The organism is Agrobacterium sp. CCNWLW32, from assembly GCF_037083425.1.
In the GTDB taxonomy this organism is placed as follows: Bacteria; Pseudomonadota; Alphaproteobacteria; order Rhizobiales; family Rhizobiaceae; genus Agrobacterium; species Agrobacterium radiobacter.
Genome location: NZ_JBAOJM010000001.1, coordinates 611,213 through 667,754 on the forward strand (window position 1 = coordinate 611,213; position 56,542 = coordinate 667,754).

The 56,542-nt window shown below is 60.0% G+C and carries 53 protein-coding genes (2 of these 53 cut by a window edge); 31 read left to right on the forward strand and 22 right to left on the reverse strand.

Annotation, left to right across the window (positions count from 1 at the left end; translation table 11 throughout):
• The 3 genes from V6R85_RS03230 to V6R85_RS03240 all read left to right on the forward strand — a co-directional run.
• A protein-coding gene (locus V6R85_RS03230; RefSeq protein ID WP_099085463.1) for a GNAT family N-acetyltransferase crosses the window boundary here: on the forward strand, window positions 1–52 show its final stretch. 422 nt of this gene lie to the left of the window's left edge; 52 of the gene's 474 nt are visible here — the last part of the coding sequence; its start codon lies off the left edge, out of view; the stop codon is at window positions 50–52.
• A 109-nt stretch (window positions 53–161) separates the two neighbouring features.
• Complete coding sequence (locus V6R85_RS03235) at window positions 162–560, forward strand: NADH:ubiquinone oxidoreductase subunit NDUFA12 (RefSeq protein WP_080866104.1); 399 nt, start codon at window positions 162–164, stop codon at window positions 558–560.
• A gap of 129 nt (window positions 561–689) precedes the next feature.
• Window positions 690–1,127 (forward strand): DUF2155 domain-containing protein, encoded by a 438-nt coding sequence (locus V6R85_RS03240; protein ID WP_026364075.1) that lies wholly within the window; start codon window positions 690–692, stop codon window positions 1,125–1,127.
• A gap of 18 nt (window positions 1,128–1,145) precedes the next feature.
• On the opposite strand, the gene V6R85_RS03245 is transcribed toward V6R85_RS03240, so the two are convergent.
• The 6 genes from V6R85_RS03245 to V6R85_RS03270 all read right to left on the reverse strand — a co-directional run bounded on the left by V6R85_RS03245 (window position 1,146) and on the right by V6R85_RS03270 (window position 5,523).
• Window positions 1,146–1,589 (reverse strand): hypothetical protein, encoded by a 444-nt coding sequence (locus V6R85_RS03245; RefSeq protein ID WP_035212392.1) that lies wholly within the window; start codon window positions 1,587–1,589, stop codon window positions 1,146–1,148.
• A gap of 79 nt (window positions 1,590–1,668) precedes the next feature.
• On the reverse strand, window positions 1,669–2,313 hold the full coding sequence (gene aat, locus V6R85_RS03250; protein ID WP_111792158.1) for a leucyl/phenylalanyl-tRNA--protein transferase: 645 nt from the start codon (window positions 2,311–2,313) through the stop codon (window positions 1,669–1,671).
• Window positions 2,314–2,319: 6 nt separating this feature from the next.
• Complete coding sequence (gene accC, locus V6R85_RS03255) at window positions 2,320–3,666, reverse strand: acetyl-CoA carboxylase biotin carboxylase subunit (protein WP_003502491.1); 1,347 nt, start codon at window positions 3,664–3,666, stop codon at window positions 2,320–2,322.
• Between the two features lie 12 nt (window positions 3,667–3,678).
• Window positions 3,679–4,167, reverse strand: a complete 489-nt coding sequence (accB, locus tag V6R85_RS03260) for an acetyl-CoA carboxylase biotin carboxyl carrier protein (RefSeq protein WP_020012377.1) — start codon at window positions 4,165–4,167, stop codon at window positions 3,679–3,681.
• Window positions 4,168–4,192: 25 nt separating this feature from the next.
• On the reverse strand, window positions 4,193–4,630 hold the full coding sequence (gene aroQ / locus V6R85_RS03265) for a type II 3-dehydroquinate dehydratase (RefSeq protein WP_003502495.1): 438 nt from the start codon (window positions 4,628–4,630) through the stop codon (window positions 4,193–4,195).
• Between the two features lie 125 nt (window positions 4,631–4,755).
• Window positions 4,756–5,523, reverse strand: coding sequence for a DsbA family protein (locus tag V6R85_RS03270; RefSeq protein ID WP_003502496.1), 768 nt, complete (start codon window positions 5,521–5,523; stop codon window positions 4,756–4,758).
• Between the two features lie 173 nt (window positions 5,524–5,696).
• Between V6R85_RS03270 and V6R85_RS03275 the strand changes: the two genes are divergently transcribed.
• On the forward strand, window positions 5,697–6,854 hold the full coding sequence (locus V6R85_RS03275) for a pyridoxal phosphate-dependent aminotransferase (protein WP_165919991.1): 1,158 nt from the start codon (window positions 5,697–5,699) through the stop codon (window positions 6,852–6,854).
• Window positions 6,855–6,878: 24 nt separating this feature from the next.
• Here the strand turns inward: V6R85_RS03275 and V6R85_RS03280 are convergent, their stop codons facing one another.
• Window positions 6,879–7,562 (reverse strand): ArsR/SmtB family transcription factor, encoded by a 684-nt coding sequence (locus V6R85_RS03280; protein WP_003502498.1) that lies wholly within the window; start codon window positions 7,560–7,562, stop codon window positions 6,879–6,881.
• Window positions 7,563–7,637: 75 nt separating this feature from the next.
• On the opposite strand from V6R85_RS03280, the gene V6R85_RS03285 reads away from it, so the two are divergent.
• The 3 genes from V6R85_RS03285 (at window position 7,638) to V6R85_RS03295 (ending at window position 9,149) form a co-directional block, all read left to right on the forward strand.
• The gene (locus tag V6R85_RS03285; protein ID WP_003502499.1) at window positions 7,638–7,964 is read left to right on the forward strand and encodes an NIPSNAP family protein; all 327 of its coding nucleotides are present in this window, start codon (window positions 7,638–7,640) and stop codon (window positions 7,962–7,964) included.
• Window positions 7,961–8,326: an antibiotic biosynthesis monooxygenase family protein gene (locus tag V6R85_RS03290; protein WP_111834324.1), complete on the forward strand. Its 366-nt coding sequence runs from the start codon at window positions 7,961–7,963 to the stop codon at window positions 8,324–8,326. The genes V6R85_RS03285 and V6R85_RS03290 overlap by 4 nt, the downstream gene beginning before the upstream one ends.
• A 118-nt stretch (window positions 8,327–8,444) precedes the next feature.
• Window positions 8,445–9,149, forward strand: a complete 705-nt coding sequence (locus V6R85_RS03295) for an SDR family oxidoreductase (protein WP_003502501.1) — start codon at window positions 8,445–8,447, stop codon at window positions 9,147–9,149.
• A 231-nt stretch (window positions 9,150–9,380) separates the two neighbouring features.
• Here the strand turns inward: V6R85_RS03295 and V6R85_RS03300 are convergent, their stop codons facing one another.
• A complete protein-coding gene (locus V6R85_RS03300; RefSeq protein ID WP_111834325.1) occupies window positions 9,381–12,278 on the reverse strand; it encodes an Rne/Rng family ribonuclease in 2,898 nt (965 codons plus the stop codon).
• 645 nt (window positions 12,279–12,923) lie between these two features.
• Between V6R85_RS03300 and V6R85_RS03305 the strand changes: the two genes are divergently transcribed.
• The 4 genes from V6R85_RS03305 to V6R85_RS03320 all read left to right on the forward strand — a co-directional run bounded on the left by V6R85_RS03305 (window position 12,924) and on the right by V6R85_RS03320 (window position 18,732).
• A complete protein-coding gene (locus tag V6R85_RS03305; protein WP_003502504.1) occupies window positions 12,924–14,183 on the forward strand; it encodes an N-acetylmuramoyl-L-alanine amidase in 1,260 nt (419 codons plus the stop codon).
• 327 nt (window positions 14,184–14,510) lie between these two features.
• Window positions 14,511–16,958 carry a penicillin-binding protein 1A gene (locus tag V6R85_RS03310; RefSeq protein ID WP_060726167.1) on the forward strand — a complete coding sequence of 816 codons (2,448 nt, stop codon included), beginning with the start codon at window positions 14,511–14,513 and terminating at the stop codon, window positions 16,956–16,958.
• A 98-nt stretch (window positions 16,959–17,056) separates the two neighbouring features.
• A protein-coding gene (prfB, locus tag V6R85_RS03315; RefSeq protein ID WP_099085460.1) for a peptide chain release factor 2 occupies window positions 17,057–18,188 on the forward strand; the annotation gives its coding sequence in 2 pieces (ribosomal slippage) (window positions 17,057–17,125 and window positions 17,127–18,188; 1,131 coding nt in all).
• Between the two features lie 73 nt (window positions 18,189–18,261).
• Window positions 18,262–18,732: a cysteine hydrolase family protein gene (locus V6R85_RS03320; protein WP_111834326.1), complete on the forward strand. Its 471-nt coding sequence runs from the start codon at window positions 18,262–18,264 to the stop codon at window positions 18,730–18,732.
• Between the two features lie 27 nt (window positions 18,733–18,759).
• Here V6R85_RS03320 and V6R85_RS03325 read toward each other — a convergent pair whose 3' ends face one another.
• Together V6R85_RS03325 and V6R85_RS03330 are read right to left on the reverse strand one after the other, a co-directional pair.
• Window positions 18,760–19,260, reverse strand: coding sequence for a hypothetical protein (locus V6R85_RS03325; protein WP_111834523.1), 501 nt, complete (start codon window positions 19,258–19,260; stop codon window positions 18,760–18,762).
• A gap of 21 nt (window positions 19,261–19,281) precedes the next feature.
• A complete protein-coding gene (locus V6R85_RS03330) occupies window positions 19,282–20,055 on the reverse strand; it encodes an NAD kinase (RefSeq protein ID WP_003502514.1) in 774 nt (257 codons plus the stop codon).
• A 303-nt stretch (window positions 20,056–20,358) separates the two neighbouring features.
• Between V6R85_RS03330 and V6R85_RS03335 the strand changes: the two genes are divergently transcribed.
• Window positions 20,359–21,276, forward strand: coding sequence for a PhzF family phenazine biosynthesis protein (locus tag V6R85_RS03335; RefSeq protein WP_087743845.1), 918 nt, complete (start codon window positions 20,359–20,361; stop codon window positions 21,274–21,276).
• Between the two features lie 259 nt (window positions 21,277–21,535).
• Entirely contained in the window at window positions 21,536–23,485 is a 1,950-nt protein-coding gene (locus V6R85_RS03340) for a GTP-binding protein (protein WP_111834327.1), read from the forward strand.
• Between the two features lie 93 nt (window positions 23,486–23,578).
• Here the strand turns inward: V6R85_RS03340 and V6R85_RS03345 are convergent, their stop codons facing one another.
• Complete coding sequence (locus tag V6R85_RS03345) at window positions 23,579–29,938, reverse strand: hypothetical protein (RefSeq protein WP_111834328.1); 6,360 nt, start codon at window positions 29,936–29,938, stop codon at window positions 23,579–23,581.
• Window positions 29,939–30,416: 478 nt separating this feature from the next.
• Here V6R85_RS03345 and V6R85_RS03350 point away from each other — a divergent pair, with 478 nt between their 5' ends.
• A complete protein-coding gene (locus V6R85_RS03350; RefSeq protein ID WP_111834329.1) occupies window positions 30,417–30,785 on the forward strand; it encodes an Hpt domain-containing protein in 369 nt (122 codons plus the stop codon).
• A gap of 130 nt (window positions 30,786–30,915) precedes the next feature.
• Entirely contained in the window at window positions 30,916–31,236 is a 321-nt protein-coding gene (locus V6R85_RS03355; RefSeq protein ID WP_003502527.1) for a 2Fe-2S iron-sulfur cluster-binding protein, read from the forward strand.
• A gap of 306 nt (window positions 31,237–31,542) precedes the next feature.
• Here V6R85_RS03355 and V6R85_RS03360 read toward each other — a convergent pair whose 3' ends face one another.
• Entirely contained in the window at window positions 31,543–32,169 is a 627-nt protein-coding gene (locus V6R85_RS03360) for a DUF922 domain-containing Zn-dependent protease (RefSeq protein ID WP_031234002.1), read from the reverse strand.
• Window positions 32,170–32,348: 179 nt separating this feature from the next.
• Here V6R85_RS03360 and folP point away from each other — a divergent pair, with 179 nt between their 5' ends.
• The 3 genes from folP (at window position 32,349) to folK (ending at window position 34,098) form a co-directional block, all read left to right on the forward strand.
• On the forward strand, window positions 32,349–33,134 hold the full coding sequence (gene folP / locus V6R85_RS03365) for a dihydropteroate synthase (RefSeq protein ID WP_003502531.1): 786 nt from the start codon (window positions 32,349–32,351) through the stop codon (window positions 33,132–33,134).
• A 78-nt stretch (window positions 33,135–33,212) separates the two neighbouring features.
• Entirely contained in the window at window positions 33,213–33,578 is a 366-nt protein-coding gene (gene folB / locus V6R85_RS03370; protein WP_003502532.1) for a dihydroneopterin aldolase, read from the forward strand.
• Window positions 33,562–34,098 (forward strand): 2-amino-4-hydroxy-6-hydroxymethyldihydropteridine diphosphokinase, encoded by a 537-nt coding sequence (folK, locus tag V6R85_RS03375; RefSeq protein WP_162695519.1) that lies wholly within the window; start codon window positions 33,562–33,564, stop codon window positions 34,096–34,098. Before folB ends, folK begins: the two co-directional genes overlap by 17 nt.
• Before the next feature lie 14 nt (window positions 34,099–34,112).
• Here the strand turns inward: folK and V6R85_RS03380 are convergent, their stop codons facing one another.
• The 4 genes from V6R85_RS03380 to V6R85_RS03395 all read right to left on the reverse strand — a co-directional run bounded on the left by V6R85_RS03380 (window position 34,113) and on the right by V6R85_RS03395 (window position 37,962).
• The gene (locus V6R85_RS03380; RefSeq protein WP_111834330.1) at window positions 34,113–34,673 is read right to left on the reverse strand and encodes a hypothetical protein; all 561 of its coding nucleotides are present in this window, start codon (window positions 34,671–34,673) and stop codon (window positions 34,113–34,115) included.
• Between the two features lie 129 nt (window positions 34,674–34,802).
• Window positions 34,803–35,882 (reverse strand): YcjF family protein, encoded by a 1,080-nt coding sequence (locus V6R85_RS03385; RefSeq protein ID WP_111834331.1) that lies wholly within the window; start codon window positions 35,880–35,882, stop codon window positions 34,803–34,805.
• A complete protein-coding gene (locus V6R85_RS03390) occupies window positions 35,879–37,357 on the reverse strand; it encodes a YcjX family protein (RefSeq protein ID WP_107675497.1) in 1,479 nt (492 codons plus the stop codon). The genes V6R85_RS03385 and V6R85_RS03390 overlap by 4 nt, the downstream gene beginning before the upstream one ends.
• 128 nt (window positions 37,358–37,485) lie before the next feature.
• A complete protein-coding gene (locus tag V6R85_RS03395; protein WP_236775488.1) occupies window positions 37,486–37,962 on the reverse strand; it encodes a SixA phosphatase family protein in 477 nt (158 codons plus the stop codon).
• Between the two features lie 302 nt (window positions 37,963–38,264).
• Between V6R85_RS03395 and dksA the strand changes: the two genes are divergently transcribed.
• Window positions 38,265–38,684, forward strand: a complete 420-nt coding sequence (dksA, locus tag V6R85_RS03400) for an RNA polymerase-binding protein DksA (RefSeq protein WP_003496274.1) — start codon at window positions 38,265–38,267, stop codon at window positions 38,682–38,684.
• 107 nt (window positions 38,685–38,791) lie between these two features.
• Here the strand turns inward: dksA and V6R85_RS03405 are convergent, their stop codons facing one another.
• Window positions 38,792–40,036 (reverse strand): flagellar biosynthetic protein FliO, encoded by a 1,245-nt coding sequence (locus tag V6R85_RS03405; RefSeq protein WP_162695520.1) that lies wholly within the window; start codon window positions 40,034–40,036, stop codon window positions 38,792–38,794.
• Between the two features lie 235 nt (window positions 40,037–40,271).
• Here V6R85_RS03405 and V6R85_RS03410 point away from each other — a divergent pair, with 235 nt between their 5' ends.
• The 7 genes from V6R85_RS03410 to V6R85_RS03440 all read left to right on the forward strand — a co-directional run bounded on the left by V6R85_RS03410 (window position 40,272) and on the right by V6R85_RS03440 (window position 48,749).
• Window positions 40,272–40,547, forward strand: a complete 276-nt coding sequence (locus tag V6R85_RS03410; protein WP_087743852.1) for a hypothetical protein — start codon at window positions 40,272–40,274, stop codon at window positions 40,545–40,547.
• Window positions 40,548–40,721: 174 nt separating this feature from the next.
• Window positions 40,722–43,304: a cell cycle histidine kinase CckA gene (gene cckA / locus V6R85_RS03415; RefSeq protein ID WP_087743854.1), complete on the forward strand. Its 2,583-nt coding sequence runs from the start codon at window positions 40,722–40,724 to the stop codon at window positions 43,302–43,304.
• A gap of 282 nt (window positions 43,305–43,586) precedes the next feature.
• The gene (gene clpS, locus V6R85_RS03420) at window positions 43,587–43,943 is read left to right on the forward strand and encodes an ATP-dependent Clp protease adapter ClpS (protein ID WP_003502541.1); all 357 of its coding nucleotides are present in this window, start codon (window positions 43,587–43,589) and stop codon (window positions 43,941–43,943) included.
• 10 nt (window positions 43,944–43,953) lie between these two features.
• The gene (gene clpA / locus V6R85_RS03425) at window positions 43,954–46,461 is read left to right on the forward strand and encodes an ATP-dependent Clp protease ATP-binding subunit ClpA (protein ID WP_003502542.1); all 2,508 of its coding nucleotides are present in this window, start codon (window positions 43,954–43,956) and stop codon (window positions 46,459–46,461) included.
• 167 nt (window positions 46,462–46,628) lie between these two features.
• Window positions 46,629–47,387 (forward strand): AzlC family ABC transporter permease, encoded by a 759-nt coding sequence (locus V6R85_RS03430; protein WP_020810322.1) that lies wholly within the window; start codon window positions 46,629–46,631, stop codon window positions 47,385–47,387.
• Entirely contained in the window at window positions 47,384–47,728 is a 345-nt protein-coding gene (locus tag V6R85_RS03435) for an AzlD domain-containing protein (protein WP_003502544.1), read from the forward strand. Before V6R85_RS03430 ends, V6R85_RS03435 begins: the two co-directional genes overlap by 4 nt.
• A 70-nt stretch (window positions 47,729–47,798) precedes the next feature.
• On the forward strand, window positions 47,799–48,749 hold the full coding sequence (locus tag V6R85_RS03440; RefSeq protein WP_060724135.1) for a phosphatase PAP2 family protein: 951 nt from the start codon (window positions 47,799–47,801) through the stop codon (window positions 48,747–48,749).
• Here V6R85_RS03440 and V6R85_RS03445 read toward each other — a convergent pair.
• On the reverse strand, window positions 48,728–49,618 hold the full coding sequence (locus V6R85_RS03445) for a LysR family transcriptional regulator (RefSeq protein WP_111834333.1): 891 nt from the start codon (window positions 49,616–49,618) through the stop codon (window positions 48,728–48,730). The genes V6R85_RS03440 and V6R85_RS03445 overlap by 22 nt on opposite strands.
• A gap of 110 nt (window positions 49,619–49,728) precedes the next feature.
• Here V6R85_RS03445 and V6R85_RS03450 point away from each other — a divergent pair, with 110 nt between their 5' ends.
• Window positions 49,729–50,580: an urea carboxylase-associated family protein gene (locus V6R85_RS03450; RefSeq protein WP_107675501.1), complete on the forward strand. Its 852-nt coding sequence runs from the start codon at window positions 49,729–49,731 to the stop codon at window positions 50,578–50,580.
• A gap of 177 nt (window positions 50,581–50,757) precedes the next feature.
• Here the strand turns inward: V6R85_RS03450 and V6R85_RS03455 are convergent, their stop codons facing one another.
• From V6R85_RS03455 to V6R85_RS03470, 4 genes are read right to left on the reverse strand one after another with little or no spacing between them, the layout of a single operon-like run.
• Window positions 50,758–51,189 (reverse strand): HIT family protein, encoded by a 432-nt coding sequence (locus V6R85_RS03455; RefSeq protein WP_003502549.1) that lies wholly within the window; start codon window positions 51,187–51,189, stop codon window positions 50,758–50,760.
• A 22-nt stretch (window positions 51,190–51,211) separates the two neighbouring features.
• Window positions 51,212–52,405, reverse strand: coding sequence for a GNAT family N-acetyltransferase (locus tag V6R85_RS03460; protein ID WP_111834334.1), 1,194 nt, complete (start codon window positions 52,403–52,405; stop codon window positions 51,212–51,214).
• Window positions 52,402–53,142: a glycerophosphodiester phosphodiesterase gene (locus tag V6R85_RS03465; protein WP_161974064.1), complete on the reverse strand. Its 741-nt coding sequence runs from the start codon at window positions 53,140–53,142 to the stop codon at window positions 52,402–52,404. Before V6R85_RS03465 ends, V6R85_RS03460 begins: the two co-directional genes overlap by 4 nt.
• Window positions 53,139–53,609, reverse strand: a complete 471-nt coding sequence (locus V6R85_RS03470) for a RidA family protein (protein WP_003502555.1) — start codon at window positions 53,607–53,609, stop codon at window positions 53,139–53,141. The genes V6R85_RS03465 and V6R85_RS03470 overlap by 4 nt, the downstream gene beginning before the upstream one ends.
• 116 nt (window positions 53,610–53,725) lie before the next feature.
• Here V6R85_RS03470 and V6R85_RS03475 point away from each other — a divergent pair, with 116 nt between their 5' ends.
• The 4 genes from V6R85_RS03475 to tsf form a co-directional block, all read left to right on the forward strand.
• A complete protein-coding gene (locus tag V6R85_RS03475) occupies window positions 53,726–54,568 on the forward strand; it encodes a cell envelope integrity EipB family protein (RefSeq protein WP_003502556.1) in 843 nt (280 codons plus the stop codon).
• 60 nt (window positions 54,569–54,628) lie between these two features.
• Window positions 54,629–54,754, forward strand: coding sequence for a hypothetical protein (locus tag V6R85_RS03480; protein ID WP_003512833.1), 126 nt, complete (start codon window positions 54,629–54,631; stop codon window positions 54,752–54,754).
• A 6-nt stretch (window positions 54,755–54,760) separates the two neighbouring features.
• Window positions 54,761–55,528, forward strand: a complete 768-nt coding sequence (gene rpsB / locus V6R85_RS03485; RefSeq protein WP_003502558.1) for a 30S ribosomal protein S2 — start codon at window positions 54,761–54,763, stop codon at window positions 55,526–55,528.
• 360 nt (window positions 55,529–55,888) lie between these two features.
• Window positions 55,889–56,542, forward strand: partial view of a translation elongation factor Ts gene (tsf, locus tag V6R85_RS03490; protein ID WP_003502560.1) — the 5' portion only. It continues 273 nt past the right edge of the window; 654 of the gene's 927 nt are visible here — the first part of the coding sequence; it begins with the start codon at window positions 55,889–55,891; its stop codon lies off the right edge, out of view.

Consider the following 56,542-nt stretch of genomic DNA (forward strand, 5'->3'; position numbering starts at 1 on the left):
GCGGCTGGGGTTCGAGAAGCGGCATCTGGGCTTCAGGATGAAGCTGAAATAGCACGGATATATCTCGAAATGCTGGACAATTGCCGTGAGGGGCGGCATAAGCATGTCTTGTGCCGTGCACGGAAAATCGCTGCGGCGCATTCAAGCCCGAGGAACGCATAATGAAGACTCTCCTGACGCAAATCTTCACCTGGTGGAACGGCCAGACGATCGGAACGCGGTTTCACACCTGGCGTTTCGGCAAGAAGGTCGGGCAGGACGAGTTGGGCAACACCTATTATGAAGGCGGCACCACGTCCTGGGGCATGCCGCGGCGCTGGGTAATCTATAATGGTTATGCCGAAGCGTCGGCCATTCCGCCCGGCTGGCATGGCTGGATGCATTACCGCACCGACGTGCCGCCAAGCCAGGAAAGCTACGTTGCGCGCGAGTGGCAGAAGCCGCACCAGCCGAACCATACTGGCACGTCCAAGGCCTATCGGCCTCAGGGATCGCTGGCTGTTGCCGGCGAGCGCCCGCGTGTGACCGGCGACTACGACGCCTGGACCCCTGGCAACTAAGCTTTTGTGACGCGCGGTGTTGTGCAAAACACCGCGCTTGCATCTGGCCTCACCGGTTTTTGCCACATTCCGCCCTTAGGCGTTGATCCGGTCGGCATCGCGACACAGGCAAATTTTGGAGACCACTATATGAGGAAAATCACGCGGGATCGTTCTTTGCGTGCGCTGACAGTGTCGCTGTTTGCGGCGGTCTCTGCTGTTCTCCTCGTGTCGCCCGTCTCCGCCGCTCGTCTGGAGAACCGCGTCGCCGTGTTTTCCGGCATCGACAAGATCACCGGCCGCATCACCTCCTTCGATGTCTATATCGATGAGACTGTGCAGTTCGGCGCGCTTCAGGTGACGCCGAAGGTCTGTTATTCCCGCGACCAGACGGAAACCCAGAAGATCGATGCTTTTATCGAGGTCGATGAGATCACGCTCGACCGCAAGATCAAGCGGATTTTCACAGGCTGGATGTTCGCCGACAGCCCCGGCCTCAATGCCGTGGAACACCCAATTTACGACGTGTGGCTGACAGGCTGCAAGCAGGACTCGGAAGTTCCTGCTCCCTCTACGGCAAGCAAGTAATTTAACCCACGACCGCGCCTATTTCTGGCGTCTGAGCTTCTCGGCCAAATCGGCCAGTGCTTTGCTTTTGCTTTCCAATTGTTCGATCATTTCTTCCCGTGTCAGTTCGGGGTCGATCGCGATCGGCACGGTGAACTTATTGGGTCGATCGCCGGCGGGAGGTGAGGGGAATCTGATTTCAGAAAATGCCCTCTTCACGGCCGTTCGGGTTTGATAGGTGCTATCCCTTACGTTTTTGACTTGAACGGCCTGTATTTTCCCCGCCGGGTCAACGCGGAAAGTAACAAGGAGGACCTGCCGCTTGTTTGTCCGCACGACCTTGAATTCCGGGCGGCCGGTTGTGCCCGTCAAGGCTCGGGAAACTTCGTTTCGCCAGGCGGCCAGCGGGTTCGGGAGCTGTTCAGCAGCGGTGACATTCACCGCCAGCGTCAGCATCAATAACAAGGCCGCAATCCAGCGCATGACCAACCCCCGATGAATAAAATATCATGACCGGATAAGTCATGTTTTTGAGGGTTGCAAGCAAAATCTCAGGTTGTTTTCAGCGTGGATTTTCTTGCGCAGGCAAATTTTCGAAGGGCACATCCGGCCTATCGACAGCCGCTTCCAGTATCGTCGCATATTCCGACTTTGGAATATCGATTGCCCCGAATGTCTTTAAATGTTCGGTCGTAAATTGCGTGTCGAGCAGCGTAAACCCCTGCTGCCGCAAACGCTCCACCAGATGCACGAGGCATATCTTCGATGCATTGGTGCGGCGGGAAAACATGCTCTCGCCGAAGAAGGCACCACCAAGCGAGACGCCATAAAGCCCGCCGACAAGCTCTTCGCCCTCCCATGCCTCCACGCTGTGTGCATGGCCGATCTGGTGCAACTCGGTATAGAGCCGGCGGATGGTGGCGTTGATCCACGTGCTTGGTCTATCTGGCGCTTCCGCCGCGCATCCGGCCATGACAGCTTCGAAGGCAGTGTTGAAGCGTATCTCGAACGGCTTCCTGCGCATCGCCTTGGCGAGGCTTTTGGAAATATGGAAGGAGGCGAGGGGAATGATACCCCGAATCTCCGGCTCGACCCAGAACAGCTCGGGATCGTCAGCCGAATCGGCCATGGGAAACAGGCCGGCGGAATAGGCGCGCAGCAGAATATCGACCGTTATGCCATTATTTCTGCTGCGCCGCCCAACCATAGCGTCTTAGTGAGACGCGTCACCGGCCAGGTATTTCTCCAGCCAGTGAATGTCGTAATCGCCCTTCAGAATATCCTCGTTTTCGAGAAGATCCTGGAAAAGCGGCAGCGTGGTCTTGATGCCATCGACGACGAATTCGTCCAACGCCCGACGCAGGCGGCGAATGCACTCGTCACGGTCGCGGCCGTGAACAATCAGCTTGCCGATCATGCTGTCGTAGTAGGGCGGGATCTTGTAGCCCTGATAGGCGCCAGAATCGACGCGCACGCCAAGACCGCCCGGCGTATGGAAATAGGTCAGCGTGCCCGGCGAGGGAACGAAGGTGCGCGGGTCTTCGGCATTGATTCGGCATTCGATGGCATGGCCATGGAATTCGATATCAGCCTGCGTGACCGACAGACCCTGGCCCGAAGCGACCCTGATCTGTTCCTGCACGAGATCCATACCGGTGATCGCTTCCGTGACCGGATGCTCCACCTGAAGACGGGTGTTCATTTCGATGAAATAGAACTCGCCGTTTTCATAAAGGAACTCGATGGTGCCTGCACCGCGATATTTCAGCTTGCGCATGGCGTCGGCGCAAATCTCGCCGATCTTCATGCGCTGTTCGACGGTCAAAGCCGGCGAATTGGCTTCTTCCAGCACCTTCTGGTGACGGCGCTGCAACGAGCAATCGCGTTCGCCAAGGTGAACGGCATTGCCTTCGCCATCGCCGAAAACCTGCACTTCGATATGGCGCGGCTTGCCGAGGTATTTTTCCATGTAGACGGCGTCGTTGCCGAAGGCTGCCGCCGCTTCGGAGCGGGCAGTCGCAACCGCCTCTTCCAGATCGGCCTCGGTCTTCGCCACCTTCATGCCGCGACCGCCACCGCCCGCCGTTGCCTTGATGAGGACTGGGAAGCCGATCGTGCGGGCAATTTCGAGCGCGTTTTCAGGCTTCACTTCGCCATCAGAGCCGGGAACGACGGGAATGCCGAGTTCCTGCGCCGTCTGCTTGGCGGTGATCTTGTCGCCCATGATGCGGATATGTTCGGCGGTCGGTCCGATGAAGGTGATGCCGTGTGCGTCGAGAATATCGGCGAACTTGGCATTTTCCGACAGGAAGCCGTAACCGGGGTGAACCGCGTCCGCACCTGTTATTTCGCAGGCCGCAACGATCTGGTGGATGTTGAGGTAGCTGTCACGCGAGGGCGGCGGGCCGATGCAAACGCTTTCGTCGGCAAGGCGCACATGCATGGCGTCTGCGTCGGCCGTGGAATGTACGGCTACCGTCGGAATGCCAAGCTCTTTCGCGGCGCGCAGGACGCGTAGCGCGATCTCGCCGCGGTTGGCTATGAGGATCTTCGAAACCATGCTGAACCGCCTTTATTCGATGACCACGAGGGCTTCGCCATACTCCACGGGCTGAGCGTCGTTGACGACGATTTCCACGACCTTGCCGGACTTGGGAGCCGGGATCTGGTTCATGGTCTTCATAGCTTCGACGATGAGAATGGTCTGGCCTTCCTTGACGGTCGCGCCCACTTCGATGAAGGGACGTGCGCCCGGGGCAGGCGAAAGATAGACCGTGCCGACCATCGGCGAGGACACGGTGTTGGCCGGGTTACGGGCCGGTGCTGCGGCCGCTGCGGGAGCAGCAGGTGCGGCGATCGCCGGCGCGGCGGCCGGGGCAGGTGCCGGCGCATAAGCGGCGGGCGCTGCAGCATAGACCGTGGCGGGAGCGGGAGCAGCGCGGGAGACGCGGATGCGCAGATCTTCCTGCTCCACTTCGATTTCCGAAAGGTCGGTATCGTTGAGGATATTCGCGAGCTCGCGGATCAGTTCCTTGTCGATACCCTGTTTCTTTTCAGACATGACAAACCCTATTCTTTGTTTCTTTTTATGCCGTGATGTTTTTCAGCGCGTGAAGCGCCATGATATATCCATATGGCCCGAAACCGCAGACCATGCCCTTCGCCGCGGGTGATACCATCGATTTGTGACGGAACTCTTCCCGGGCGTGGATGTTGGAAATGTGCACTTCCACGACGGGCGTGGAAATCGCGCGAATGGCGTCATGCAACGCGATCGACGTGTGGCTGTAGGCGCCGGGATTGATGACGACGCCCGCCGCCCGCTCGCCCGCCTCCTGCAACCAGTCCACCAGCACGCCTTCGTGGTTGGACTGGCGGAATTCCACTGCGAAACCGAGATCGGCACCGGCCGCAAGACAATCATTCTCGATGTCCTTCAGCGTCTTGCCACCATAGATACCCGGTTCCCTTTTTCCCAGCATGTTGAGATTGGGGCCGTTGATGACGATGATGATGTTGCTCATTCACGTTTCCATAAGAAAATCAGCGACACCTATAGACTGCGCAGACGTCAAGGAAAAGCCCCCGCAAGCCGTAAACAGCCCGCTTGGCGGGCATCTCACAGGGAATGCAGTGGCTTTTTTAGCAATCAGGAGCAGGTGGCTTTTCCACAGCTGCGCATATTGGCGATTTTTTCCTTCAGCGGGTCGGCACCGACCGCGCCGAAAACCGCTTCGTCGCCGACGATATAGGACGGCGTTCCGGTGATGCCGAGGCTGGTTGCCAGCTTGTAAGTCTCCTGCACCTGCTCGTCATTGGGGTTTTCCGCCATCGATTTGCGGATGTCGGCTTCCTTGAGACCGAGCGAGGTCGCGACTTCCATGGCGCTGTCTTCATTCGCCCGTCCGCGGCCACCGAGCAGGGTGCGCTGGAACTCGGGGTACTTGGCCGGAGCAAGCAGTTTGACGGCGTTGGAAACGCGGTGCGCGGCGACCGATTCCGGTCCCAGAATCGGGAACTCCTTAAGAACGACGCGCACCTTCTTGTCGCCCTTCAGGATTTTATCCATGTCAGCCATGGCGCGTTTGCAATAACCGCAATTGTAATCGAAGAACTCGACCAGCGTGACGTCGCCATCCGGATTGCCGAGCGCCAGATCGAATTTCGATTCGAAGATGGCCTTCTTGTTGTCGGCGACGGCTTCCGCCGCCTTGGCGTTACGCGTCGCATATTGCTTGCGTTCAAGCGCATCCTGAACCTCGAGCATGATTTCCGGGTTCTCGATGAGATATTGCTTGATGAACTCGCCCATTTCCTTCTTCTGCTGCTCATCGAGCGCATGGGCGGGCAGGGAGGCGAATACCGTCGAAAGGGCCGTCACGCTGGCGAGAAGGGTGGAACGGAGAAAATGCGCCATATCGGTCCTCATTCTGTGCGGCCGGAGCCTCTTGAAATCTTATGAAGGCAATTACCTTACTTTAAGCCAAATGCCATACGGCAAAAATACTTGTCCGCATTATGATCGCATGATTGTGAAGATTGTGATTCTGCGGCAAGTCTCTGAAATACGGTTCAGGAAAGAGCATGCCCTTGATCACGATGTCGAAGCGGAGCGCAGTCGAACCCTTTCACGCCATGGATATTCTGGCGGAAGCGAACAGGCGCAGGCAGGCGGGACGCCCCGTCATTTCCATGGCGGTCGGCCAGCCCTCCCATCCCGCGCCGAAAGCGTCGCTCGAAGCCGCTGAGGCCGCGCTGAAACACGGGCGGATCGGTTATACCGATGCGCTCGGCCTGCGCGAATTGCGTGAGGCGATCGCCGGCCATTACCGGCTGCGTCACCAGGTCGCCATCGATCCGGGCCGCATCGCGGTGACCACCGGTTCGTCTGCTGCCTTCAATCTCGCCTTCCTCAGCCTTTTCGATGCCGGAGACCATGTCGCCATCGCGAGGCCCGGTTATCCGGCCTATCGCAATATTCTGAAGGCTCTCGGCCTCAATGTCGTGGAAGTGCCGGTCACGGCCGAAACCGGTTATACGCTGACGCCGGCAAGCCTGGAGCGCGCGGAAACAAGAGCCGGCTGCAAGCTGAAGGGCGTGTTGCTGGCAAGCCCGGCCAATCCGACCGGCACCGTCACCGGCCGCGAGGCGCTGAAGCGGCTGGCGGGCTATTGCGAAAGCCGTGATATGGCTTTTATTTCCGACGAAATCTATCACGGCCTGACCTTCGTCGGCGAAGAGACGAGCGCGCTCGAAATCACCGATAATGCCGTGATCATCAATTCCTTTTCCAAATATTATTGCATGACCGGCTGGCGCATTGGCTGGATGGTGCTGCCGGAGAATCTCGTCCGTCCGGTCGAGTGTCTGGCCCAGAGCCTCTATATTTCCCCGCCGGAACTTTCGCAGCTTGCGGCGACTGCAGCCTTTTCGGCGGCGGAGGAACTGGATGTCTACAGGGAAAGCTATCGCACCAACCGCGATTTCCTGATGGCGCGCCTGCCGGAAATCGGCCTGCCGCTGGCATCGCCCATGGATGGCGCTTTTTACGCCTATGTCGATACAAGCCGCTTCTCCAACGACAGCATGGATTTCGCCAAGCGCATGCTGGCGGAAATCGATGTGGCGGCGACGCCAGGCATGGATTTCGATCCCGAAGAAGGCCATCGCGCGCTGCGCATTTCCTATGCGGGTTCCGTGTCTGACATTGCCGAGGCCGTTGGACGTATTGCCGGCTGGCTGAAATAAGCCCGGATCATCCGCTCGGGGAGATCAGGCGGGTGTGCAGCTAAAGGTGCTGTTGAATGCCTTTTCACCCTTTGCGGTGAAGGTCAGCACCCGGCCGTTTCCGCGCCGCAGCCAGTCACGCTGCTGCATGGCTTCCAGAAGAGACGCGCCAAGCCCGCCGCCGAGGTGATGGCGGCGTTCGCTCCAGTCAAGACAATGCAGGCAGACCGGGCGGCGCGCCTTTTCCAGTGGCGAAAGGTCGATGCCGAAGCTCGAGAAGAAGTCGCGTCCGCTATCCGTTAGGGCGGGATCGTCACCTAACGTCACGAGCCCCTTCGCGGTAATAGCGGCAAGCAGCGCCACGCCGCTTTCTCCGGCCAGATGGTCGTAGCAGATGCGCGCTTCACGCAGAGCCTTGTCCTTCGGTCCGGTGCGGACGCGGATTGCCCCTGTGCGTTGGGCAAGGCCCATAAGTGCTTCTAGAACCTGTGCAACATCCTCGTCTGACAGACGGAAGTAACGATGCCGCCCCTGTTTTTCTGCCTTCAATAATTGTGCTTCTGAGAGTTTGGACAGGTGCCCGCTCGCGGTCTGCAGGGTTACACCAGCGGCTTCCGCAAGCTCGCTTGCGGTGAGCGCGCGCCCATCCATCAGCGCCGTCAGGATATTGGCGCGGGCAGGGTCGCCGATCAGGGCGGCGACGTTGGCGATGAGAGGTCCGTCTTTCATACTTCGATGATAGCCGAAGCATTGATGCTAGGCAATAGCGTAAAAAGATGCGGCAGAACACTAAGGAGAGTGACGATGCTGACCTGTTTCATCCGCTACGAGATCGACCCCTTCAAGGTCGATGCCTTCGAACAATATGCCCGCAACTGGGGTGAGGCGATCCCACGCTGCGGCGCCGATCTCATTGGTTATTACGCACCGAAGGAGGGATCGAGCACGATCGCCTATGGTGTTTACAACATCGAAAACCTCGCCGCTTACGAAGCCTACAGGGCGCGTCTTGCCGCCGATCCGGCCGGGCGGGAAAATTATGAATTCGCCCGGCGCGAGCAGTTCATCCGCCGTGAGGACCGGCTGTTTCTACGTCTCGCTTCCGCCCCGCATGCCGGAGGCGGGCAATGATCGCCGTCATCTTCGAGGTCTGGCCGGCCGACGGCGAAAAACAGCATTATCTCGATATCGCCGCCAGCCTGCGGGCCGGACTCGAAACCATTGATGGGTTCCTCTCCGTCGAACGGTTCCAGAGCATCAGCAATCCGGAAAAGATGCTGTCTTTGTCGTTTTTCCGGGATGAGGAGGCGGTGAAAGCGTGGCGTAATACCCTGCCGCATCGCACCGCGCAGTCGCTGGGCCGGTCCGGTGTTTTTTCCGATTATCGCCTGCGCATCGCGCATGTGATACGCGACTACGGCTTGCAGGACAGGGAGGAGGCACCAGCCGACAGCAGGGTAGCATATCCGGCAGAGGGGAGTGTGTCAGGCTGACATTTCCAGCATCAGTTTTTCTGCACGCCGCTCCAAGCCTTTCTGGTTCGAACTCGTCGTTGAAACCCGTTATAGATGGGGCAGTTTATGGATGCAGGCCTGGAAATGGAGAAAAACGATGTCGGCAGAAAAAGTGGCGATTGTAACGGCGGGTGGCAGCGGCATGGGCGCAGCTGTGGCGAAACGGCTGGCCGCGGACGGTTACAAACTGGCGATCCTGTCATCCTCCGGCAAGGGAGAGGCGCTGGCAAAGGAACTGGGCGGCATCGGGGTCACCGGTTCCAACCAGTCCAATGACGATCTCCAGCGGCTGGCGGACAGGACACTCGAAACATTCGGCCGCATCGACGTGCTGGTGAACAGCGCCGGGCATGGCCCGCGCGCCTCCATTCTCGATATTACCGACGAGCAATGGCACACCGGCCTCGATGTCTATCTGATGAACGTCATCCGCCCGACGCGTATCATCGCCCCCGTCATGGTGAAGCAAAAGGCGGGCGCGATCGTCAATATCTCGACGGCCTGGGCTTTTGAACCCAGCAGCATGTTTCCGACATCCGCCGTGTTCCGCGCCGGCCTTGCCTCCTACACCAAGATATTTGCCGATACCTACGCGGCCGACAACGTGCGCATGAACAATGTGCTGCCCGGCTGGATCGACAGCCTGCCGGCCACGGAAGAACGCCGAGAGGCCGTGCCGATGCAGCGTTACGGCAAGAGCGAGGAAATCGCCGCCACCGTAGCATTCCTCGCGTCGGAAGGGGCGGGGTATATTACCGGCCAGAATATCCGGGTTGATGGTGGCCTGACGCGGTCTGTTTGACGGGCTGGCCTTCCCAACTCTCATCCCTGTGCTTGTCACAGGGATCCAGCAAGCCCAAGTCCTTGGGCTGAAAGGACACTCCCGCCACGCGGACGCGCGTCGACTGGATTCCTGTGACAAGCACAGGAATGAGGAAATGTCAGCGGCTCAAGAAAACGCCCGTTCTTTGCATCGACAAAACAAAACGCCCGCAACATCGTTGCGGGCGTTTTTCATTCAGTCTTTCTTCTCTCAGAAGAAGCCTTTGCGCTGCCACCAGCCGCCCTTGCGCGGCTTAGGCTCGTCGCCATCGGGGTTCGGCGAAGACGAGGTCACCACCGGCTCCGAACTGGAGACATTGCTACCCCGGTTGGCGCGGACTTTTTCTTCCGTGGCCGGTGCTTCCGCTTCCGGAGCCAGATCGGCCAAAGCCTCACCAGCTTCTTCAACCGCGACCTCGGCGACTGTTTCCTCGACGATCACCGGCTCCACCGTTTCAACGGCTTCAGCTTTCGGCGCTTCCTCGGTTTCAGTCTTGACCTTCGCCTTGCGGGTACGGCGTGGCTTCTTCGGCACTTCCTCTTCCGCAACCTCGGCAACCACACCTTCCACCGCGGCGGCGGCGGTCGGTTCTTCGGTTACAGATGCTTCAACGGAAACCTCTTCGCTTTCGCTCTCACCTTCAGCTTCCGAGTCGGCAGCATCAAGAGCTTCGTCTTCCGCACGGTTGCGGCGTCCACCGCGCTTGCCGCGACGGCGGCGCTTGCGCTTGCCATCCTCTTCGGAACCTACTGCTTCCGCTGCATCGTTTTCGTTTTCAGCATCGGCCTCATCGGTTTCGATGCCATCGTCGTCACCTTCGGCATCATCGCCTTCCGCATCGCCGGACTGGGCGTCGAGCGCACCGTTTTGGTCGCCCTGGCCACCCTTGCCGCGACGGCGACGACGACGCTTGCGCTTGCGCTTGCCTTCTTCACTATTGTCGCCCTGTGGCTGCTGCTGGCGTGGCTCGGAGGTCTGCGCCTTGACGATTTCTTCCTCGTCTTCGTCCTCTTCCACCTCGGCGACGAAATCGTCTTCCTCTTCCACGAAGCTCGGCAGCATCTGGATGAGGCTTTCGATCTTCACCGGATTTTCGACGGCTTCACCACGGTCGATGGCGAAATGCTGCGCGCCGACGCCGGCGTCAGCAGCGATGATGATGGACACGCCGAAGCGGCCTTCATAATCGACGATCGTGCCGCGCTTGTGGTTGAGCAGGTAAAGCGCCGTTTCCGGCGTGCAGCGCACGGTGATGTTATGCGTGGTGTTGCGCAGCAGATATTCCTCGACGCCGCGCAGAACATGCAGGGCGATGGAGGATTCCGAGCGGACATGACCCGTGCCGCCACAATGCTGGCAGACCTGCGTGGTCGATTCCAGCACCGAAGCGCGGATGCGCTGGCGCGACATTTCCAGAAGGCCGAAATGCGAAATGCGGCCGACCTGGATGCGGGCGCGGTCGTTCTTCAGGCAATCCTTGAGCTTCTTTTCGACAGAGCGGTTGTTGCGCTTTTCTTCCATGTCGATGAAGTCGATGACGACAAGACCGGCAAGGTCGCGCAGGCGCAGCTGGCGCGCCACTTCTTCCGCAGCCTCGAGGTTCGTCGTCAGCGCAGTTTCCTCAATGGAATGCTCGCGCGTCGAACGGCCGGAGTTGACGTCGATGGAAACCAGCGCTTCCGTCTGGTTGATGATGAGGTAACCGCCGGACTTCAGCGTGACCTGCGGCTGCAGCATCCGGTCGAGCTGGGCTTCGATACCGGAGCGCGAGAAGATCGGATGAATGTCGCGGTAAGGCTGAACCACCTTGGCGTGGCTCGGCATCAGCATCTTCATGAAGTCTTTGGCTTCACGATAGCCTTCTTCGCCCGAAACGATGATCTCGCCTATATCCTTGTTGTAAAGGTCGCGGATTGAACGCTTGATGAGCGAGCCTTCCTCATAAACGAGGCAGGGGGCCGTGGAGTTCAGCGTCAGCGTGCGGACATTTTCCCACAGGCGCATCAGATATTCGAAGTCGCGCTTGATTTCGACGCGGGTGCGGTTGGCGCCTGCGGTACGCAGAATGACGCCCATGCCCTGCGGAACCTCCAGATCGCGCGCGATTTCCTTCAGGCGCTTGCGGTCGGTCGGCTGGGTGATCTTGCGGGAAATACCACCGCCGCGCGCCGTGTTCGGCATCAGCACGGAATAACGACCGGCAAGCGACAGATAGGTGGTGAGTGCGGCACCCTTGTTGCCGCGTTCTTCCTTGGCCACCTGCACCAGAAGGATCTGACGGCGCTTGATGACTTCCTGAATGCGATACTGCTTGCGCGGCTTGCGGGCAACGCGGTCCGGAACTTCTTCCATGGCGTCTTCGGCGCCGACGGATTCGATCACTTCCTTTTCGTGATGATCGTCATCATCGTCGTCATCATCGTCATTGCCACGACGAAGACCCTCGACTTCCTCGGAAATCGTGTCGGTGTCGACCATGGCGGCCATTTCGCCACCGGTGCTGCCGTCGTCTTCGGAAGAAGCTTCGGCGGCCTCGGCTGCTGCGGCTTCTTCTTCGGCGGTCTTCTTCTTCGCGCGGGGGCGGCGGGTGCGCTTCTTCGGCTTTTCTTCCTCGGCGGGCGCTTCCACGGCTACGGCCTCGACGGCGGTTTCCTCGGAAACCTCTTCCGCGACAGGCGCAGTCTCTTCCACGACGACCGTTTCAGTGGTTTCGCTGGCGGAAACAATGCCGACATCCGGCTGATCCACCTGCGAAAGGTCGATCATGGGGGCGCCGGGCTCGGGTGCATCAGCGGATTCGAAGTCGTCGCTGCGGCGATGATCCTCGGCTTCCGCCTTCAGGAGAGCCTGACGGTCGGCAAGCGGGATCTGGTAATAATCCGGATGGATTTCCGCGAAAGCGAGAAAGCCGTGACGGTTTCCACCGTAATCGACGAAGGCCGCCTGAAGGGAGGGCTCAACGCGAGTGACCTTGGCAAGATAGATATTGCCGCGGATCTGTTTTTTGTGCTCCGATTCGAAATCGAATTCTTCGATCCGGTTCCCACGGACAACGACTACGCGTGTCTCCTCTTCGTGGGAGGCGTCGATAAGCATTTTGTCTGCCATGTAAGCTGTGCTCCTCGGCGCAGCCTTGTTTTATACGAGAACAGGCCCGCCACACGGACGAGCCTTTCATATGAGTGCAAGGATGTGCCGGAAATGAAGTCTCCAGCCGGGCCTCTGTAAACTGGCAGCATCCGGACCGACGGCGAGGCATTTGGCCTGCTCCTGGTATCCGGTTCATGTGAAAACTGCTGCGACATCATTGGCCAGGCGGAACGACAATAATATATAGACCCCTTGGGGTCCGATGAATTTGCTCTCCTCAGAGCAGCGGTGGCAGCGCCACCGGGTAGGTCTCCGGCCACGGCCGGAATTGATCCAGTTTCAGGATAAATGTAACGACGGCAGATGATTGCCCGTTTTGCAGCGCCAGCGTCTTTTCCGATTGGCAGCCGGCGGGCATCTATCCCGTCAACACTTTTAACCCTCATCCGTGTTGTATGTTTTCTCTGTCATAATAGCAATAGGCTGGCTAAATATGCCATATTATTGGTGGAATTTCCGGGTTAACAATTGGTTCACCAAGGCCTGCGATTGTGGGGCGCAAACACGCAAACTATCGTACGGCGTGGTTGAAACGGCGCTGTTGCCGGCGTTTTTCCGCGCCGTTTATCGAAAATGACTGACATACGGAATTTCTTGAGGACCATGGATTTCACGCGCAACGCAGCGATATCAGGCGGGGCAGGGCGGCTTGGCGCGCGAATCGCGCGGGCTTTGGCGGCTCTGGCATTTTCCGTCGCCGCCTCTGTTTCCGTCGTGCCGGCAGCCCATGCCGTGGAGCCGCTTGTCGCCCATCAGGCGCGTATCATCGGTGATGAGGCGCGCACGCGCATCGTTCTCGATTTTGCAGAAGAGCCGGAATTCGACGTTCACTATCTCGATTCGCCCGCGCGCATCGTCGTGGACTTTCCCGCGGTGAATTTCGCTTTCCCCACATCCGACCTCAAGCCAACAGGTCTTTTCTCGGATATCCGCTTCGGCACCATGGGCCAGAACAGCGCCCGCATCGTGCTGACGGCGAAAAAGCCGGTACAGGTGACTGTTGCCGAAACGAAGAAGGCTGACGACGGACAATCTTTCCGTTTCGTGCTCGATGCCGAGATCACCACCAAGGGCAAGTTCGCGGAACTGGTGAAGGATCAGCAATGGCAGGCGCCCGCCCCGGTAACGACTGCCGCGATCACGCCTGACGACAAGACATCGCGTCCTGCGGAATTTGTCATCGCGGTCGATGCCGGTCATGGCGGCATCGATGCCGGCGCCACCGGCGGCACGACGGGCACCGAGGAAAAGGTCATCACTTTGACCTTTGCGAAGGAACTCGCGGAACGGTTGAACCGCGAACCCGGCATCAAGGCGTTTCTGACGCGCGATTCCGATACATTCCTTGCCCTGTCCGAACGGGTGACGATTGCCCGCCAGAACAATGCCAACCTCTTTATATCGCTGCATGCGGATACATTGAAGCAAAAGGGTATCCGCGGCGCGACCGTTTATACATTGTCAGACCGGGCGTCGGACCGGCAGGCGCAGGAACTGGCGGAGCGCGAAAACAAGTCCGACCAGATTGCGGGTGTTGCGGCCTCCAGCGAGCCGCCGGAGGTCGCCGATATTCTTCTCGATTTCACCCGCCGCGAAACTCAGGCCTTTTCGGTGACGCTCGCCGAAAACATCGTCTCATCCTTCGAGGGGCAGGTGGGCCTCATCAACAATCCGCACCGTTATGCCGGTTTCATGGTGCTGCGCGCTCATGATGTGCCATCTGTGCTGCTGGAACTCGGTTTCCTCTCCAATGCGGAAGACGAAAAGCTGCTTCTCGACGGGGAATGGCGCAAGAAGGTGGCCGATACGCTGGCAACGGCCGTCGGGCGATACCGCGCCAAGGCCATGGCGAACGGCGGCTGAGAAGGTAGCCAGCGGAGCGACGGTGCTGTTGCCGCCCTGCCATTGACCGCCGAAAAGCTGTTCAATTCTTGGGCCTTGCGGACGATTGCGGAGGCGAAGCCCTATTTTACTCACATTCGCCGCGTTACTCGAAGCGCGGATTCGGTGGCGATCCGCAAGCGTCCGCAACGCAATTGCGGGCCTGCCGCCCGGTAACATATCAGCGAATGCTGCCGTATCCGGCTTGTCATCGAAGGTATGGTGTGCAAAACGGCACGCGATATGCAAGGATGCGCCCGTAAATCGTCGGGCGTTGATGGTTACGATTCGAATTATCGGTAGCTTGGTATGATCAGACTGATTGGATATTTTTTCGGCTTGGCCAGCGTGCTCTTCCTGTGCGCCGCCGTCGTCGGTGCGATTTATTTGCACGGCGTGACGAAGGACCTGCCGGATTACGCAGTTCTGAGCACCTATGAGCCGCCGGTAACGACCCGCGTGCACGCCGGCAACGGTGCGCTGATGGCGGAATACGCGCATGAAAAGCGCTTGTTCCTGCCGATCCAGGCCATTCCCGACCGTGTGAAGGCCGCTTTCCTGTCCGCCGAAGACAAGAATTTCTACAACCACCCGGGTGTCGACATCTTCGGTCTCGGCCGCGCCATTCTCGTCAATCTCCAGAATGTCGGCTCCGGCCGTCGTCCGGTCGGCGCATCCACCATCACCCAGCAGGTGGCGAAGAACTTCCTTCTGACCAACGACCAGACCATCGACCGCAAGCTCAAGGAAGCCATTCTCTCCTTCCGCATCGAGCAGACCTATTCCAAGGACAAGATTCTCGAGCTTTATCTCAACGAGATCTTTTTCGGCCTGAATTCCTACGGCATCGCCGGTGCGGCACTCACCTATTTCAACAAGTCGGTAACAGAACTGACGATCGCTGAGACCGCTTATCTCGCATCGCTGCCGAAGGGACCGAACAACTATCATCCCATCCGCCGCGAAAAGGCTGCTCTGGAGCGCCGCGACTGGGTGATCGACCGCATGGCCGAAAACGGCTACATCACCGTCGCCGACGCCACCGACGCCAAAAAGCAGCCGCTCGGCGTCAATCTGCGCCGCGGTGGCGCGCATATTTTCGCGTCCGATTATTTCGCTGAGGAAGTCCGCCGCCAGATCGTCGAGAAATATGGCGAGGAAGCCCTTCTTGAAGGGGGGCTCTCGGTCCGTACCTCTTTCGACCCGCAAATCCAGATGGAGGCGCGCAAGGCGCTTCAGGACGGGCTTGTGCAATATGACGAGCGCCGCGGCTTCCGCGGACCGGTGGAAAAGATCGAGACGGCCGGCGACTGGACGGCGGCACTGGCCAAGGTCAAGGGTCTCCGGGACGTTCCGGAATGGAAGGTCGCGGTCGTGCTCGCAGTCGCCGCCGATGGCGTCGATATCGGCGTTCAGGCCGATCCCGATGCGGAAGATGGCGACAAGCGCACGCGCGGCCATATCTCTGCTGAAAACATGCGCTGGGCCTTCCGTGATGCAAGCGGCAAAAGAGCGACCGCCAAGTCGCCGGTCGGTGTCGTGACCGCGGGCGACGTCGTTTATGCGCAGCCGCTTTCCGGCTCCGGCAACGAATATCGCCTGCGCCAGCCGCCAAAAGTGCAGGGCGGCATGGTGGTGATGGACCCGCATACCGGCCGTGTTCTGGCCATGGTCGGCGGCTTCTCCTACGCGCAGTCGGAATTCAACCGCTCGACGCAGGCCATGCGCCAGCCGGGCTCCTCCTTCAAGCCGTTCATCTATGCGGCAGCGCTCGACAACGGCTATACGCCCGCATCGGTCATTCTCGACGCGCCGATCGAGGTGGTTTCGGGCAATCAGGTCTGGAAGCCGCAGAATTACGGCGGGGGTTCCGCCGGTCCTTCGACCCTGCGTCTCGGTATTGAAAAATCCCGTAACCTCATGACCGTGCGTCTGGCGCAGGACATGGGCATGAATCTGGTCGCGGAATATGCCGAACGCTTCGGCATTTACGACAAGATGCCGCCGCTTCTGTCCATGTCGCTTGGTTCGGGCGAAACGACCGTCATGCGCATGGTTTCTGCCTATTCGGTCATCGCCAATGGTGGCAAGCAGATCAAGCCGACGCTGATCGACCGTATTCAGGACCGCTACGGCAAGACGATCTTCCGCCACGAGGAGCGCGCCTGCGAGGGCTGCAACGCGACCAGCTGGCAGAACCAGGACGAGCCTGTCATCGTCGACAATCGCGAACAGGTTCTCGACCCGATGACGGCATACCAGACGACCTCTATGCTGGAAGGCGTCGTGCAGCGCGGCACGGCGGCGGGCAAGATCAAGGTCGATCTGCCGGTTGCCGGCAAGACGGGCACCACCAATGATGAAAAGGACGCCTGGTTCGTCGGTTACACGCCGGACATGGTTGCCGGCCTCTATATCGGTTTCGATTCGCCCGCACCTCTCGGTCGCGGCGGTACCGGCGGTTCGCTGTCGGCACCGATCTTCGGTGAATTTATCGCCGATGCGGCCAAGCACATGGAACCGAGCAAGTTCATCGTGCCTGCTGGCATGAACTTCGTCGCCGTCAACCGCAAGACCGGCATGGCGGCGGTCGAGGGCGAGCCGGACACCATCATGGAAGCCTTCAAGCCGGGCACGGGTCCCGCCTCTACCTTCTCTGTCATCGGCGATGACGGATACATGTCGCAGGAAGACATTCTGAAGACCTCGCCGCAGGCGCAGCAGGCCATCACCGGCGGTGGCGGCGGTCTTTATTGACATCAGTCCTGACGTTTGGCTGGGGCGCGGGTCTTTACATCCGCGCCCCCCGCATTTATTTGAGCAACGAGTTTCAATGAAGGTGAAGAACCAGCGAAATGCGCAATGAAATCGTGAACGTAGTCGACGAAATCAAGCAGGCCATAAGCCTGCTGAGGAGGCATCTTTGACTGGGACCAGGCGATAAGACGGCTGGACTGGTTGAATAACAAGGCAGAGGACCCGACCCTCTGGAACGATGCCACTGAGGCCCAGAAGCTGATGCGCGAACGCCAGCAGCTGGATGACAGCATCAACGGCGTCAAGGCGCTGGAGCAGCAGCTCCGCGACAATATCGAGCTGATCGAACTCGGCGAGATGGAAGGCGATGACGAAATCGTCAAGGACGCCGAAGATGCGCTGAAGGCGCTGAAGAGCGAGGCGAACCGCCGCCAGGTGGAAGCCATGCTTTCAGGCGAGGCCGATGGCAACGACACCTATGTCGAAGTGCATTCCGGAGCCGGCGGCACCGAAAGCCAGGACTGGGCGAACATGCTTCTGCGCATGTATACCCGCTGGGCCGACCGCGAAGGTTTCAAGGTCGAGGTTCTCGAAGTTCACGACGGCGAAGAAGCCGGCATCAAGTCCGCGACGATCCTCGTCAAGGGCCACAATGCATTCGGCTGGATGAAAACGGAATCGGGCGTGCACCGCCTCGTTCGTATTTCGCCCTATGACAGCAATGCGCGTCGCCACACATCGTTCTCTTCCGTCTGGGTTTACCCCGTCGTCGATGATTCGATCCAGATCGACATCAATGAGAGCGATTGCCGTATCGATACCTATCGTTCGTCCGGTGCGGGCGGCCAGCACGTCAACACGACAGACTCGGCCGTGCGTATCACGCATATCCCGACCGGTATTGCCGTTGCCTGCCAGCAGGAGCGTTCGCAGCACAAGAACCGCGCCAAGGCGTGGGACATGCTGCGCGCCCGCCTCTATGAGGTGGAGCTGCAGAAGCGGGAAGAGGCGGCAAACGCCCAGGCCGCGTCCAAGACGGATATCGGCTGGGGCCACCAGATCCGTTCCTACGTTCTGCAGCCTTACCAGCTGGTCAAGGATCTGCGCACCGGCGTGGAAAGTACAGCACCCGGCAACGTGCTGGATGGCGACCTGAACGAATTCATGGAAGCCGCACTCGCCCACCGCATCAGCGGCGGCGCGGATGTGGAAGTCTCGGATATCGATTAAGGCGTCCGGCGCGCCGATTGGAAAATTACCCCTCGCAAACCTATTGCGAGGGGTTTTTCGTTGGAGGACTAGCATGAAACAGGCGCTCTATATCGTCGACGTCCAGCCGAGCTTCAATCCGCCGGCTGGGCTGGTGGCGGAGATATCCGCACTCGCCCTGACCATGCCCAGCATCGCCACCGTCGAGCGTCATGATGAAAGTGTGACGCCCTTCGAGCGGCAACTCGGCTGGAAGCCGGGCAGGGATGACGAGTCGCTTGTTGCGGCAGATCGCATATTCATCAAACACGGTTATGCGCCTCCACGGGAGGTCATCGACTATCTCCTGTCGCTGAAACTCGACAGGGTGCTGGTCTGCGGCATTCAGGCTGATACCTGCGTGCTGGCCGCTGGTTTTGCCCTTTTTGATGCGGGGCTGCATCCCACGCTGTTGCCGTGGCTAACGGTGGGCTCCAGTCTCGACCGCAGTGGTGAACTCGGTGCAAGATTATGGAAACATCATTTTGGAGCGGTTCTTGCCGGGCCGGAGGCACTGGAAGCATAGCCTTGCCCGGCCGCGTATCCGGTCCGATCAGTTCGAAGCTTTTTCGATCTTCATCTCACCCAGCTCGTCGATCAGGATCGTCCAGCTTTCCGCTTCCTTGCTCATCGGGTCCGTCTTCAGATAAACGGTTACGAACAAGCCGGGCGAGGCGGGGGTGCCATTCGAGCTTTCAGGACGAATATCCGTGACGTAGGATTTCATCTGGCTGAATTCTTCCAGCTCGATATTTTCGAGGAGATTCGGCCCATCGGCCGTAAAGACGATGCGCTGCAGGTAGATCTTCGCCGTGCCGTCGCGCTGGCGGATGGCGATGACCTTGTAATAACCGCGTGTGGGCGAGGCAGGCGGCGGCCGCAGCTGTCCGTCAGGACCTTTCACCGGCTCAAGATTCCGATCTTCCCACATGCCGCTGCTGACGACGAAGATTGCCGAAACCGGCAAGGCGTCGATCGCTTCCGTCTGCGCCCGCGCAGGAAGCACGGCGGCGGCGAAAAGGAAAGCAGCGAGGATAGGTCTTGTCAGTTGCATGGCCATTATCGATTGTGGGCGTCAATTGTTGAACTGTTCGGCGAGAACCCGGTCCGACCATGAACGATCCGGATCCGAGAGAATTCTGGCCGTCCTGTCCTGCGATTGTGCGATCCTAACGTGACGAACGGATTTCACCTCGGTGTGGTCGGCCACCGCGTTCACCGGGCGCTTGTCGCGTTCGAGAACATGAATGTCGACCGTTACCTTATTCGGCAAAAGCGCGCCGCGCCAGCGTCGCGGCCGGAAAGCACTGACGGGGGTCAGCGCCAGAAGCGGTGATTCCAGCGGCAGGATCGGTCCATGGGCGGAGAAATTGTAGGCTGTCGAACCAGCCGGGGTCGCCACCATCATGCCGTCGCAGATCAGCTCTTCCAGCCGCACCTTGCCGTCCACCTCGACACGAAGCTTGGCGGCCTGATGGGACTGGCGAAACAGGCTGACCTCGTTCATGGCGAGGGCGGTGAACTCGTCGCCGTCGGAATCCGTTGTCGTCATGCGCAAGGGGTGAAAATCATTGCCGCTCGCCACCGCGATGCGCTCGAGCAGGCCTTCCACCCGGTAGTCATTCATCAGGAAGCCGACGGACCCCCGGTTCATGCCATAGACACGCTTGCCGGAATTCATCGTCTCGTTGAGAATCTGCAGCATGAAGCCATCGCCGCCGAGTGCAACGATCACCTCCGCCTCTGCAAACGGCGTATCGCCGTAAATGCCTTTCAGCTCTTTCAGCGCTGTCTGCGCCTCCTCTGTTGCGGAGGCGACGAAGGACAGTGAATAGGTAGAATGCGACATTCGCTTCCCTCGACAACGGCGCAGACCGGGCCGGTCCGAGCAAGGCACTGTAACCTGTTGAAGCGGCTTGAAATCTTTAAACCTCAACAAGGAGGTGGATAACATGCCGCCAGACGCACCCTTGGTACATGAAGACGGCGGCTGGCGACAAGGCCTTTCGCAGACGCAGGCGTTCCCTGGAGGCGGACCGCACCGCTCCGGTCCACAGCTTCTTGATTTGCGCCCACCGACAAGGGTTGCGATGCGGGACGGCCTGATGCAGTTTGCCAAGGCAGCCGGAATGACGAGTGGCAGGAGACGGATGTGGCGCTGAACTACGATATCTATGATGTCTTTACCGAGACGAAAATGGCGGGAAATCCGCTGGCGGTCATGTATGACGCCGATGATCTTTCCCAAGCCACGATGCAGGCGATTGCGCGGGAAATGAACCTCTCCGAGACGGTTTTCGTTAACGGCTCCACCAACCCGGCGCATGCGGCTTCGCTGCGCATCTTCACGCCATCAGGCGAATTGCCCTTTGCCGGCCATCCGACGGTGGGCGCCGCAGTCGCCATCGCCGAGCGAAATCGCGGCGAGGGTGATGACGACATCGATATGGTCTGCGTGCTGGAGGAGAAGGTGGGGCCGGTGCGTTGCGCGGTGAAGATGCGCGCGGGAGCCGTCAGCTTCGCGGAATTCGACCTGCCGCGCAAATCATCCCGAGTTGACCTGCCGCTCGATCACACCGCGCTTGCCGATGCGCTCGGCGTCAGCGAAGGACATCTCGGCTTTGAGAATCATGTGCCGTCTATCTGGACAGCAGGCGTGCCGTTCCTGCTCGTACCGCTGCACAATATCGCCGCGATCAGGGACATGGATTTCGACGCCAATCTTTGGCTGCGCACCGCGCCGCTGGTCGAGGGACGCCTGGCGGCGGCCTATATCTACTGTCGCGGCGGCGTCAATCACGCGGCAAAGTTCCACGCCCGCATGTTCTCCCCGGATATGGGCATTTCGGAAGACCCCGCAACCGGTTCCGCCGCCGCCGCCCTGTCCGGCGCGATCCACCATTTCGACGGGCTGACGGACGGCCATCATCCGCTCCTGATAGAGCAGGGCGTGGAGATGGAAAGACCGTCCCACATCCATCTACGCATGGACATCAAGGACAACGAAATAGCCCGCGCGCGCATCGGCGGTCATGCGGTGCGTGTGGCGTCGGGCACGTTCGAGATTTGAGGCGAACGGTCGTTTGATTGTCCGGTAACATCCCGTACCGGTGGCTTCTGTGATCGCGCGCCGCGCGACGCCTGATGGAGCGGACACCGGGATGGCCGTCCTTGACATATATCCCGACGAGGGTTTTAAATTCGCGCGCATCTCCGCGAACCGGCGGAGATTTGCGCACCAGATCATGGTTTTTAGCACATAGAGGTCCCAATGCGCCGAGTCCCTTCTCACGAAAATCACCTTGGAGTTTCTGAGAAGTTGAGGGTTCATGCGCACTTTGAATCTGGGCATCCTCGCCCACGTAGACGCAGGCAAGACTAGCCTTACGGAGCGTCTCCTATTTGACACCGGCGTAATCGACAGGCTGGGCAGCGTCGATACCGGCAATACGCAGACAGACAGCCTCGAACTGGAACGGCAGCGCGGCATCACCATCAGGGCCGCTGTCGTGTCCTTCACCATTGGCGATACCGTCGTCAATCTCATCGATACGCCCGGCCATCCCGATTTCATTGCGGAAGTCGAGCGTGTGTTGGGGCTGCTTGATGCAGCGGTGGTTGTGGTTTCGGCCGTGGAAGGCGTGCAGGCGCAAACGCGGATACTTGTTCGGGCGTTGCAACGTCTCGCAGTCCCGTTCGTATTCTTCATCAACAAGGTCGATCGCCCCGGCGCGCGCTATGATGAGGTCGTGCAGAACCTCGCCGATCAGTTGAGGGTGCGCCCGATCGCCATGTCGACTGTCACTGGCGCTGGCGGCAAGTCCGCGCGGGTGGAGGCTCCGGATGTGAAGAGCGAGCCATTTTTCTCCATCCTCTGCGAAATCCTTGCCGAGAATGACGAGGACCTGTTGCGCGACTATCTTTTGACGCCCGACGGTGTGGAGGCCGAAAGACTCCTCCAATCGCTCGCGCATCAGACCGCCCATGGGCTGGTGCATCCGGCTTTTGCCGGTGCGGCGATGACGGGAGCCGGCCTGCCGGCTTTGATATCGGCCATTGTCGACATGCTGCCCGCTCGTCAACCCGACCCCGAGGGAGAAGTCTCGGGAAAAATCTTCAAGATCGAACGCGGATGGGGCGGTGAAAAGCTGTCATATCTGCATTTGACATCCGGAACGATCCAGCTCCGGCAGTATCTGCCTTTGCCGCAGGGACCGGTAAGAGTGACCGGAATACAGCTGTTCGAGGACGGTCACGTTCACAATTCGACGCATCTCCGCGCCGGTCAGATCGCCCGCGTCACCGGCCTTACGAGTGCCCGGATCGGCGACAGGGTTGGCGCGGACGCGGTTGCCGACAGCCCGTTTCATTTCGCTCCACCCACGCTTGAAACACGAGTCGTTTCCCGCCGTCCGGCTGAGCACGCGGCGCTCTGGCTGGCGCTGAACCAGCTGACCGAGCAGGATCCGCTTATCGGATTGCGAAGGAACGACGAGACGAACGAGGTTTTCGTATCGCTCTATGGCGAGGTGCAAAAGGAGATCATCAAATCGGAACTGTTGACGGGGTTTGGCATCGAGGCCGAATTTGAGGACAGCACGATTATCTGCGTGGAAAGGCTGGCAGGTATCGGGCACGGACTTCAAACCATCTTCAAGGCACCAAACCCCTTTATCGCCACTGTCGGATTGCGGGTCGAGCCAAGACCGGATGGTGCGGGCAACAGCTTCGCACTGGAGGTGGAGGTGGGTCAGATGCCCGCAAGCTTTTATCGAGCGGTCGAGGAGACCGTATTCGAAACGCTGAAGCAGGGCATATTCGGTTGGCGGGTGGTGGATTGCCATGTCGCCATGACGGCCGCCCGGCAGAGTGCACCGTCAAGCACGGCTGCCGATTTCCGGCAGCTGACACCATGGGTGCTGGCAATGGCGCTGACCGAAGCGCAAACCTACGTTTGTGAACCGATCGATCACTTCCACCTCGAAGCGCCGGCGGCAACGATGACACGCCTGAGCACCGTTCTCGCCAAAGCGGGTGCAGTCATCAGAAACGCCGTTATCTCCGGCGGCATGACAAGGCTTGAAGGGACGATAGCGTCGGCAATGGTTCAGGGTGTTCAGCAGCAGGTGCCGGGGCTGACGGGTGGCACGGGCGCGATGGAAACGTCGTTCAGCCACTATGAGCGGGCGGATAATCCGCCACCGCCGCGCCGCCGGTCGGGTGCTGATCCGTTCAATGAGCGTGATTATCTGCTGGGCCTGCGCCGAAATGCAGAATGACCGCCGCAGAAATCAAATATTCCGCGACGGTCATTTTTCACATCAGACTTGAACAGGCAACGCGGAGAGGGATGCTCTCCGCGTGACCTCCTGTCAGTTGAACCGACCGGCCGCATGGGCAAGCATCGTATAGACCTTGCCGGTATCAGATGTGAGGTAGGACTGGGTGACTGTCCGGTCGCGATCCGTGCGGGCCACATCGGCGAGCAGCTTTTCGAAATCGGTGATGTAGCGGTCCACGGCGGTGCGGAATTCAGCCTCCCGCTCGTATTTGCGCTTGATCTCGTCAAAGGTCGTCTGGCCCTTCAGCGTGTAGAGGCGACGGGTGAAGACGTCGCGCTCGCCGCGCTGGTAACGGCGCCACAGTTCCACCGATGCATCGTGATCGATGGCGCGGGCGATATCTACGGAAAGCGAATTCAGCGATTCCACCATGTGGCGCGGATTGCGGGTGTCGGCCGCACGGGTCGGCTGCTGCTCGGCGCTGGCGCGTGGTGTGGACGCCGCTGGCGTCTCCTGTGATGCACCGCGCAGCAGGTCGCTGATCCAGCCGCCACCTTCTTCCCGGCGTCCGGCCGGGTTGGTTGCGACCGGCTGGGTCGGCGCAGGAGCCTGACGGTTTTCGACCTGGCGGTTTTCAAGCGGCAGGGTGCCACGCAGGGCCGGCGCGGGGGCAGGCTGCTGCGGCTGTGCCGGGCGCTGCTGCTGCACCGGAGCCGCTGCTGCCGGCTGCGGACGGGCCTCGACGCGGCGTTCTGCGGCAGGCTGGGTCGCGGCGATGGCACGGGCGACCGGTTCGGACACTTCCATCTGGTGGGTCGAACGACCGACAAGGTGGGAAATATCCTGCAGGGCCTTGATCTGCTCGGAAACGGCGCGGCGCATGGCGGCAGCGCTTTCCTTGGCTTCTTCCGGCAGGTCGAAGGCGCCGCGCTTCAGTTCGGCGCGTGTCGCATCCAGCTCGCGGCGGATGTCGTGGCTGGAGCGGCGGATTTCGTCCGTTGCACCGGCAAAGCGGCTAACGGCTTCCTCGACGGCCTGACGCAGCGTTTCCTTGAGGTTGGCGGCGGCGGCATTCGATTTTTCCGAGGCGCTGCCCAGAAGATTGTCGACTTCCGAAAGCGAGGACTCGACACCGCCGCGCAGGCGGTTCACCAGCTCGTCGGAGTATTTCTGCGCGTCGGAGAGCGTGCTTTCGATCGAGCGGCTGGCATCCTGACCGGCGGAGAGCAGGGCGCCCCGCATGGTCTGTGCCGCCGAGCGGGCGCGCTGTTCGGTCTCGTCGAGCGAGCGGCCGATATCGGTGAAGGACGCCTGCAGATTGTCACGCAGATTGCCGGCGACATTCTGCGAACGCTCTTCGGCTTCGTTGAGCGTGGTTTCCACGACGCCGACGACGTTGCGCATGGCGCTTTCGATTTCCTCGGAGCGCTTGACGAGGCCGACGGACAGGCTGCGCAGCGCATCCTGGCGTTCCTCCAGCGTGCCGACGAGGCTCGACTGTGCGGCATTGAGCAGTTCGGATGCCTGGCTCAGCACCTTCGAATGTTCTTCGAAGCGTCCGACGATACCGGCAACCTGCGCCAGCGTCTGGCCGGAAATATTCGACAGGCGGTCGATCTTTCCTTCGAGCAGACGGCTGGAGCTGGACACCATGTCGGCGGCCTGCGAGGCGGATTCGGAGAAGCGGGTCGCCGAGGCGTTCAATGCCTCATCTGCCGCGCCGAAGCCCTGTGCGGCGCGCTCAACGGCGGAATTGAAGTTGGTTGCCGACTGTTCAACGATCTCGGCCATGCTGTTATGGGTCTGCGACAGCATGTCCGTGCTCTGGCGGGTGGCGGCGACCAGCTTGTTGGCGGCATCGCTGCCGGCGCGGGCATATTTGTCGATGCCCTGTTCGACGGCGTCCGCCATAGCAGTATGGGTCTCGGACAGCATATCCGTGCTCTGGCGGGTGGCTGCGACGAGCTTGCCCGCCGCATCCGTTCCGGCAGCGGCATAGTCACTGATCGCCTGTTCCACCATGCCGACCATGCCGCTGTTGCTCTGCGAGAGAAGCTCGGCGCTCTGCTGGGCGGCGGAAACGATCTTCTCGGCGGCTTCGCGGCCGATGGTGGCATATTCGTCGACGATAGGCTTGGCTTTCTCCTCGATCAGGCGAGACAGCTCCGCAGAGCGGCTGGCCAGCATCGAGTTGAGTTCGCGGGTGCGGTTGTCCAGCGCCGAGCGGATGGATTCGCCGCGCGCGTCGAGGGCCGATTCGACACCCGTCAGCGTTTCGGAAATGACACCGACCTGAGAGCGGACGACGGCTTCAGCCTCGGCAACCTTGTTGACGATAATGTTGCCTGCCTCGGAGAAGGTCTGGGCCACGGCGGCGGCCTGGCCGGAGAGACGGGTCTGCGCATCCGAGATGCGGTTAACGATCTCGCCGGAGCGCTCTTCGATGGCCTTGGTGAAGGCTTCGTTCTGCGCCTGCACCTGTTCTGCAAATTCCGAACCGGATTTCGAGAGCAGGGCGGATGAGCGGGCCGCTTCATCGCCGATGCTCTGGGTGGCCGACGTGACCGCGCCGCGCAGGCTGACAGCGAGATCGCTCGCCTTGCCTTCAATGGTGCGGTTGACGTTTTCGAGGCCGATCGTCAGCGCACGGTCCATGGTGCCGAGGCGCTCATCGATGCGGGCCGTGCCGCTATCGAAGGTTTCTGCCAGGCGGCTGGTGCGGCTTTCCAGCGTATCTGCGACACGCGTGGTCTGTTCGTCCAGAATGCCGGTGATGCGCTCGGCGGCCTCGTCGCTGGTGCGGGCGAACACGGCCGTCTTGTCTTCCAGCGCGTCGGCGAAGCGGCGGCCGGCATCCTCGATCGAGCTGTTGACGTTGGCGAGATCGCCACCGACGCGGGTCTGCAGGGTGTCGAGAGATGTCTCGATGCGGGCGCCTGTCTCGTCGAGACGGGTTGTGACATTGCCGATCGATGTTTCGATGCGGGCGGAGAGGGCGTCGGTGGCCCCGCCGATTTCGCGGGCTGCCTCGCCGATCTTGACGGCGATATCACCGGCGCTGTTGCGAAGACGCTCTTCCAGCGTCGCAGCACTGCCGTCGATTGCCTTCTGCAGCGTGTCCTGCTGGGTCTCGAGCGACAGTTCAAGCATGCTGGCGCTGGAGGCGACCGTGGTGCCGATCATCATAGCCTGCTCGGAAAGCATGTCGCCCATCTGCGTCGTGGCGGAGCTGAGCGTCGCAGCAAGGTCCGCCTGGCGCTGGTCGAGCGCCGTGCGAATATCCTCATGCGATTGCGAGAGGTTGGTTTCGAGGCGGGACACACCTTCTTCCACCGTCTGGGCAAAACGGGTGCTGCCGTCTTCAACGACGCTTTCGATGCGGTTGGCCGCGCCCGAGACACTCTGCTCGATCAGGCCGCTATTGCGCTCCAGCGAGCCGGCAATGCGCTCGGCCTGTGAGCCGAGCATGGTTTCGAGCCGCTCGTGACCGCTGGCAAGCGCGTTCTCAAGCGTGAATGCGGTGGATTCGAGACGCTGGCCGACACCGGCCGCCGCAAGCGAAAGCGACGATGCTCTGGCATCCATCGCCTCGGCGATACGCTCCTCGACACCAGAAATCGTCATATCGAGCGCAAGAGTGCGGCTGTCCAGCGCATCCGCGATGCGTTCTTCCGCGCCTGCCACGATGCCGGAAAGGGCAGCGGTACGGCTGTCCAATGCGTCTGCAATGCGGTCTTCGACACCGGAAACGGCGTTCTGCAGGGCCGTGGTGCGACCATCGAGGATATCGGCGATCTTTTCCTCGACGCCGGAGAAGCTCATGTCGAGCGCCATGGTGCGGCTGTCGAGAACATCCGTAATCCGCTCTTCGGCGCCGGAAACGACGGTCTTCAGCGAATCCGTGCGGCTGTCAAGCGCGCTGGCAATACGGGTCTCGGCGCCGGCCACCAGTTCGCCAAGGGCTGCGGTGCGCGTGTCGAGCGCTTCGGTGATTTTTTCCTCCGCGCCGGAGAATGCCATGTCGAGCGCCATGGTACGGCTGTCGAGCGCATCGGCGATGCGTTCTTCAGCGCCGGAGACCACGGCGTTGAGAGCGGCGGTGCGGCCATCCAGCGTTTCCGCGATACGGGTTTCAGCACCGGCGACCACGTCGCCGAAGGTGGCCGTGCGGCTGTCGAGCGCGCCGGCGATTTTCTCTTCAGCGCTCGCCACAATGCCGGTGAGGGCAGAGGTACGGTTGTCGAGCGTCTCGGACAGTCTTTCCTCGACATTGGCAAAGGTCATGTCGAGCGAAAGGGTGCGGCTGTCCATCGTATCGGCGATGCGTTCCTCGACGCCGGAAATGGCGCTGGAAAGAGCGGCCGTGCGGCCGTCAAGCGTATCGGCGATACGGCTTTCCGCACCGGCGACGACGTCGTGCAGGGCAGCCGTGCGGCTTTCCAGCGTATCGGAAATACGATCCTCGATGCCGGAAACAGCACCGGTGATGGCGGCAGCCCGGGTTTCGAGCGTTTCCGAAAGGCGGCGCTCGACATCGGCAACGACACTGTTGATCGCGGCGGCGCGTTCGTCGAGCATGGCGGCAAGGCGTTCGGCCGTGCCGGAGACGGAGCCGGTAATCGCCATCGAACGGCTGGCGAGTGCCTCGTCGAAACGGTTCTGGCTGGCTGAGAGCGCGCCGAACAGGGCGTTGCTGCGTTCCGACAGCACAGCGTCGATCTTCTCGTGAGAATTGGCGAAGGCGTCGGTGATTTCGGCGGTGCGCTGGCCGATCGCGTCGCTGAAGGCCTGAGTCCGGATTTCAAGCGCGCTTTCCAGCATTTCCTGACCCGTGCCCAGCGCAGTTGCGAGCGCCAGCGACTGATCGGTCATGGTGGTGCCGATACGCTCCAGACCGGCGCTCAGCATGGTGTCGAGCGCTTCGGAGCCGCCGGCAACGGTTTCGTTGATGCGGGCGAGACTTTCCATCAGCTTGCTGTCGAGGCTGCCGGCGCGCTGGTCGAAGGCGCTGGCGAATTGCGCCACATGCACGTCGAAGGCCGAGTTGACCTGGCCTACCGTCGCCTGCATGCGCTCCTCGTAAAGGCCGGAGCGAAGATCGAGATCCATGATCGCATCGTCAGCCGTGCTCTGCAGGCTCTGGCGGAAGGAGAGGCCCTTTTCTTCAAGCGTCGTGGACAGCTTGTCGAGAACCGTATCGAGCGAACCGCCGATGACCTGCTGGCCGCGTTCGATATTGCGATTGAGTTCCAGCGTGCGGTTGGACAGCGTCTCGTTGAGCTGGCGAGTGCGTTCCTCAAGCGCGCTGTTGAGGCTTTCCACGCCGCTATCCAGCGTCGAAGCATGGATCGCGAAACGCTCCAGCAGCACTTCACCGCGCTCGTCCAGCGTCGAGGTGAGATTATGCAGGCGCATGTCGAATTCGTTGGAGATCGTCGAGCCCGAGGAGTTCAGCGCCTGGAGCAGGTTTTCGGTCTTGGCGGCGATCAGGCTGCCCATCGCTTCGGTCGAGGCGCGCGATTTTTCGAGCAGCGCAGCCGAACGCGTGTCGATCATAGAGGCGAAAGCCTCGCCGGTCGTGGCGATCCGCATCGAAAGCTCTTCGCCGACGATGGAAAGCTCTTCTTTAATCTGTTCCTGCGCGCCGACGATGGAGGAGCGGATGCGCTCGGCGTGATTGACGATGGCGTCACGCTCGGCGGTCAGTTCCTGCACGAGGCTGCGCACGCGCAGTTCATTGTCGGCATAGCTGCGTTCGAGCGCGTTGACTTCGGAATGAACGAGGGTTTCGAGTTCCGTCGCGCGGGCGATTGTGCGCTCGATGCCGTCATTCATGGCCGAGACTTCGCGGCGCACCGCCTGACCAACGGACATGATGCGGTCGGACGCTACCGTTTCGGGCTCGGCAAGACGAAGGGCGACTTCGGCCATGGAGCGGGCGGCGTTCCGCAGATCGCGGGCACGCGCCATCATGATCGCGAAGGCGAAGAATAGCATGATGGGAACAAGGATGCCGACGACGATTGCCATCAGGCCGGGGATAGCGGTGAGATCAGCCAGCGAGGCGATGTTCCAGAGCGCATTGCCATAGAGAAGATGTGCGATACCAAGGCCGCCGAGCGCCCAGATGACCGACATGATCGTGGCGTTGCGCAGCGCGCCGCCGATGGAGCCGCCTTCCAGCGATTTCAGGATCATGGCCGGGCTGCGCTTGGAACCGTCATTGGCCGCTTCGAGATTGGGCGATCTGGGTGTCTGTTCGGCAGGCGCGCGCGCGGCCTCGGGAGCAGGGGTCTGTCTGCTTGCTTCCTTCAATCTGGCCTCCGGCTGCTTCGGCGCTGCAGTTTTCCGCGTCTCCGGCTTTTCTTCGAAAGCGCCAAGCTGCAGGGCATCTTCCAATGCCTGAAATGCAGTCTCGTCGACAGAGTCGCTGATCTTGTTATTCGCCATGCGGTTACGCCTCGTTACACATACGCCCGGCTTCATGCCGTTGACCACTTGCGATCCGCAAGCAGACTGCCGCCATCATGCCAGCGGAACATTATCCCTTGAAGAGAGAACAATTCCGCCATTTACCAAATCCCGAATTGCTGGTGGTCCAGCTTTCGGGCGAAATTACATCACTGTGCCGCAATAACAAAGCTTGAGCTTAAGCCCTGCGGGAACGGCAGTACCGTAGTGACACATTTAGGTGTTCGAAACAATTAATGCGGATTTGCGGCGGTGGCGAAGTGTCGGCTTTTTAACAGTTTTTAAACCTGAGTTTCACGCTGAACGCCTTGTTTCGCATAAGTTTAACATAAATTAACCATAGCAGAAGATTTTCGCCCGCGTCACGCCGTAATTTAAGCTGATAGCAGCCGCCCGGATGCGTGAATACGACACAGATGTGACACGAAACAGGAAACGGTGAGACAGGATTTCAGCCATGGCAGCGGTCAGTATTGTTTTCGAAGCTCCCGATAATTGCGGCGGCGCGCCTGCCACCGGTAAAAAACCGATCGATTTCGATCATCTCGCCCGGCAGACGATGGGCGACAAGGATCTGGAGATCGAGGTGCTGCAACTCTTCAGCCGCAACGCCCGCGCCGCCCTGCATGAAATGGCGGGTGCGGACGACAAGACCGTCATGGCGACGGCCCACCGTCTGAAGGGGTCGGCGCAGGCCGTCGGCGCATCCGCCGTTTCCGCAGCCGCGGCAGCAGTGGAAGACAGGGGCAAGGACAGCGCGGCGATCGCAAAACTCGCAGCAACCATTGTCGAAGCCGAAAATTTCATCCTCAAGCTTTGCCGCTGAGGCGTAATCCATCAAATTTGCCATTTTGCAAGGCCGGTTGCGTCTAAGCGCCCTCGAAGCGGGTTGCCAAGGCGGAGCGGCCTTTCTATGTGTTTAGAACAGTTCTTAGATCACATTTTGGATTTCCGGCATGACAAAACTGACCATCGTTGCCTTTGACGGCACGCCCCATGAACTCGACGTGAGCAACGGCTCCACCGTCATGGAGAATGCGGTGCGCAACTCCATTCCCGGCATCGATGCGGAATGCGGCGGCGCCTGCGCCTGTGCGACCTGTCATGTCTATGTCGACGACGCCTGGGCCGAGCGCGTCGGCGGACCGGAACCGATGGAAGAGGACATGCTGGACTTCGCCTTCGACGTGCGCCCCACCTCGCGGCTCTCCTGTCAGATCAAGATGAATGACGAGCTTGATGGTCTCGTCGTTCATGTTCCCGAGCGTCAGGGCTGAAAATTTCCGTATTGCTTCACGCAGAAAAAGCCCCGCTCACCTAGTAGCGGGGAGCGGGGCGAGGCGGGTACGCGCATGCAGGCGAGGGAGGAAACACCTGCGAGCCCTCAAGTGCGCACCGGGAGAACCGGAGACGGTTGCAACCGCCGGACCCGCCTTGGGCCGCAACCATTTCAAACCGTATGAACAAGCTACAATGAGTCTTGCCGACCGCACCACGGCGAGAATTCACGGGTGATATAGGACATGACGTTACGTCATGTCCGTGATTTTCCCCGAGATTCTGGAAGGTACGGCCAATGACCGTCAGCGACGATTCTGGCCCTGCTCGAGCCGGTTTTTCAAAAGCCGGGTCATGCGGGCATCGAAATTTTTCGATTCCACGACGTCGAAGCGCATCTGGTCCCGGTCATGCTCGTCCATCACCGTCTGGGTGATCTTGCCGACCATTTCCTGCAGTGTCTCGCAGCTTTTCTGCGGCCGAAGCGAGGTCAGCTGTCTTTCAAGCGAACGGGCATGGGTGCGGGCGATTTCCGCATGGCGTTCCTCGTGGCGCTTGATATCGGCAAGCAGCGTATCCCAGATGAAAGCCAGCTCCGCCGTGGTGCGGCGACGGTTTTTCCATTGCGGCAGGAGAATGCGGGTGTTCAGCACCACCTTGGCGGTTCCGACGCTGCAAAGGCCGTTTTTCTCCACATAGGTGAGCTCGCCCCCGAATTTGATTTCGGTAGCGCCGGGATGGCGCGCGCCGGTATTGCGGGTCAGGGGGCCGTGCTTGGAAAGCTGCTGGTCGAGATCGGCCGCCGTTTTGCCGCCAATCGAAAAATAGGAATAGGTCTTGCGGACGATGGTGTCGGAAAATGCCGATCCGGGTAGGGAAAGTGCCATTGCGCCCGCCAAAGCGACGCAAAGAGCACGTGATGATTTAGTCATGACCCGGCCTTCCGGTTGAACTTCAAAAAGGTTTGCTGCATAGGCGGAGCGGAACTTATAAGAATTGGCATAACACTCCGTTATTCCCGAAAGGCGCGTGTTACGTGATAACAGCCGGCAGCAACGCGTGGCAAGCGGCCCATGGTCGCTCCCTGAAACTTGATGGGCGTGGCCGTATTATGGCCATCGTCAACGCGACGCCCGATTCCTTTTCCGATGGCGGCCGTTATCTTGCCGTCGATTCGGCTTTTTCCCATGCGCTGACCTGCGTGGAAGAGGGTGCTGACATCATCGATATCGGCGGCGAATCCACGCGGCCGGGTGCCGCCGCGGTGACGGAAGCCGAGGAGCAGGACCGGGTGCTGCCCGTCATCGAGAAGCTGCGCCGCGAGACGGATGTGCTGATTTCCGTCGATACCTACCGCGCTTCGACGGCGAAGCTGGCGATCAGCGCCGGCGCACATATCGTCAATGACGTCTTCGGCCTGCAGAAGGACATGGAAATGGCCGGCGTGGTCGCCGCCACCCGCGCCGGGGTCTGCATCATGCATACCGGCCGCGACCGGCAGAAGCTTGCCGATGTGGTCGCCGACCAGTTCGAATTCCTCAATCGCTCGCTCGAGATCGCCGAGGATGCGGGTATTGCCCGCGATGCCGTCGTGCTCGATCCCGGTTTTGGTTTTGCCAAGGACGAGCGGGAAAATGTCGAACTGATGGCACGTTTCGGCGAGCTTGCCGCTTTCGGCCTTCCGGTTCTCGCCGGTACGTCGCGCAAGCGTTTCATCGGGTCGCTGACGGGCCGGGATGCGGCAGCGGAACGCGATATCGGAACGGCTGCGACCACCGCGATCCTGAGGTTGGCGGGTGCTTCGATTTTTCGCGTGCACAATGTCGCTGCAACGCGCGATGCACTGGCAATCGCCGATGCGGTTCTTGCCAAAACGTCGGCAAAGGCCGATGCGTAGATCAATGAGTGCCGGAATGCCATGTCCCCAAGAGGGGGCGGCTTTCTGGAGAAACAGTCCTGCCATGGAGGCGATGCGATGAGCCGCTATACCATCATCCTGAAAAACTGTTCTTTCTTCGCCCGTCATGGTCTTCTTGAGCAGGAGGAGGTGCTGGGCCAGCGCTTTTTCGTCGATGCCGAGATGGAAGTCGAGGCGGGTGATGCGCTGGAAACCGACGATATTGAAAATACCGTCGATTACGGCGTGGCCTTTGCCGTCATCGAAAAAATCGTCGTGGGGCAGCGCCGCTATCTCATCGAGGCGCTGGCGAACGATATCGCCAAGGCGCTGCGTGCCCGTTATCCGCAGATCGTCTGGCTCAGGATCACGGTGCGCAAACCCTCCGCGCCCGTTCCCGGCATTCTCGATTATGCGCAGGTGAGCGTTGAACACCGTGCCTGAGAAGAGGACCGTCGCCGCATTGGGCCTTGGCGGCAATATCGGCGATCCCGCCGCCGCCATGGCAAGGGCGCTCCGCGAACTCGATGCACACGAGGATTGCCGCGTGCTGGCCGTTTCCGGGCTTTATCGCACGCCGCCCTGGGGCAAGACGGATCAGGCGGATTTCTTCAATTGCTGCGCTTTGGTCGAAACCTCGCTTTCAGCGCCCGCGCTCTTGCAATTGTGCCTTGATATCGAAAAGGGCATGAAGCGCGTGCGGACGGAGCGCTGGGGTCCACGCACCATCGATATTGATGTGCTTACCTATGGGAATGAGTCTCTCGTAACGGAAAGCATTGAAGTACCGCATCCACGCATGACGGAACGCGCTTTCGTGCTGATGCCGCTCGCCGATATTGCATCCGATCTCGAAGTCAGGGGCAAGGCCGTGCGGGAATGGCTACGGCAGGCGGACAAAACAGGCATTGTCAGCGCAAACGAAAAGCGGGAGTGGTGGACACTCCCGCTTGGTGATGGCTGAGAAGAGTATGGCGTTTACGGCTTGATGGAGCCGACAGCGATCTGATCAATATCGCGCGCCAGTGTCACGCCGATGACCGGGATCATCTGGTCGGCGACCTTGACGGAAATGGTGATGTTCATCGAATTGTCTTTGGAGACGCGGGCGACCATGGCGCCGTTGAGCTTGGCGCGGTTGATGCCGACGACGACCTTGTCACCGCTCACCTGTCCGGAGGTGATGTCCAGTCCCTTGCCTTCGGCGCCGTCGAGGAACTTGCCCTCGTAGCTGTTGCCGTTCTGGCTGATGACGGCCGACATGGGCTGGCTGAAGACGCCGACGCGGCAGGTGCCGCCGAGCTTGATGCCGGTCTGCTTGTCGTCGAGCGGTTCGCCCGTCAGGTCGCAGGTGAATTTGGTGCCTTTGTATTTGCCGGCAACGATTTCGCCCGGACCTTTCCAGACACCGGCTACGGAGCGGAAAAACGCGTCGTCGCGATCGCGCGATGCGGCATGGACGTCAGACATGCCGAAACCACCGCTGACGGACAATATGGCGGCAAGCCCGCCCACAAGCGAAAAGAAGCGCGAATACATGATACTTTCCCCGGCGAAGAAGCCTGTTCGATAGGCTGCAATCTACCGGCGGAATGGTTAATGCTTGGTTTATTTCACTCTCATTCGCGGCTTTGTCCGTAACCTTTTGAACCGTCAATGCCCGGTAGATCAGGCTTTTTCACCGGTTTTTCCCCCGCTTAGATCGGGTGTGAGGTCGGACATGAAATCGCCGATCCCCGGACGCTTCACCGCCCTGAACGGCAGCGGACGGCACAGATCCATCGCCGCAATGCCGATTCGCGCCGTCATCAGGCCGTTGATGACGCCTTCGCCGAGGCGGGCGGAGAGTTTCGAGGCAAGGCCGTGACCGAGAACCTGTTGGGCAAGGCCGTCACCGACGGCAATCGACCCCGTGACGGCGAGATGTGCGACGACATCCCGCAGAAGCTTGAGCATGCCGAGCGTGCCGGGGCGGCCGCCATAAAGCTCCGCCATGGCGCGCACCAGCCGCGTGACTTCAAACAGCACATAAGCGAGATCGACGACAGCGCGTGGGCTGACGGCAGTGACGACGGAGACGCGCTTGGACGAATTTAGAATCAGTGCCCGCGCTTGCCGGTCGAGCGGCACGAGCAGCTCGCGTTCGGCAAGCTCGATCAGATGCGGGCCGTCGATGACGTCACTTTCCGTTTCCTTCAGCGCCGCTCGCCCCTTGGCCGTTTCGGCCCGGTGGGAGAGGACGGCATTCAGACGGGTGACGATGGCGCGCGCAGGTTTCGGGCTCTTGTCGAGGCTCGCCGTCTCAGCATCCGCCTTGAGAGACTGCACGGCATTGAGCCGCATGATGCCGAAGACTTCGCGGCCGACGAGGGCAAGAACCGCAAAAAGCGCCACGATGAGGGCGATCGTCGCGGTATAACCCAGCCAGTCGGAGCGGGAGAAGAGATTGCGGATAAGCTGATCCGCCCACAGCCCGAAGGCAAGCGAGAACAGGACACCCAGCGCACCGAGCGCGAGCTTACCGAAGGAGAAGCGGCTTTTCTTCGGCGTCGCGACCGGCAGCGCATTGGCATCGATTCCCTCGGGCGCCAGAAACGGATCGTCCTCGTCGGGTGTCAGTGAAATCTCGGCGTCGAAGCTTCGCGGCGCGCGCTTCTGTGTGGCGGACGACCGTGTCGTCTCCTCGGTATCGAACGTGAAAGCCGCGGGGCGGCGTGTCTGCGGATCGTTTTGTGTGGGAGCCTTCATGCGAGCTTGTCTCCGAACAGGAACTGCATGGCGCGGTCGAGCCTGATATGGGGAACGGAAAGCCGGATGCCGCCGCTGCCCGGCTCATCTATGTTCGGCGGGCGGAAGCGCACGACATTGACGTCGGGCAGCGATGCCTTGTCGCCATCCCGGTCGATGCTGCGGAACAGCGGTTCCGGATCCTCGGGCAGGTCGCCGGGAAAGATCGCCGTCTTGCGATTGCCATCGAAGGTCTCGCCATTGATGGTTTCACCTGCTATCGGCGTGCCGACGATGACAGGCAGCTCGTGGCCGTCCTGGCGCACGCTCGCCTCGCGGGTGGCGCGCACGGAAGCCAGCGCCATGACCTCGATGCCGGCGCCGTTCATGCCGATTGTCGTGATGGCGCGGTCCACCAGACGGCGGGTCAAGCGCTCCAGCCGGTCATGGCTTTCATGGTGCAGATGGTCGGCCTTGGTGGCGGCAATCAGCACCCTGTCGATTCGCCTGCCGATCAGCGACGACAGCAGGCTGTTGGTGCCGGGGCGGAAACAGGCAAGCACATCACCGAGCGCACGCTCCAGATCCTGCACGGCTTCCGGCCCGCGATTGACGGCCTGCAGCGTGTCGATCAGGACGATCTGCCGGTCGAGGCGGGCAAAATGCTCGCGGAAGAAGGGTTTGACAACGATCGACTTATAAGCGTCGTAGCGCCGTTCCATCATGGCGCGCAGCGAGCCCTTGGGCGCTTTCTCGTCGGTGAGGCCCGGAAGCGGCGCGAAGGTCAGTGCGGGCGACCCTTCCAGATCGCCGGGCATCAGGAAACGGCCGGGCGGCAGGGTTGAGAGTGATCTCTCGTCGGACTTGCAGGCTTTCAGATAGGCTGCGAAACTTTCGGCCAGACGTCGGGCCGTCATCTCGTCTGCCGGCGCGTTGATGTCGAGCGAAGACGCGATCGCCAGCCATTCCTGCGCCAGTTCGGCACGAACGCCGCTTCCGGCAAGGGCGACGGTCGCATCGCTGAACTGTTTGTAATCCTGCGATAGAAGCGGCAGGTCGAGCAGCCATTCGCCGGGATAATCAACGATATCAATGGAAAGCTTGCCGGCGGAAAACCACCGGCCCCAGCCGCTGGCGCTCTGGTAATCCAGCGTGATCCTGAGTTCCGATATCGCCCGCGTCGAATCCGGCCACAGCCTGTCGCGCACCAGCGCCTGAATATGATCCTCATATTGAAAACGGGGAATGGCGTCGTCCGGCTGCGGTTCGAGACGCACATTCGAGACGCGCCCGGACCGCATGGCCTCGAACAGCGGCAATCGCCCGCCATTCAGAAGATTATGGACGAGGGATGAGATGAAAACCGTCTTTCCCGCCCGCGAAAGGCCGGTGACGCCAAGCCGCAATGTCGGATGGGTGAGGTTGCTCGCACGGTCGGCCAGATTATCGAAAGCGATCAGCGCGCTGTCTGTCAGGGACGTAAGAGAAGGCGACAATGGCAGTTTCCTGGCTGTGTTTAACGGTCACCGCTGCAATATAGGGAGCTGCGGCTGCCCAAAAAAGAAGCGCTTCAGCGGATTTTCAGAAGGCCGCTCTGCAAAATTCTTATGAAAGGCCGCAGCGATTATTTGCCCGGTGCGAGGAAATCGACCAGCCGCCAGCGATTTTTACCGTTTGCGGCGCTGTCATCATGGTCGAGAACTGCAAGGCCCGATGTCGGAAAGCCCGAGGGCAGGGCGGCATGCAGCAGGTCCTCGCCGATCATCGCCTCCAGCGTCGCCTCCATGGTGGGGTTGTGACCCACCAGCATCACCGACTGCGCCTCCGCCAGAGCGGCAATAAGCGACAGATAGGTCTCGCTGCGCGCATTATACATCTCATCGACGTAGAAGATGTCTATGCCTTCGTTGAAGGCCCGTTGCCAGGCCTGCGTGGTTTGCCGGCAGCGCGCGGCCGTGGATGACAGAAGCAGATCGGGGCGGTAATGCCGGTCGGCGGCGAGGTCGGCGATGACCTCCGCCTCGGCAAAACCGGCTTCGTTCAATCCCCGGTCGAAATCCCGTTCTCCAGGTGCCGCCCAGGCGGCCTTGGCGTGGCGCAGAAGATAAACTCGGCTCGGGGAAGATGCTGTCAAGGGCGGGGACCGGCGTTCGAATGTCAGGGCACGGTATGAATGCTACAGGATAGGGTTGCAGGACCGCAAGTCCTCTTTCCTGTTGGTAAGTCGCGTTGACGTGATTGAAGAAGAGTTCGCTTCAATACGAATAAAGAATAAAAATTAGTCATTTAGATGATTTTTGTGTCAGTTTTAAAAATGCCTGAAAACTGATCTGCAGACTTGAATCGGCCACTATCATTGGAGTATACACCGCCGCATTGAGATGTTCTTCGAGGAGAATCGCGTTGAGTGAGAAGATCGATCTTAGCAAATATGTGCTCTCGGAAGACGATGAGTTCATGAATGCCAGCCAGCGGGCATACTTCCGCGCGAAGCTGGTCGCCTGGAAAAATGACATCCTTAGAGAAGCGCGCGAGACCCTCGGACATCTCGCTGAAGAAAGCGCCAACCACCCCGATCTCGCTGATCGGGCTTCTTCCGAAACTGACCGGGCGATCGAACTTCGCGCCCGCGACCGTCAGCGCAAGCTGATTTCAAAGATCGATGCAGCCCTTCAGCGGATCGAAGACGGCACTTACGGTTACTGTGAGGAAACGGGCGAGCCTATCGGCCTCAAGCGTCTGGACGCCCGCCCGATTGCAACGCTCTCCATCGAGGCGCAGGAGCGTCACGAGCGTCGCGAAAAAGTCTACCGCGACGAATAAGGCGCTGCGGCAAGCAAGCCTTCAAATCGCAGACAAATAAGAGGGCACGGAATTCGCTTCCGTGCCCTTTTTCTATTTCGAATTTCTGGTCGAAAGGCCCGCGCCCGTCAGCGGTCACGGGTAACGGAAAGTTCTCCGAAGATACGCGCCATTTCCTTCTGCATGTCTCCATCCGGTGAAGCGCCGGTGACAGGCGGGGAAGCGGGCTGGATCTTGGCCTGCTTTTCCGCGACAGGGGCGATGGACGGTTCGTTATCCGCCTCCTTGCTCTTGGCGATCTCCGCCTCGAGGAAGCTCTCGAAATCGCTGGCGAGCTCGTCGGAAAATTTCGGTTCGGCGTCATTGGAAGCCACAGCCGGATTTTCAGGTCTGGGCGGAAACGGTGCGGGGGGCGTCGTCTGCCCTGGATTCAGGTCGGGAAGGACACGCTCCCGGGCCGCGTCGAGAAAATCAGCGGCGATGGATTGGTCGATCACCGGCTCGCGTGCGGCAAAAACCGGCGGGGCGAATTCCGCAGTCCGTTCTTCCGCCTTTGCCTGTACGGGCGTCTGTGCCGGGATCGGCGGTGCGACGGGTGCCGGGGCCGGCACGACAGGTTCGGCACGCCTGGGTTCCGTCCGGGCTGCGGCCATGTCTAGCGATGCAGCCGCCATGGGCAAGACGGCAGCAGCCGGAGCCGCTGCAACCGGTATTGGCGGCGGCGTGGGCCGAACTGTCTCCCGCTCGGGCGCGGCCTGTCTTGCCGGCGGAGCGGGTTCGCGCGCCGTTACAGGCGTGGAGACGGGTTGCGGCGGGGTTGATGGGCGTGGCGGAACCTGAGCGGCTGCTGCTGCAACGGGTGCGGGACGCGGCGCAGGTGCCGGCGGCTCCGGCCGTTGTGGTTGCCTTGCTGGTTCTTCAGGCACGGAAACGGGGGCCGCAGCGGCAACGGGCTGCTGTTGCGGCGGGGCGGGGCGACGTTCCTGCTGGATCGTCGGCTCGGCTCTCTTCTGTTCGCTTTCCTGACGCGGCAGCGCCTTCAGTTCCGGCTCCTGCACATCCCTGACGATTGGGATCGCGCCTATGCCGCTTTCGATGACGATATCCGTCGGGCCGCCGATCATGACCAGATGCTCGACATTGTCGCGGCGCACCAGCACCAGACGGCGGCGCGCATCCACGGCCGTTGCGTCGAGAACCTGCAGGCGCGGCTGCCGGTTGCGCCCGCCTCGAATGAATGGGGCCGAACCGCTGCGTCTGCGCATAAGCCACAGCGCAATCGCCAGAATGAGCAGGGCCACGCCCACACCAACAACGGCGACGATGAGACGGTTTCCATAGGTGCCGATAAAATCTTCCATCATGGAGATCATCCCTTCAGATTTTCTGGCTTTTTAATTTCTTGGGCAATTAATATTGCCGTGGTTCTTATATTGTGAACATCAAGCAGGAAAAGACGATTTTTTTGGGCGCGATACAAGGTTTATTCATTTCGCCCCACAGGATTGCCGCCTCAAACGTGAAGACGCCACCAAAGCGCCTCATCTCGTCCTTCAATGCTGAGAAACAGTGAAAGTTGCAATTCTTTTGACGAAGGAGCGGTTCTGAATGTTCCAAGCATTGCGCATTGACGGCTCCCTTGCTCGGCATTTCATTGTTGTTTTGCTGTTGCTATCCTCTTTCGCGTTCCCGCATTCGATCGTGAGGGCCGAAGACAAGGCGCCGGACAACGGAGCGACCATGGCGGAGTTCGTGCGCGATAATCCCTCCTGCCTCGACTTCACTGACGGATGCTCGGTTTGCACCGTCGCTGACGGCAAGATCGTCTGTTCCGCGCCACGCATCCAATGTCAGGTGAAGGAGCTTACCTGTACCAGGCAGTAGTCTCTCAACGCTTTTATACACCTTTCAGGCCGTTTTCGCTGTGCGTTTTTAAGCCTTTGTGTCCTGGCGGAGCTTTTTGCCGGTCAAGCGAGTTGCTACAAGAAATTCTGCTGCCCGATTCCGTCAAGGAAATAAGGCTGACCGAATGACGACCTGCACGACTGCGAGGCCAAGATGACACGGGTGCGCGAGACAAGCGACAACGACCTTCCGCTGGTGGACAGGCGTGCCCGTTCCGGCACGGTGCTGCGCATTCTGCTTCTGGCGCTGGTTCTGATCGCGGCTGCCGCCGCCTTTGTCTATTTCAAGGATTCGCTGGAAAACGAAATCGTGCTCGGCATTCTCGGCGTGCTGGCGATGATGGGCATCTTCTTTCTGGTGTCGTCGATCATCGGCTTCATCGAGGTCATGCCGCAGTCGCAATCTGACGGGCTTGCCCGCCGCTTCCTGTCGGCTCACCCCGAAGGTACGCTGATTACCGACGCCAAGGGGCATATGGTCTATGCCAACGCCACCTATTGCCGCATGAGCGGCACCACGAAGGCGAGCGATATCCAGAGCCTCGAGACGCTTCTGTCGCGCAGCCGGGAATCCACCGAAGCGCTTTACCGGCTCATCAACGTGCTGCGCGAAGGCCGCGATGGCTACGAAGAATTCCGGCTGCTGAAACCGCTGGGCGGGGATTCCAATGCGGGGCCGCACTGGTACCGGCTGAAGGGCCGGGTGCTGAAGGATGCGGGCGGCGAGGGGCTGCACGTCTTCCAGATCGCCGACATCACGCCGGAGCGCGAGGATCAGGAGCGCTTTTTCCGCGAATTGCAGAACGCCATCGATTACCTCGATCATGCGCCGGCCGGTTTCTTTTCCGCCGGGCGCAAGGGCGAGATCGTTTATCTGAACGCCACCCTGTCCGAATGGCTCGGCATCGATCTCGCGCAGTTTTCACCCGGTTCGATGACCGTTTCCGACATCGTCGCCGGCGAAGGCATGGCGCTGATCGAATCCGTCCAGCCCCAGGGTTCTGCCAAGCGCACCGAAATCCTTGATCTCGACATGCGCCGCGTCAACGGCCAGAGCATGCCGGCCCGCCTCGTGCATCAGGTCACCGCAAAGGACGGCGCGCCGGGTGAGAGCCGGACCATTGTGCTTATGCGTCCGAAGGGGCAGGAGGACACCGAATCCTCCTCCGCCATGCGCTTTACCCGCTTTTTCAACAACACGCCGATGGCGATTGCCTCGCTCGACGGCGATGGCCGCATCCTGCGCATCAACGCGCCTTTCCTCAAGCTGTTCTCCGGCGTTGTCGGGCGCGATGATATCGACCGTGGCGTGGCGCTTGAAACCGTGCTTCACGACAACGAAAAGCCGCGGCTCGAACAGGCGCTGGCCGAAGCCAAGGATCGTCAGGGCGATATCGCGCCCTTCGATTCCCGCCATCCGAGCGACGAGGGCAGGCATTTCCGTTTCTACGTCAATGCCGTGATCGATCAGGATGATGAAGCCCCGGAAGAGGTGGCGATCGTTTACGCTATAGAGGTGACCGAGCAGAAGGCGCTCGAAACCCAGATGGCGCAGACGCAGAAGATGAATGCGGTGGGCACGCTCGCAGGCGGCATCGCCCACGATTTCAACAACGTGTTGACCGCCATCCTGCTGTCGTCCGACCATCTGCTGCTGCAGGCGAGGCCGGCCGATCCGAGCTTTGCCGACCTCATGGAGATCAAGCGCAACGCCAATCGCGCAGCGGTGCTGGTGCGCCAGCTGCTGGCATTCTCGCGCAAGCAGACCATGCGTCCGGCCATCCTCAACCTGACTGACGTGATCGGCGATCTGCGCATGCTGGTCGACCGGTTGATATCAGGCACCAATGTCAAGCTGGAAGTCGATTACGGCCGTGATCTGTGGCCGGTGAAGACCGACCTGTCGCAATTCGAGCAGGTGCTCATCAATCTCTGCGTCAATGCGCGCGACGCCATGCCTGACGGCGGCAAGATCACCATCAGGACGCGCAACGTCGACGCGAAAGAGATCGCAGCGCTTGGCCGTCCGGAATTCCCGGCCGAAGACATGGTGATGGTGGAAGTTGCCGATAACGGCACGGGTATTCCGCCCGAGATCATGGACAAGATTTTCGAGCCCTTCTTCACAACCAAGGAAGTGGGCAAGGGCACGGGTCTTGGTCTCTCTATGGTCTATGGCATCGTCAAGCAGTCGGGCGGTTACATCTATCCCGAATCGGAAGTGGGCAAGGGAACGGCTTTCCGTATCTACCTGCCTCGCCATGTGGTGGAAGCCGTTGCCGGCCAGCAGCCCGGTCAGGCGGCTCTCGCCCCCGTGGCTGCGCCCGAACCCGTGAAGGAAGAGCCGCTGGACCTGACCGGCAACTCCGCCGTCGTGCTTCTGGTGGAAGACGAGGAGGCGGTGCGGCGCGGCGGCAAGCGCATGCTGGAAACCCGCGGCTACACTGTGCACGAGGCCGGCTCCGGCACCGAGGCGCTGGAGGTGATGGAGGAACTGGAGGGCAAGGTCGATATCGTCGTTTCCGACGTCGTGATGCCGGAAATGGATGGTCCATCGCTGCTGAGAGAATTGCGCAAGTCCTATCCCGACCTGAAATTCATCTTCGTTTCGGGTTATGCCGAGGATGCCTTCGCAAAGAACCTTCCGGCGGACGCCAAGTTCGGCTTCCTGCCGAAACCGTTCTCGCTGAAGCAGCTCGCCATCGCCGTCCGCGAAATGCTCGACGACAAGGAGTAAGGCCAGCGGCGGCGAACCGGATTCGGCAGCGCTGAGACCTGTCGTACCCATTTGCGTCCGGCCTGAAAACGTGCCGACAATGCTGGCTCATGTCTTCCCGCGCTTTAGCTGCCTCCATATCCGCACTTTTCCCGAGGTTTGCCTCTTCGCAAACGCAATAGTGATTGCACCGTTTCGCAAGGGGCTTAAAATCGCGTCTTAACGACCTAGATATGAAGAGGCGAAGTTCTCCCTCCTGGCAAAGAACTGTCGGTTTGAGAACAGTTTGGAGAATGATGAAAGATGATCGCTAAGCCGATCTACATGCAGGGCGAGGGCGAAGGGGAAGACGGCGGCGGCACCAACCGCGGAACGTCTGTTATCACCCGCGTCAAGCCTAAGACGAAAAGACCGAATTTGTACCGTGTTCTTTTACTGAATGACGACTACACTCCCATGGAGTTTGTCATCCATATTCTGGAGCGTTTTTTCCAGAAGGATCGCGAAGCGGCAACCCGTATCATGCTGCACGTGCACCAGCACGGCGTGGGCGAATGCGGGGTGTTTACATATGAGGTCGCAGAGACGAAAGTAAGCCAGGTCATGGATTTCGCCCGACAGCACCAGCATCCGCTGCAATGCGTCATGGAAAAGAAATGAGGATCGCAACGTGCCAACTTTTTCCCCGAGTCTCGAGAAGGCGCTGCACCAGGCACTGACCTTTGCAAATGAGCGTCACCACGAATATGCGACGCTTGAACATCTCCTTCTGGCGCTGATCGACGACGCGGATGCCGCTGCCGTGATGGGCGCCTGCAACGTCGATCTCGATGCGCTGCGCAAGACTGTCAGCGATTACGTCGACAACGAACTGACCAACCTCGTGACCGGTTACGACGAGGATTCCAAGCCCACATCCGGCTTCCAGCGGGTCATCCAGCGGGCCGTCATTCACGTGCAATCATCCGGCCGCGAGGAAGTGACCGGCGCGAACGTGCTCGTCGCCATTTTCGCCGAGCGCGAAAGCCACGCCGCCTATTTCCTGCAGGAGCAGGAGATGACCCGTTACGATGCGGTCAATTACATCTCCCACGGCATCGGCAAGCGTCCGGGCACGTCGCAGACGCGCGCGCCGCGCGGTGCTGATGAGCCCGAAGGTGAAAACAAGGCGAGCCGCAGCAATCCCGAGGAAGAGGGATCTTCCGCCAAGAAGCAGCAGGATGCGCTGAAGGCGTATTGCGTCAACCTCAATGAAAAGGCGAAAAACGGCAAGATCGATCCGTTGATCGGCCGTCACGACGAGGTCAACCGCACGATCCAGATTCTCTGCCGCCGCTCCAAGAACAACCCGCTTTATGTGGGCGATCCCGGCGTGGGCAAGACGGCGATCGCCGAAGGTCTGGCCAAGCGTATCGTTGAAGGCAAGGTGCCGGAAGCGCTGGCCAATGACACGATCTTCTCGCTCGACATGGGCACGCTGCTCGCCGGAACCCGTTATCGCGGTGATTTCGAAGAGCGTCTGAAGCAGGTCGTCAAGGAACTCGAAGAGTATCCGGGCGCGGTTCTGTTCATCGATGAAATTCACACCGTCATCGGCGCGGGCGCCACCTCCGGCGGCGCAATGGATGCTTCGAACCTGCTGAAGCCGGCCCTGTCTTCGGGTGCGATCCGCTGCATCGGTTCGACCACCTATAAGGAATATCGCCAGTTCTTCGAGAAGGATCGTGCGCTCGTGCGCCGCTTCCAGAAGATCGACGTCAACGAGCCTTCTATCGATGACACCATCGCGATCATGAAGGGCCTGAAGCCCTATTTTGAGGAATATCACCACCTGCGATATTCCAACGATGCGATCAAGGCGGCCGTTGAATTGTCGGCCCGCTACATTTCCGACCGGAAACTGCCGGACAAGGCAATCGACGTGATCGACGAAACCGGTGCGGCGCAGATGTTGCTGCCAGCGTCCAAGCGCCGCAAGCTGATAACCGAAAAGGAAATCGAGGTCACCATCGCGACGATGGCCCGCATTCCCGCGAAGACGGTTTCCAAGGATGACGAGATGGTCCTCGCCAACCTTGAAAAGGAACTGCGCTCGGTTGTTTACGGTCAGGATATCGCCATCGAGGCTCTCGCCACGGCGATCAAGCTGGCGCGTGCCGGACTTCGCGAACCGAACAAGCCGATCGGCTCCTATGTCTTCTCCGGCCCGACGGGCGTGGGCAAGACGGAGGTGGCCAAGCAGCTTGCCGCCTCGCTTGGCGTCGAGATGCTACGGTTTGACATGTCGGAATATATGGAACGCCATACCGTGTCGCGTCTGCTCGGCGCACCTCCCGGTTATGTCGGCTTCGATCAGGGCGGTCTTCTGACCGACGGCGTCGACCAGCATCCGCATTCCGTGGTGCTGCTAGATGAAATCGAGAAGGCGCATCCGGATATCTACAACATCCTGTTGCAGGTGATGGACCACGGCTCGCTGACCGACCATAACGGCAAGAAGATCGACTTCCGCAACGTCATCCTCATCATGACGACCAATGCGGGTGCGTCCGAAATGGCGAAATCGGCGATCGGTTTCGGCTCTTCACGCCGCACGGGTGAGGATGAAGAGGCGATCAACCGCCTGTTCACGCCGGAGTTCCGCAACCGTCTGGATGCGATCATTCCGTTCTCGCCGCTGCCGACTGCCGTTATCCACAAGGTGGTGCAGAAGTTCGTCATGCAGCTGGAAACCCAGCTCTCCGAGCGCAACGTCACCTTTGACCTGCACGAAGACGCGATCTCCTGGCTGGCGGAAAAGGGTTACGACGAAAAGATGGGCGCACGCCCGCTGTCGCGCGTGATCCAGGAGCACATCAAGAAGCCGCTCGCCAACGAAATCCTCTTTGGCAAGCTCAAGAAGGGCGGCGTCGTCAGCGTCACCGTCGGCAAGAAGGATGACGGCTCCGACGGCCTCAAGCTTGAGGTTCTGCCGGAAACCGCGCCCGTTAAGCCGCAGCCGGAGGCCGAACTGAAGGCGGCCAAATCGCCGGGCAAGGCAAAGGCAAAAACTGCTTCCAAGGCGGCAAAAGCCAAGGAAGAGGCGGATGTCCTTGTTGCCGAGGCCGATAAGTCCGATGAGGCCAGCAAGCCGCGGCGCAAGACCAATACGGTGCCGAAAGTGCCGAAGAAAAAATGATCACGGTCTTTGATCTATAAACCGGTGCCGGGCGAAAGCCCGGCATTTTCATGTATGAAATGCGTCGCGTTTTACCTGATACCTGCGGCGCGTTTCATTTTTGTTTCATGCATGACGTTACCCCGAGGCCACGGCATTTTCGGGCGACATGCTCGAGTGGGTCAGCAATGCACACTGCCGACAGCGATACCATCCCATTGCGCGGCTGGTTTTTCCGGGGGATGCGGGGCATATTCTCGCTGCCCTCGCTCATTCTCATGACATCTTTCGTCGGTTTCAGCGCTTTCGCACTCGAATCCGGGGTTGCGCGCGGCGAAGCCGTGTTCATGACGCTTGTCATCTGGGCCTTGCCGGCCAAGATGATCCTGATTGGTTCCATGGTCGGCGGCGCCAATCTCGCCGCCTGTTTTCTGGCGGTGACGCTGTCTTCGGTCCGCATGATGCCGATGGTCGCCTCCATCGTTCCGGAAATGCGCGGCGCGAAGACGCCGACATGGATTTTACTGTTCCTCTCACATTTCGTTGCAATCACCGCCTGGGTCTTTGCCACGCAGAATCTTTCCAAGGTGCCGCGTGAAGCCCGCGCCGCCTGGTTTGCCGGTTTTGGTATTACGCTCACCGTGGTCAATGCCGTCATCGTCGGCCTGTGTTACGGCATCGTCGCCGCCTTTCCGCCTCTCGTCGCCGGTGTGCTGTTTTTTCTCACGCCGGTCTATTTCGTGGCGTCGATCTGGGCTTCGGCCCGTCATTCCGTCGTCAAGGTCGCCTTCGTCATCGGCGTCATCGCCGGACCCGCCTTCGCGGTGATTGCACCGGAATTCGACATTCTCTATGCCGGGATCGGCGGCGGTACGGCGGCCTATCTGATCGACCGCCTGGTGTTTCGTCGCCGGATAAAGCCCGTCTCGCCGGAGAGCGAACCATGATGACCGAACATTGGTGGGCGCCCTATCTTTTCATCGCGATTGCCGGCTGGCTGGCGACCGATCTCTGGCGCTGGCTCGGCGTTCTCGCCGGTAACCGCCTGAAGGAAGATTCCGAGGCCCTGCACTGGGTAAGGGCGGTTGCCACCGCACTCGTCATGGCCGTCACCGCCAAGCTGATCGTCTTTCCAACCGGTACACTTGAGGCGTCACCCCTATGGCTGCGCATTGGAGCCGCCACGCTCGGTTTCATCGCATTTCTGCTGGCGGGCCAGCGGGTCATCGTCGGTGTGGCGGTTCCGATCCTGCTTCTGGCGGGTGGATTGTTCGCACTCGGTTTCTGATGCTCGCTTTATCCGAATATTAAGCTCATTGCCCTACTTTGCCGCTGGTTGAAACAGGGACCGAAATTCAATGCGACTCTTTGCGGCAGAGCGTCTTGTACTTGGATTTATCGCAACATTATTCGTTATCGATGCGGTATTGATTGCGATCAAAGGCATTCGTGTCGATTACGCCGGATATCTTCTGTGCGTTCTGGCAGGCGTCGGCGTTTTTATCCTCGGTCAGCTATATCGCACTAGCGGGCGCGATCTTCGCATCGCAGTCGCCCTGATTTCTGGCGGGCTATTCATCCTGTTCACGCTTGCCGCTTCGATTTTCAACTACATGTTCCTACCTGTCGCCTTTCCAGCGATTGATCATGTGCTTTTCGGTGTGGATGCAGCGTTTGGCTACAGTTGGACGGGCGTCGTCCTGTGGGCGGCAACCCATCCATGGATCGGAACCGGACTGTTTTTCGTCTATGCCTCATCGTTGCCGCAGCTTCTGGTGATCGTCCTTACGCTCGGCTTCACCGGCAACCAGCGGATGCTGCACCACTTTCTGGTGACGGGAGTGCTGGGGGCGTTTGCATGTATCGTCTTTTGGATATTCTTCCCGACATTCGGACCTTCAGCCTATGTGCAATTGCCGCAGTGGGTATCACAGGCTATCCCCCTGGCCGTTGATAATAATTACGGCCAAGAGTTGAACCGCCTTATAACCGAGGGAGTGGTCTATCTTTCTCCCAAAAATGTCCTGGGGCTGATCGGCTTTCCATCGTTTCATATCTTCATGGCGGCAATGTCAGTCTGGTTCATGCCGCGTCACTGGGCGGTGATGGCAGCGATCTTGCCGATAAACCTGTTGATGCCGCTGGCCGTTCTTGTTCAGGGTGGACACCATCTTTCGGATGTTTTCGGCGGTCTCGCTGCTTTTGTCGTCATTTGTGCTGTATCGTCCCGCCTGCTCAACCGGCTGTCGGCAAGGGAACTGACCGAAGCGGCGGCCGCCTCCCGTATTCAGATCGTTGCGGCAGAATAATTGCGACGCGTTTCGCTCTCCCGGGCTTCCGCAACAAGCCAGTCCGATAATATGCGGGCCGGGGCGGTTATCTCCTCTGCTTCCATGAGCCAGTAATATTTCTCCGTATCGGCGGCCCGGTCGAAAAGCACGGTCAGTTGACCGTTGGCAATCTCGTCGTGAAGAAGCGCCGTCGGGCAAAGGCCGACGCCTTGTCCGGCTTTGAGTGCGGTCACGAGCAGATTGAAATCCGCGAAAACGGGGCCGGCATTATCGGGGAGGGATATCCCGTCGGCTGCGAACCAGTTCTGCCATGCCGCTTCGGTATCGTCATGTAGCAATTCCGCTCGCAACAGGCTGTCAACGTCGTCGAAAGGACCGAATTCGGCGGCATAGCTTGGCGCGCATGTCGGCCGGGTCTCAGCGCTAAAGAGAGCTACGGCATTTTCCCCGGAGACCACCCCATGCTCTATGGTCAGATCAGCCGGCACTGCATGATGTGCTCCGGAATAGCTGATGGATACCTGGATATCCGCGTAAAGCGCCCGGAAGCGGGGCAGGCGGGGAGTCAGAAAATGCGCCACGACGGAGGGCAGGCTGGCAAGGCGGACGGTCATGCGGTCACGGCCGCGGCTGATCCGCTCTGCGCCGGAGGCGATCTGCCGCAGGCCTGACGAAACCGTAAGACCGAATTCCCGGCCGGCCGGGGTGAGCCTCACGCCTCTAGCATGCCGCTCGAACAGGGCCACGCCAAGCCAGGCCTCCAGATTGCGCACATGCTGGCTCACGGCAGTCGCCGTCATGCCGAGTTCCTGCCCGGCCAGAGAAAAACTCGTTCTTCTGGCGGCGGCTTCGAATGCGCGGAGGGTGGCAAGGGGAGGCAGCTTCATGATTGCCAAGGCTAAGTCAGACTTGGCCTGAGCGCAAGAAAAACCCGTCTTGTCAGGCGGGTATTCCTGACGCAATTTCGCATCGGTATTTTCATCGCTCAGAGGATTTCATGACCCCCATGCCCGTCGCCGAACCCGCTGACGCCGCTGCGCGCCGCGCCGTCCGTCCCGTTGTCGTTTATCCGAACGGCACGCTTGAGACGCCGGACCTCGCGCGCCTGGCGCAGGCAAAGAATGGAATGGAAAAGATCGATGAGGTCATCGTGCCGCCGCGTGACGGTCGCACCTTTCATGTGCCGAAGGGACATTTCTTTCGCATCGTGAGCATTGAAGGTCCGCAGGTGGGAGACCTGAACCTCTGGAACGCCCATGATCTGACCGAGCGGTTTTTCAGCGGCAAGACCCGCGCCCTGCACGCCACCCACGTTTCGGTCGGCAATCGGCTTTGGAGCAACCTGCCATCGCTGCGGCCAATGGCGACCATCACGCACGACACGCTGTCATGGTATGGCTTCGACGAAGACGGCGGCGGCGTGCATGACGTGATCGGCACCCGCTGCGATCCCTATACCAACAGGCTTTTGAGCGGCGGCGACTATCACCATTGCTGTCATTCGAACCTGACGAATGCGCTCGCCGCGGCCAAGGGCCTGTCGTTCGCGGAGGCGGAGCCGCATGTGCACGACGTGCTGAACGTGTTCATGTGCACGGGCTTTACCCGCGACACGCATCAATATTTCATGAAAGCGAGCCCGGTGCGGCCGGGAGATTATCTGGAGCTTTTTGCGGAGATCGATCTTATCGGCGCGCTGTCCGCCTGTCCGGGCGGCGATTGCAGCGCCACGCATTCCAGCGATACGGCGGCCTGTTATCCGTTGAAGGTGGAGATATTCCGGCCGGATATGGCGGTGCTTGAAGGCTGGCCATGGCCGCAGAGGAATGCGTATCAGCCTGTGGAATGATGATAAGCACCACCGCCGTCATGCCGGACTAGATCCGGCATCCAGTCACGGCGCGTCGGCGCCGTAAGGATAGTCTTTGCGATCAAGGACTTGATCGCGCTGGACCCCGGATCCAGTCCGGGGTGACGATCTGCGGAAGCTGCGGTTCTGCCAGACGCGTTGGCGTCTTGGCACGCATCACGAAGCAAGCGCAGCCTTTATCTTCGCCGCGTGGGCCTTCAGTACCTCGCCATCGGCCATCACGCCGGAATGCGGCTTCAACGGCTCGCCTTCCTTGCGCGGAATGACGTGGAAATGCAGATGGAAAACGGTCTGCCCGGCCGCCGGCTCATTGAACTGGGCGACGAAGACGCCGTCTGCATCGAAGGCTTCCTTGGCCGCGACGGCCAGTTTCTGCACCACGGGAATTGTCCTTGCCAGAACCTCGGGGTCGGCATCGAGCAGATTGCGCGAGCCGGTCTTGGGAACGACGAGCAGATGGCCGGGGGCCTGCGGCATCACATCCATGAAAGCAAGCGTATGCTCGTCTTCGTAAAGCTTGTGGCTCGGAATTTCGCCACGCAGGATTTTTGCGAAGATATTGTTGTCGTCATAGGCGCTGGCCGTCATCGTGATCTCTCCTCGTAGCGGACTATACGTCCGGTTCCTGTCTCTCGCCCTTGCGGAAGGGCGTGTGTTCATCAAGATAATCGCCGATATGTTCGACCTCTTCGCGTTCGCGCTGAAGATAATCGGCAATGGCGCGGCGCAGGCCCGGATGGGCGATGAAATGCGCCGAATGGGTGGTCACCGGCACGTAACCACGCGCCAGCTTGTGCTCGCCCTGGGCGCCCGCTTCCACCCGTTTCAACCCCTTCGCCAGCGCAAAATCGATTGCCTGATGGTAACAGACCTCGAAATGCAGGAAGGGATGATCCTCGATGCAGCCCCAATGGCGACCATAAAGCGCATCCGAGCCTATGAAGTTGATTGCCCCCGCAATATAGCGCCCATCGCGTTTCGCCATCACCAGCAGCACATCATCGGCCATGCGCTCGCCGATCAGCGAATAGAACTCCCGCGTGAGATAAGGCCGGCCCCATTTACGGCTGCCGGTATCCATGTAGAAGGCGAAGAACTGGTCCCAGATGTCTTCGGTGAGGTCGCTTCCGGTCAACCAGTCGATCTCGATACCGTGTTCCAGCGCCGCACGGCGTTCCTTTTTCAGCCCCTTTCGCTTGCGCGAAGAAAGGGCATCGAGAAAATCATCGTGGTCGCGATAGCCATCATTGATGAAGTGGAACTGCTGGTCTGTCCTGTGCAGGAAATCGCGGGGCAGAAGGGCAGACAGATCGTCTTCTTCGAGAAACGTGACATGGGCGGAAGAGACGCCGATCTTTTCGGCCACCTGGGCGAGGCCGGAGGCAAGAAGCGGTTTAAAGCGCGTTTCGTCCACCGCTTCGGAAACGAGCAGGCGTGGCCCGGTTGCCGGCGTGAAGGGCACCGAGCATTGCAGCTTCGGATAATAATGGCCGCCGGCCCGCTCGAAAGCATCCGCCCAGCCGTGGTCGAAGACGTATTCGCCCTTGCTGTGGTTTTTCAGATAGGCCGGCACTGCGCCGACGAGCACACCGGAGGCGTTTTCGAGAAGAAGATGGTGGCCAAGCCAGCCGGTTTTGGCTGTCGCCGAGCCGGACTCTTCCATAGACGATAGAAATTCGTGGGAAATAAAAGGGTTGTACGGTTTTCCTGATGTATTGAGCGATGTTCCGGAAAGCCGTTTCCAGCTTTCCGGATCGATATCCCCAAAGGATTGCGCAATGCTGATGGAATAGTCTTCTGTCATGCCGTCGCGGATGGGTTCTCTCTCGGGTCGAAACCTTCGAATGTCATCTGGTCCGCATATTTATAGGTAGTCTCGCGCGCATTTTCATCCCTGACCGTCCAGGTAATCACCGGAAGCCCGAGTTTTCTTTGCGCTTCGATGAAGCTGTTGGGCAGATGACCCCAATGATAGGAGATGAAATCGAGCCCCAGCTGCATCGCTTCATCATGTTTGAAGAAGTCTTCCGGCTTGTCGCCCTCGGCGGTGAGGCCCAGCGGCCAGGGCGAGCCCGCAGCCTTCAGGTCCTTCAGCAGGTGATGGTCGAAGCTCATCAGCGCCACATGGCCCTTATAGCCCTCAAGGTCTTCCAGAACCCCCTCGGCAAAACCGTCATCGACGCCTTCGCCGGCACGGCCCTTCAGCTCGATCACCAGCGGCACCTTGCCGGCGCAGAGCGTCAGAAGCTGCTTGAGCGTTGGAACCCGATCCTTGGTCTGACCGACGGCAAGAAGGGACAGCTCGGCCGATGTGCGTTCGCGCACGTCGCCCTTGATGCCCGTCAGGCGGGCCATGTCGTCGTCGTGAAAAATCACCGGAACGCTGTCGGCTGCCAGCTGAACGTCGCATTCGATGGCGAAACCGGCCTCGATGGCGCGGGAAAAGGCGGAAAGCGTGTTTTCCCAGACCGCCTTGTTGAGATCATGATAACCGCGATGGGCGACGGGCTCAGCCGTCAGCCAGGAAAGCTTGAGCGTCATACGTCGATTTCCACGATGGCGTCGATTTCGACTGATGCGTTGAAGGGCAGGCAGGCCATGCCGACGGCGGCGCGGGCATGTTTGCCGGCATCACCGAGAACATTGGCGAGAAGATTGGAGGCGCCGTTGATGACGAGGTGCTGTTCCACGAATTCCGGAACCGAGGCAACAAAGCCATTCAACTTGATGACACGGCGGATTTTCGAGAGGTCACCATTCAAAGCGGCCTTGACCTGTGCGAGAATGTTGACGGCGCATAATTCGGCCGCGCGCTGGGCGCCTGGCACGTCGACATCGCGGCCAACGAGGCCCGTCACCGCAATCTTGCCTGATTCCATCGGCAGTTGACCCGATACATAAAGAAGATTGCCGCTGATGGTGAACGGAACGTAGTTTGCGGCTGGCGCCGCGGCGACGGGAAGCGTGAAGCCAAGTTCCTTGAGGCGGCCTTCGATGACGTCCGACATTTTCGTCTCCGGTTTTGTTGTAAATCCTTCAAGAATCCGGCATTCAGAAGATGTTGATCCAAAAGCCGGGCGGTTGCTTGTACAATATGAGCGGCGAGTCCAACAGGAGATATTGCATGTTTGTCAGGACGCTTGGTTTCGTTGCCGCAACAGGGCTTATGACCGGCCTGTCAAGCGCTGCCAATGCCTTGCCCGTCACGGTTCCGGATCTCGTCGCCCACCGCGCCGTCTACGATCTCGAACTCAAGGATGCGTCGGATCGCTCCGGCATCGAGGGCATGACCGGCCGCATGGTCTATGAATTCACCGGCTCATCCTGTCAGGGTTACAAGACCGATTTCCGTTTCGTGACGCAGATCAACACCGGCGACGCCGTACGCATGACCGACCAGCAGACCACGACTTTCGAAGACCTTGCCGCGAAGAAATTCACCTTCGAGACCAAATCCTACACCGACGACAAGCTGGACAAGGAAGTGCAGGGGGCCGCAACCGACAGCACCGAGGGCGTGAAGGTCGATCTGACCCGGCCGGATGCCCGCCAGATCAGTCTCGTCGCCAGCGAATTCCCGACACAGCACATGTTTCAGGTCATCGAACATGCGAAACAGGGAAAGCGTATTTTCGAATCCCGGATATTCGACGGTTCTGATGATGGCGATGAAAGCCTGATCACCTCCACGCTGGTCGGCAAGTCGCAAATGCCGAAGGATGGCGATGCCGACGCCGGCAAGGCGGGCGAATTCGCCAAGGCTGCCTTCTGGCCGGTGACGATCGCCTATTACAACGACAAGACCGGCACCGACGCCCTGCCGATCTACCGCATGTCGTTCAAGCTTTACGAAAACGGAATCACCCGCGATCTGACGATGGATTACGGCGATTTCGTTCTGACGGGAAAGCTTGCGAAGCTCGATATTCTCAAGCCCGAAACCTGCGAAAACAAGCCGGTTCGCTGAAACGCGGCTATTTCGCCGGTTTTTTCGCATAAATGCTTGCATTTTCACGCGGGCGACTGTATGCGGCTCACCATTCCACACGCGAAGCTTGGGATGTTCCGGGAGAAATCCGGTCCGTTCCGCCCGGTGGTGTCGATGAAAATCGGCGCTGTTCGCTTCGCGGGGGTTAAACCGGAAAAGGAGTAACAAGGCATGGCATTGCCCGATTTTTCTATGCGTCAGCTTCTGGAAGCTGGTGTTCACTTCGGCCACCAGACGCACCGCTGGAACCCGAAGATGAAGCCGTACATCTTCGGCGACCGTAACAACATCCACATCATCGACCTGGCTCAGACCGTTCCGATGCTGTCGCGCGCCCTTCAGGTCGTGTCCGACACCGTTGCCCGTGGCGGCCGCGTTCTGTTCGTCGGCACCAAGCGTCAGGCGTCCGAAATCATCGCCGACAGCGCAAAGCGTTCGGCCCAGTACTACGTCAACTCCCGCTGGCTCGGCGGCATGATGACCAACTGGAAGACCATTTCGAACTCGATCCAGCGTCTGCGCAAGGTTGACGAAATCCTGAACTCGGAAGGCTCCGGCTACTCCAAGAAGGAACGCCTGAACCTTGAGCGCGAGCGCGAAAAGCTTGAAAAGGCTCTCGGCGGTATCCGCGATATGGGCGGCGTTCCGGACCTGATGTTCATCATCGACACCAACAAGGAAAAGATCGCGATCGAAGAAGCCAAGCGTCTTGGCATTCCGGTCGTTGCGATCATCGACAGCAACTGCGACCCGGACCATATCGACTACCCGATCCCGGGTAACGACGATGCTTCGCGCGCCATCTCGCTCTACTGCGACCTGATTGCCCGCGCTGCCATCGACGGTATTGCCCGTCAGCAGGGTGCTTCCGGCCGCGACATCGGCGCTTCTGAAGAAGCTCCGATCGAGCCCGCTCTCGAAGACGAGGCTGGCGCCTGATTTAGGCCCTGTCTGGCGGCGATTTCTTAATCGCCGTCTCCTCGACCAGGATATGACAAGGCCGTCAAAGACCTTCAATGGGTTGACGGCCTTGTTCGTTTCAAGCGCTCCGCCACGTTTTTTGGAAACCGCTGGCGTCTGACGTGGTTGAAACGCAAGGCAGTCTTCATAACGCTGTCACACTTCGGCGGCACCCATCATTTCGATGTATGGAGACGCCGCAGCACTTGGGAATGCGCATGCCCCTTTCCTGAAATCCTCTTCGGTTTCAAAGGGTGTGCGGCCGGGTACAGTCATCACCCAGAACTTCGGCACGGCAAATTCCGCCGGCTGACCGATCGAACCGATAAGAGGCAAACAATGACCGAAATCACAGCCGCAATGGTGAAGGAACTGCGCGAGAAGTCTGGCGCAGGCATGATGGACTGCAAGAAGGCTCTTGCTGAGACCAATGGCGACATGGAAGCGGCGATCGACTGGCTGCGCGCCAAGGGCATCGCAAAGGCCGACAAGAAGTCCGGCCGTACGGCTGCCGAAGGTTTGGTCGGCGTTGCCACCATGGGTCACAAGGCTGTTGTTGTCGAGCTGAACTCCGAAACCGACTTCGTTGCCCGCAACGATGCGTTCCAGGACCTCATCCGCGGTATCGCCCAGGTTGCCCTCACCACCGACGGCACCGTTGACGCTGTTTCCGCTGCGACCTATCCGGCAACCGGCAAGTCCGTTTCCGACAGCATCAAGGACGCGATCGCTACGATCGGTGAAAACATGACGCTGCGCCGCTCGGCTGCACTCGAAGTGCCGCACGGTGTTGTTGCGACCTACATCCACAACGCTGCCGGCGACGGCATCGGCAAGCTCGGCGTTCTCGTTGCCCTGAAGTCGGACGGCGACAAGGCCGTTCTGAACTCGATCGGCCGCCAGGTTGCCATGCACATCGCTGCGACCAACCCGCTCGCCATCCGCGCTGAAGAAGTCGACGCTGCCGTGGCCGAGCGCGAGCGCAACGTCTTC

What these genes read in the sequence shown, in the direction of transcription:
- V6R85_RS03235 (WP_080866104.1), top strand. Translation starts at nt 162, where the DNA reads ATGAAGACTCTCCTGACGCAAATCTTCACCTGGTGGAACGGCCAGACG.
- V6R85_RS03240 (WP_026364075.1), top strand. Translation starts at nt 690, where the DNA reads ATGAGGAAAATCACGCGGGATCGTTCTTTGCGTGCGCTGACAGTGTCG.
- V6R85_RS03245 (WP_035212392.1), bottom strand. Translation starts at nt 1,589, where the DNA reads ATGCGCTGGATTGCGGCCTTGTTATTGATGCTGACGCTGGCGGTGAAT.
- aat (WP_111792158.1), bottom strand. Translation starts at nt 2,313, where the DNA reads ATGGTTGGGCGGCGCAGCAGAAATAATGGCATAACGGTCGATATTCTG.
- accC (WP_003502491.1), bottom strand. Translation starts at nt 3,666, where the DNA reads ATGGTTTCGAAGATCCTCATAGCCAACCGCGGCGAGATCGCGCTACGC.
- accB (WP_020012377.1), bottom strand. Translation starts at nt 4,167, where the DNA reads ATGTCTGAAAAGAAACAGGGTATCGACAAGGAACTGATCCGCGAGCTC.
- aroQ (WP_003502495.1), bottom strand. Translation starts at nt 4,630, where the DNA reads ATGAGCAACATCATCATCGTCATCAACGGCCCCAATCTCAACATGCTG.
- V6R85_RS03270 (WP_003502496.1), bottom strand. Translation starts at nt 5,523, where the DNA reads ATGGCGCATTTTCTCCGTTCCACCCTTCTCGCCAGCGTGACGGCCCTT.
- V6R85_RS03280 (WP_003502498.1), bottom strand. Translation starts at nt 7,562, where the DNA reads ATGAAAGACGGACCTCTCATCGCCAACGTCGCCGCCCTGATCGGCGAC.
- V6R85_RS03285 (WP_003502499.1), top strand. Translation starts at nt 7,638, where the DNA reads ATGCTGACCTGTTTCATCCGCTACGAGATCGACCCCTTCAAGGTCGAT.
- V6R85_RS03290 (WP_111834324.1), top strand. Translation starts at nt 7,961, where the DNA reads ATGATCGCCGTCATCTTCGAGGTCTGGCCGGCCGACGGCGAAAAACAG.
- V6R85_RS03295 (WP_003502501.1), top strand. Translation starts at nt 8,445, where the DNA reads ATGTCGGCAGAAAAAGTGGCGATTGTAACGGCGGGTGGCAGCGGCATG.
- V6R85_RS03300 (WP_111834325.1), bottom strand. Translation starts at nt 12,278, where the DNA reads ATGGCAGACAAAATGCTTATCGACGCCTCCCACGAAGAGGAGACACGC.
- V6R85_RS03305 (WP_003502504.1), top strand. Translation starts at nt 12,924, where the DNA reads ATGGATTTCACGCGCAACGCAGCGATATCAGGCGGGGCAGGGCGGCTT.
- V6R85_RS03310 (WP_060726167.1), top strand. Translation starts at nt 14,511, where the DNA reads ATGATCAGACTGATTGGATATTTTTTCGGCTTGGCCAGCGTGCTCTTC.
- V6R85_RS03320 (WP_111834326.1), top strand. Translation starts at nt 18,262, where the DNA reads ATGAAACAGGCGCTCTATATCGTCGACGTCCAGCCGAGCTTCAATCCG.
- V6R85_RS03325 (WP_111834523.1), bottom strand. Translation starts at nt 19,260, where the DNA reads ATGCAACTGACAAGACCTATCCTCGCTGCTTTCCTTTTCGCCGCCGCC.
- V6R85_RS03330 (WP_003502514.1), bottom strand. Translation starts at nt 20,055, where the DNA reads ATGTCGCATTCTACCTATTCACTGTCCTTCGTCGCCTCCGCAACAGAG.
- V6R85_RS03340 (WP_111834327.1), top strand. Translation starts at nt 21,536, where the DNA reads ATGCGCACTTTGAATCTGGGCATCCTCGCCCACGTAGACGCAGGCAAG.
- V6R85_RS03345 (WP_111834328.1), bottom strand. Translation starts at nt 29,938, where the DNA reads ATGGCGAATAACAAGATCAGCGACTCTGTCGACGAGACTGCATTTCAG.
- V6R85_RS03350 (WP_111834329.1), top strand. Translation starts at nt 30,417, where the DNA reads ATGGCAGCGGTCAGTATTGTTTTCGAAGCTCCCGATAATTGCGGCGGC.
- V6R85_RS03355 (WP_003502527.1), top strand. Translation starts at nt 30,916, where the DNA reads ATGACAAAACTGACCATCGTTGCCTTTGACGGCACGCCCCATGAACTC.
- V6R85_RS03360 (WP_031234002.1), bottom strand. Translation starts at nt 32,169, where the DNA reads ATGACTAAATCATCACGTGCTCTTTGCGTCGCTTTGGCGGGCGCAATG.
- folP (WP_003502531.1), top strand. Translation starts at nt 32,349, where the DNA reads ATGGCCATCGTCAACGCGACGCCCGATTCCTTTTCCGATGGCGGCCGT.
- folB (WP_003502532.1), top strand. Translation starts at nt 33,213, where the DNA reads ATGAGCCGCTATACCATCATCCTGAAAAACTGTTCTTTCTTCGCCCGT.
- V6R85_RS03380 (WP_111834330.1), bottom strand. Translation starts at nt 34,673, where the DNA reads ATGTATTCGCGCTTCTTTTCGCTTGTGGGCGGGCTTGCCGCCATATTG.
- V6R85_RS03385 (WP_111834331.1), bottom strand. Translation starts at nt 35,882, where the DNA reads ATGAAGGCTCCCACACAAAACGATCCGCAGACACGCCGCCCCGCGGCT.
- V6R85_RS03405 (WP_162695520.1), bottom strand. Translation starts at nt 40,036, where the DNA reads ATGATCTCCATGATGGAAGATTTTATCGGCACCTATGGAAACCGTCTC.
- V6R85_RS03410 (WP_087743852.1), top strand. Translation starts at nt 40,272, where the DNA reads ATGTTCCAAGCATTGCGCATTGACGGCTCCCTTGCTCGGCATTTCATT.
- cckA (WP_087743854.1), top strand. Translation starts at nt 40,722, where the DNA reads ATGACACGGGTGCGCGAGACAAGCGACAACGACCTTCCGCTGGTGGAC.
- clpS (WP_003502541.1), top strand. Translation starts at nt 43,587, where the DNA reads ATGATCGCTAAGCCGATCTACATGCAGGGCGAGGGCGAAGGGGAAGAC.
- V6R85_RS03430 (WP_020810322.1), top strand. Translation starts at nt 46,629, where the DNA reads ATGCACACTGCCGACAGCGATACCATCCCATTGCGCGGCTGGTTTTTC.
- V6R85_RS03435 (WP_003502544.1), top strand. Translation starts at nt 47,384, where the DNA reads ATGATGACCGAACATTGGTGGGCGCCCTATCTTTTCATCGCGATTGCC.
- V6R85_RS03440 (WP_060724135.1), top strand. Translation starts at nt 47,799, where the DNA reads ATGCGACTCTTTGCGGCAGAGCGTCTTGTACTTGGATTTATCGCAACA.
- V6R85_RS03445 (WP_111834333.1), bottom strand. Translation starts at nt 49,618, where the DNA reads ATGAAGCTGCCTCCCCTTGCCACCCTCCGCGCATTCGAAGCCGCCGCC.
- V6R85_RS03450 (WP_107675501.1), top strand. Translation starts at nt 49,729, where the DNA reads ATGACCCCCATGCCCGTCGCCGAACCCGCTGACGCCGCTGCGCGCCGC.
- V6R85_RS03455 (WP_003502549.1), bottom strand. Translation starts at nt 51,189, where the DNA reads ATGACGGCCAGCGCCTATGACGACAACAATATCTTCGCAAAAATCCTG.
- V6R85_RS03460 (WP_111834334.1), bottom strand. Translation starts at nt 52,405, where the DNA reads ATGACAGAAGACTATTCCATCAGCATTGCGCAATCCTTTGGGGATATC.
- V6R85_RS03465 (WP_161974064.1), bottom strand. Translation starts at nt 53,142, where the DNA reads ATGACGCTCAAGCTTTCCTGGCTGACGGCTGAGCCCGTCGCCCATCGC.
- V6R85_RS03470 (WP_003502555.1), bottom strand. Translation starts at nt 53,609, where the DNA reads ATGTCGGACGTCATCGAAGGCCGCCTCAAGGAACTTGGCTTCACGCTT.
- V6R85_RS03475 (WP_003502556.1), top strand. Translation starts at nt 53,726, where the DNA reads ATGTTTGTCAGGACGCTTGGTTTCGTTGCCGCAACAGGGCTTATGACC.
- V6R85_RS03480 (WP_003512833.1), top strand. Translation starts at nt 54,629, where the DNA reads ATGCGGCTCACCATTCCACACGCGAAGCTTGGGATGTTCCGGGAGAAA.
- rpsB (WP_003502558.1), top strand. Translation starts at nt 54,761, where the DNA reads ATGGCATTGCCCGATTTTTCTATGCGTCAGCTTCTGGAAGCTGGTGTT.